Origin of the sequence: Pseudomonas nitroreducens (assembly GCF_010994165.1) — a bacterium.
Lineage (GTDB): Bacteria > Pseudomonadota > Gammaproteobacteria > Pseudomonadales > Pseudomonadaceae > Pseudomonas > Pseudomonas nitroreducens.
Genome location: NZ_WMBX01000003.1, coordinates 680448 through 738118, shown reverse-complemented (window position 1 = coordinate 738118; position 57671 = coordinate 680448). Strand labels below are relative to the sequence as shown.

Here is a 57671-nt window from a genome sequence, read left to right as displayed (position 1 = left end):
TGCCGGACCTGGCGGTGGCGATGATCGATGAGGCCGAGCAGGCCAATCATCATCAGCAGCGGTTTACCGTGGCGTACTGATCTGACGGGCAGAAAGAAAAAGGGCCACCCGATGGGGTGGCCCTTTTTTGTGCAGGCACTCTCGACTTACCGTTCCCGCAACGCCTCCGCCTTGGCCCGCAGAATCGGCTTGAGCAGGTAGCTGAGGATGCTCTTCTTGCCAGTCATGATGTCCACGGTGGCGATCATGCCGGGGATGATCAGCAACGGTTTGTCGTCGCTGCCCAGGTGGCTTTTGCGGGTGCGCAGCTTGATCAGGTAGAAGCTGTTGCCGTCCTCGTCGGTGACGGTGTCGGCGCCAATCTGCTCCAGGTCCGCCGGCAGGCCACCGTAGATGGTGTAGTCGTAGGCGGTGAACTTGACCATGGCGTGCTGGCCGGGGCGCAGGAAGGCGATGTCCTGCGGACGGATGCGCGCTTCCACCAGCAGGGTGTCGTCCAGCGGGACGATCTCGATCAGGTCGCTGCCCGGCTGGATCACACCGCCGATGGTGTTCACCAGCAGCTGCTTGACGATGCCGCGCACCGGCGAAGTGACCAGGGTGCGGCTGACGCGATCCTCCAGCGCCTTACCGGTGGCGGTGGCCTTGCTCAGTTCGGTGCGGGCTTCGTTGAGTTCCTTCAGCGCATCGCTGCGGAAGCGCGAACGGGTTTCGGCAACCTTGCGCTCCACTTCCTTCACCGCTGCCTCGGCCCGCGGGATCGCCAGGGTGGTGGCATCGAGCTGGCCACGGTTTTCCACTTCACCGCGTTTCAGGCGCAGCAGCTCTACCTGGGACATCGCGCCCTGCGCCACCAGCGGCTCGGACATGGAAATCTCCTGGCGCAGCAGGTTCAGGCTGTTGCGGTACTGCGCCTGCTTGGAGACGAACTCGCGCAGTTCCTGCTGCTTCTGCACCAGCTGTTGCTGCAGGCCGTCGGTTTCGTCCTTGAGCTGCTGCTGGCGGCTGTGGAACAGCGCCTCTTCACTGCTGGCCTGGCCGGGCACCTTGGCGCGCACATCGTCGGGGATGTTCAGCGCGCGCTCTTCCACCTCGGCAGACAGCCGCTCCACCCGCAGGAACATCGCCAGGCGGTCGGCCTCGGTCTCGCCGACGTTGGACTGGAAGCGCGTCGGGTCCAGGCGCATCAGTTGCTCGCCGGCCTGCACCACCTGCCCTTCGTGGACGAATATCTGCGAGACGATGCCGCCTTCCAGGTTCTGGATCTTCTGCACCTTGGACGAAGGGATCGCCTTGCCCTCGCCGCGGGTGACCTCGTCGATCTGCGCGAAGTGTGCCCAGAGCAGCAGGAAGGCGACGAAGCCGATGAGGATCCAGATGGTCAGGCGCACCACGCGCGGCGCATCCTCGATCAGCGCCTTGCTGACTTCCGGAAGCGGCTGGCCGGAGAGGTTGTCGCCGCCCTTGAAATAGCCACGGACAGAGTGGCGGATACTGCCCAGAGGATTAAGCGACACTGATCTGCCCCTTCTTCAGTGCATCCATGACCACGTCCTTCGGACCGTCGGCAATGATGCGTCCCTTGTCGACGATCACCAGGCGGTCCACCAGGCTGAGCATGGAGGCGCGGTGGGTGACCAGCAGCAGTGTCTTCTCGCCCATGATCGATTGCAGGCGCTGTTTCAGGCGCTCCTCGCCGGCGTTGTCCATGGCGCTGGTGGGTTCGTCCAGCAGCAGGATCGGCGGGTCGAGCAGCAATGCGCGGGCCAGGGCGACGTTCTGCCGCTGGCCGCCGGAGAGGTTGTGGCCACGCTCGCCGACCTGCAGTTCATAGCCCTGCGGGTGCAGGCGGACGAACTCGTTCACGCCGGTCAGCTCGGCCACTTCCAGCACGCGTTCGTCATCGATATAGCGCGCGCCGCTGACCAGGTTGTCGCGCAGGGTGCCACTGAACAGGCTGATGTCCTGCGGCACGTAGCCGATGTTGTGGCGCAGCTCGCTGATGTCCAGTTGGCGCACGTCGGCGCCGTCCACCAGCAGGTTGCCGTTCTCGGGCTGGTGCAGGCCGACGATCAGCTTGGCCAGGGAGCTCTTGCCCGAGCCGCTGCGGCCGATGATGCCGACCTTCTCGCCGGCGCGGATCTGCAGGTTGATGCCATGCAGCGCCGCGACCTGCTGGTTCGGGTAGGCGAAGTCGAGGCCGCGCATCTCGATGCCGCCGCGCAGTTGCGAGCGGGTCAGCGGACGTTCGTCTGCGTTGCGCTCCTGCGGCAGCTCCATCATCTGGTTGGTGGTGGCCATGGACAGGCGCGCCTGCTGGTAGCGCTGGATCAGCCCGGAGAGCTGGGTCAGCGGGCCGAGCGCGCGGCCATTGAGCATGTAGCAGGCGATCAGACCGCCCATGGACAGGTCGCCGGCGATGATCAGGTAGACACCGCCGATGATCATGACGACCCCGGCCAGCGCCTGGATCAGCACGGTGATGTTCATCGCCAGGGTCGACAGCAGCTTGACCCGCAGTTCCAGGCGGCTGAGGGTGCCGATGGTCTGCTCCCAGAGGTACTGGCGCTCGCTCTCGGCATTGTTGACCTTCACCGCGTCGAGGCTGGCGAGTGTCTCGATCAGGCTCGACTGGCGCTCGGCGGCCAGCGCCATGGTGCGGTTCATGGTCTCCACCAGCGGCTTCTGCAGCAGCCAGCCCAGGCCCGCGGCCAGCGGGAAGGCAACCAGCGGGACGAACACCAGCGGCCCGCCGATGATGCCGATCACCAGCAGGATCAGCAGGGTGAAGGGCATGTCGATCAGGGTGGTCAGCGTGAGCGAGTTGAGGAAATCGCGCAGCGTCTGGAATTCGTGGATGTTCTGGGCGAACGAGCCGACCCGCGCCGGGCGGTACTTCATGCTCATGCCGACGATGCGTTCGAACAGCGTCGCCGAGATGATCAGGTCGGTCTTCTTGCCGGCCAGGTCCAGGCACAGGCCGCGCATGGTCTTGAGCAGCAGGTCGAACAGGTAGGCGCCGCTGATGCCGATGGCCAGCACCCAGAGGGTGGCGGCGGCCTGGTTGGGCACCACGCGGTCGTAGACGTTCATGACGAACAGTGGAGCGGCCAGGGCGATCAGGTTGATCAGCAGGCTCGCAGCGACGGCGTCGACGTAGAGCCAGCGCGAGCGCTTCAGGGTGTCGCGGAACCAGCTCTTGGCGCGCGGGATCAGCTCGCCATGCTGCAGGTCGAACTTGTGCTGCGGCTGGGCAAAGAAGGCCTGGCCGGCGTAGTCCTCGCTCAGCAGCTCGCGGGAAACGCGCACTTCACCGCCGTCGCTTTCCGACAGCAGCAGGCGCGCATCGCCATTGCTTTCCCAGCCCAGCAGCACCGCGCAGCGCCCTTCGCGCAGCAGCAGCATCGCCGGCATGGCAAGGGCCGGAATCTGCCCGAGCTTGCGCTGCAACAGGCGCCCTTGCAGGCCGGCGCGAGCCGCCGCACGGGGCAGCAGCTCGGCGGACAGGCGCTGCTCGGGCAGCGGCAGGCCGCTGGTGAGCATGGCGCGGCTGGCCGGCTTCTGGTGCAGCTGACAGAGCGTCAGCAGGCTGTCCAGCAGCGGATCGTCGAGCAGACCGCGCGGATCGTGGCTTAGGGGTACTGCGCTGACTTCTTGATCCACGCGGATGCTCTCTCGGGCAGGTTAGTTAAGGCCGGGCAGCTGGACTCGCGGCTTGATGTCTTCGGAAGCCACTGCAGCCATCGGTGCTACCACGCCCTGGCTCTTGAGCAGTTCGCCCAGAGTGGCCTTGATGCGGTACTGGGTGAACAGCTCGGTGTACTTCAGGTCGACCAGACGGCGCGAAGCGTTGAACAGTTCGTTCTCGCTGTCCAGCAGATCGAGCAGGGTGCGCTCGCCGATGGTGAACTGCTTCTGGTACGCCTCGCGCACGCGGGTGCTGTAGTCCACGTACTGGCGAGCGATCGGCAGCTGGTCGCGGGCGTTGTTCAGGGCGTTCCAGGACAAACCGAGTTCCTCGTTCAACTGGCGCAGGGCGTTGTTGCGGATATCCAGGGCCTGGTTCGCCTCATAGGACTTGGCTTCCAGCTCGGCCTTGTTGCTGCCACCGGCGAACAGGTTGTAGCGCATGCGCAGCATGGCCTGCCATTCGTTGTTGTGGCCTTCTTCTCCGTCGAGGTTGTTATCGGCACCACGGGAAAGTTCTGCATCGAATCTCGGATAGAAGGTCGATTTCGCTGCGTCGTACTGTTTCTCGGCGGCGGCCACGTCGGATTCTGCGGAGCGCAGGATCGGGCTGTTCTCCACCAGCTGGCGACGGGCGGCCTGCAGATCTTCCGGCAGCTGGCCGGCAAGACCGGTCGGGTCGCTCAGGTCCACCGGATCGCTGCCCACCACGCTGTAGTAGTTGGTGCGGGCGTCGGCCAGGTTGGTCTTCTCGGTCATCAGGTTGTTCTGCGCCTGGGCCAGGCGGGCCTCGGCCTGGTCCTGGTCGGCGAGGCGACCAACGCCGCGGGCACTGCGCAGGCTGATCTGGTCGTAGACGCGCTGGTGGTTCTTCAGGTTTTCCTCGGCCAGACGAACCATTTCCTGACGACGCAGCACATCGGTGTAGACCTGGGCGACATCCAGCGCGGTGCGCTCGGAGGTTCCCAGCAACGCGTAGGCGCGGGAGTTCACGTTGGCCTGCTGGCGGCCGACTTCGCTGGAGGTGGCGAAACCGTCGAACACCATCTGGCGCAGGGCGAGGTTGGATTCGCCACGGTTCAGGGTTTCCCAGTGGTCGCCTTGGCCACGGGTGGTGGTGTTGTCGGAGCCTTCACGGCCATAACCGGCGGTCAGGTCGACGGACGGCAGGTAGCCCCCCTTCGCTGCACGCAGCTGCTTGTCCGCGGCGAGTCGGGAGTTCACCCCGGCCTGGATTTCCGGGTGGTACTCCAGGGCCTTCTGCATGGCCTGGTTGAGCGAGTCGGCGTGGGCGGGCAGGACGAATGAAAGGGCGAAGGGCACTACAGCAGCGAATCGCATACGCATGAGGAAAACATCCTTATCAATGGGATAGCCGCAGCGATTCGATTGCCGCCAATAGCGTCAAAAGACCGGCGAATGCGCTGCAAGGAAGCATCGAAAAGCGTGATGTATTTCACGCTAAATTTTTTTACGCGAGCACCCGATATCAAAGTGACATCGATTTGCCAATTGTTTAGGATGGCAATCGAATGGTCAATACATTGGCATATACGTAATTTCCATCCGCTATAAGCCATGTTTTTGACGCCAAGTTTTTGCTCTTACAGACAAGGGAATGCCCCTGGCGCCGACCTCCATGCGGCCCGGTCGGCAACCAGGCAAGCCTCACCAGGAGAAGTGCATGAGCAGCGTCGTCGCCGTCGTGAAAAGCATCATCGGCCAAGTGATTGCGGTATCCCCCGAGGGCGTCCAGCGCGTCCTGGTCGAAGGTGACCGCATCTACCAGGGCGAACAGCTGCTCACCGGCGCCGCAGGAGCGGTGACGCTCGACGTCGGCAAGGGCAAGCTGGTGGACCTGGGCCGGGACAGCCAGTGGAGCAGCGCCGACCTGCCGCAGGCCGAGACGCACCACGCAGCCGCGCAGCCGGCCAACGCTCCGAGCACCGAGGACCTGCAGAAGGCCATCGCCGCCGGCCTCGACCCGACCCAGGCCCTCGCCCCTACCGCGGCGGGCCCCAGTGCCGCTCCGTCGGCAGGTGGCAATGGCGGCGTCGGTGGCGGTCACAGCTTCGTGATGCTCGATGCCACCGCCGGGCACGTCGACCCGAACATCGGCTACACCACCGCCGGTCTGGACAACGGTGGCTCCGCCGGCGACGAGCGCCAGGGCGACCTGCCGCCCAACCTCGCGCCCGAATTCAGCGAAGGCAGCAACGGTGTGCTGAACCTCACCACCGCCGAGGACACCCTGCTCACGGGCACCTTCGCCGCCCGCGATCCGAATGGCGACACCATCAGCTACAGCGTCGGCCAGGCCCCGGCCAATGGCCTGCTGGTGCTCAATCCCAACGGCACCTGGCAGTACAACCCGAACGGCGACTACAACGGCGCCGACAGTTTCACCGTGATCGTCACCGACGCCCGTGGCGCTACCAGCACCCTGGTGGTGAACGTCGGCATCACCCCGGTGAACGACGCTCCGGTGGCTACTGGCACCTATACCAGCACCGTCACCGACACCGCCGCCAACGACAGCTTCGCCGAGATCAAGGGTCAACTGACCGCCACCGACGTCGACGACACCAACCTGACCTGGAGCGGCAGCGCCAAGGGCGCCTACGGTGAACTGACCGTCAACGCCGACGGCAGCTACACCTATGTGGTCGACGCCAATGCGGTGAACGCCCTGCCCCAGGGGCAGAACCCGAGCGAAAGCTTCACCGTGACCGTGACCGACCCGTCCGGCGCTACCGACACCCGCGTCATCACCATCAACGTGCAGGGCGCCAACGACACGCCGGTCGCCCAGGATGGCCAGGCCAGCGTCACCGAGGACAGCGTGATCGGCGGCCAACTGGTGGCCACCGACCGCGACACCGGCAGCACCCTCACCTTCACCACCAACGGCAACCCGCCGGCGGGCTTCACCCTGAAGCCGGACGGCAGCTGGACCTTCGATGGCAAGGACCCGGCCTACCAGCACCTGGCCGAGGGCGAGACCCAGGTGGTGCAGGTGCCCTACACCGTCACCGACGAGCACGGCGCCACCAGCACCGCCACGCTTACCGTGACCCTGACCGGCACCAACGACGCGCCGGTCGCCCTGCCGGGCGCTGCCACCACCGAAGAGAACACCGTGCTCAACGGCCAGGTTCCGGCCGCCAGCGACGTGGACGGCAGCGTCACCGGCTACCAGCTGACCACTGGCGTCGGCCAGGGCAACGGCAGCCTGAGCTTCAATCCGGACGGCAGCTACAGCTTCAATCCCGGCAAGGACTTCGACAGCCTCGCCCAGGGCGAGACCCGCGACGTGACCTTCACCTACCAGGCGAAGGACAACAACGGTGCGCTGAGTGACCCGCAGACCATCACCATCACCGTCACCGGCACCAACGATGCGCCGGTTGCCCAGCCGGGCACCGCCTCCACCGAGGAGAACACCGTTCTCAATGGCCAGGTTCCGGCCGCCAGCGACGTGGACGGCAGCGTCACCGGCTACCAACTGACCACTGACGTCGGCCAGGGCAACGGCAGCCTGAGTTTCAATCCGGACGGCAGCTACAGCTTCAACCCCGGCAAGGACTTCGACAGCCTCGCCGAGGGCGAGACCCGCGACGTGACCTTCACCTACCAGGCGAAGGACAACAATGGCGCGCTGAGCGACCCGCAGACCATCACCATCACCGTCACCGGCACCAACGACGCGGCGGTGATCACCGGCCAGACCAGCGGCAGCGCCGATGAAACCGACGCCCCGCTGACCCTCGGCGGCAAACTCGATATCACCGACGTCGACAGCCCGGCCACATTCCAGGCCCAGAACAACGTCGCCGGCCTGCACGGCACCTTCAATCTCGGCACCGACGGCACCTGGACCTACACCGCCAACAGCGCCTACAACGAGCTGAATGTCGGCGACAAGCTCACCGACACCTTCACCGTGAAGGCCGCCGACGGCACCAGCAGCACCGTGACCGTGACCATCAACGGCACCAACGATGCACCGGTGGCCAGCGCCACCAGCGGCGCCGTGAAGGAAGACGCGCAGATCAGCGGCCAACTCGCCGCCACCGACGCCGACGATGGCGCCAAGCTCACCTACACCCTGGACAAGACTGCCCCGGCCGGCTTCAGCGTCGATGCCGACGGCAAGTGGTCCTTCGATGCCAGCGTCAGCGAATACCAGCACCTGAAAGCCGGTGCCACCCAGACCATCCAGGTGCCGTTCACCGTCACCGATGAGCACGGCGCCACCAGCTCCAGCAGCCTGACCATCACCATCACCGGCACCAACGATGCGCCGGTGGCCCAGGCTGCCAGCGCAGCGGGCACTGAAGACAAGCTCAGCTTCGGCAAACTGGTCGCCACCGACGTGGACGACGGCGCCAAGCTCAGCTTCAGCCTCAACGACAAGGCACCGGCCGGCTTCACCCTGCTCAAGGACGGCACCTGGGCCTTCAACGGCCTGAACCCGGCCTACCAGAGCCTCGCCGCCGGCGAGACCAAGGTCCTGTCGATCGACTACACCGTCACCGACGAACACGGCGCCACCAGCACCAACACCCTGACCCTGACCGTTACCGGCACCAACGACACGCCGATCGCCCTGCCCTCGCTGACCTTCGTCCGCGAAGACGCGCAGATCAGCGGCGAGCTCAAGGCCATCGACGTCGACAACGGCGCCCAGCTGACCTTCAGCCTCAACCAGGCCGCCCCGGCCGGCCTGACCCTGGGCAGCGACGGCAAGTGGAGCTTCGACGCCAGCGATGCCGCCTACCAGCACCTGAAGGCTGGTGCGGTGCAGGTCATCAACGTTCCCTACACCGTCACCGACGAACACGGCGCGAGCACCCAGAGTTTCCTGGTGATCACCGTCACCGGCACCAACGATGCCCCGCGCGCTGATGCCGCCACCGCTGCGGCAGTGGAAGACCAGGTCAGCAAGGGCCAGCTCACCGCCACCGACGTGGACGATGGCGCCAAGCTGAGCTTCAGCGTCTCCGGCAACCCGCCGGCCGGCTTCACCCTGAAGACCGACGGCAGTTGGACCTTCGACGGCAAGAACCCGGCCTACCAGTCCCTTGCCGAAGGCGAGACCAAGGACATCGTGGTCAAGTACATCGTCACCGACGAGCACGGTGCGACCGATACCCAGACCCTGACCATCACCGTCACCGGGACCAACGACGCGCCCATCGCCTACGCCGACACCGCCACCACTGAAGAGAACACCGTTCTCCAGGGCCAGGTTCCGGCCGCCACCGATGTCGACGGCACCATCGCCAGCTACCAGCTGACCAGCGATATCGCCCAGGGCAAAGGCTCGCTGACCTTCAACGCCGATGGCAGCTACACCTTCACCCCCGGCACCGCATTCGACCACCTGGCCGTCGGACAGAGCGAGAACGTCACCTTCACCTACCAGGCGAAGGACAACAACGGCGCGCTGAGCGACCCGCAGACCATCACCATCACCATTACCGGCAGCAACGACGCGCCGGTGGCCAGCGCCACCAGCGGCGCCGTGAAGGAAGACGCGCAGATCAGCGGCCAACTCGCCGCCACCGATGCCGACGATGGCGCCAAGCTCACCTACACCCTGGACAAGACTGCCCCGGCCGGCTTCAGCGTCGATGCCGACGGCAAGTGGTCCTTCGATGCCAGCGTCAGCGAATACCAGCACCTGAAAGCCGGTGCCACCCAGACCATCCAGGTGCCGTTCACCGTCACCGATGAACACGGCGCCACCAGCTCCAGCAGCCTGACCATCACCATCACCGGCACCAACGATGCGCCGGTGGCCCAGGCTGCCAGCGCAGCGGGCACGGAAGACAAGCTCAGCTTCGGCAAACTGGTCGCCACCGACGTGGACGACGGCGCCAAGCTCAGCTTCAGCCTCAACGACAAGGCGCCGGCCGGCTTCACCCTGCTCAAGGACGGCACCTGGGCCTTCAACGGCCTGAACCCGGCCTACCAGAGCCTCGCCGCCGGCGAGACCAAGGTCCTGTCGATCGACTACACCGTCACCGACGAACACGGCGCCACCAGCACCAACACCCTGACCCTGACCGTTACCGGCACCAACGACACGCCGATCGCCCTGCCCTCGCTGACCTTCGTCCGCGAAGACGCGCAGATCAGCGGCGAGCTCAAGGCCATCGACGTCGACAACGGCGCCCAGCTGACCTTCAGCCTCAACCAGGCCGCCCCGGCCGGCCTGACCCTGGGCAGCGACGGCAAGTGGAGCTTCGACGCCAGCGATGCCGCCTACCAGCACCTGAAGGCTGGTGCGGTGCAGGTCATCAACGTTCCCTACACCGTCACCGACGAACACGGCGCGAGCACCCAGAGTTTCCTGGTGATCACCGTCACCGGCACCAACGATGCTCCGCGCGCTGATGCTGCCACCGCTGCGGCAGTGGAAGACCAGGTCAGCAAGGGCCAGCTCACCGCCACCGACGTGGACGATGGCGCCAAGCTGAGCTTCAGCGTCTCCGGCAACCCGCCGGCCGGCTTCACCCTGAAGACCGACGGCAGCTGGACCTTCGACGGCAAGAACCCGGCCTACCAGTCCCTCGCCGAAGGCGAGACCAAGGACATCGTGGTCAAGTACATCGTCACCGACGAGCACGGTGCGACCGATACCCAGACCCTGACCATCACCGTCACCGGGACCAACGACCCGGCCGTCATCGGCGGCGTGGCCAGCGTGAGCGTCAATGAGACCGATGCACCGATCACCACCGGCGGCCAACTGACTGTCACCGACGTCGACGGCGCGGCCAGCTTCCAGGCCCAGAGCAACGTCGCCGGCCTGCACGGCACCTTCAACCTCGGCACCGACGGCAGCTGGACCTATACCGCCAACAGCGCCTACAACGAGCTGGGCGTCGGCGACAAGCTCACCGACACCTTCACCGTGAAGGCCGCCGACGGCACCAGCAGCACCGTGACCGTCACCATCAACGGCACCAACGATGCCCCGGTCGCCTCGGCCGACGTCGCCAACACCGAAGAGAACACCGTGCTCAACGGTCAGGTTCCGGCCGCCAGCGATGTCGACGGCACCGTCGTCAGCTACCAACTGGCCACCGACGTGGCGCAAGGCAAAGGCACGCTGACCTTCAATGCCAACGGCAGCTACACCTTCAATCCGGGTACCGCCTTCGACCACCTGGCCGCTGGCGCCAGCGAGAACGTCACCTTCACCTACCAGGCGAAGGACAACAACGGCGCCCTGAGCGACCCGCAGACCATCACCATCACCGTGACCGGCACCAACGACAAGCCGGTGGCCTTCGCCGATGCCCAGACCACCGAGGAGAACACCGTTCTCGATGGCCAGGTTCCGGTCGCCACCGATGTCGATGGCACCATCGCGGGTTATCAACTGGCCACCGACGTGGCACAGGGCAAAGGGGCGCTGACCTTCAACAGCGATGGCAGCTACACCTTCAATCCGGGCAGCGACTTCGACCACCTGGCCGCCGGCCAGAGCGAGAACGTCACCTTCACCTACCAGGCGAAGGACAACAACGGCGCCCTGAGCGACCCGCAGACCATCACCATTACCGTCACCGGCACCAATGACGCGGCGGTGATCACCGGCCAGACCAGCGGCAGCGCCAACGAGACCGACGCCCCGGTCACCCTCGGCGGCAAGCTCGATGTCACCGACATCGACGGCCCGGCCAGCTTCCAGGCACAGAGCAACGTCGCCGGCCTGCACGGCACCTTCAACCTCGGCACCGACGGCAGCTGGACCTATACCGCCAACAGCGCCTACAACGAGCTGGGCGTCGGCGACAAGCTCACCGACACCTTCACCGTGAAGGCCGCCGACGGCACCAGCAGCACCGTGACCGTCACCATCAACGGCACCAACGATGCCCCGGTCGCCTCGGCCGATGTCGCCAGCACCGAAGAGAACACCGTGCTCAACGGTCAGGTTCCGGCCGCCAGCGATGTCGATGGCACCGTCGTCAGCTACCAGCTGGCCACCGACGTGGCGCAAGGCAAAGGCACGCTGACCTTCAATGCCAACGGCAGCTACACCTTCAATCCGGGTACCGCCTTCGACCACCTGGCCGCTGGCGCCAGCGAGAACGTCACCTTCACCTACCAGGCGAAGGACAATAACGGCGCCCTGAGCGCCCCGCAGACCATCACCATCACCGTGACCGGCACCAACGACAAGCCGGTGGCCTTCGCCGATGCCCAGACCACCGAGGAGAACACCGTTCTCGATGGCCAGGTTCCGGTCGCCACCGATGTCGATGGCACCATCGCGGGTTATCAACTGGCCACCGACGTGGCACAGGGCAAAGGTTCGCTGACCTTCAACAGCGATGGCAGCTACACCTTCAATCCGGGCAGCGACTTCGACCACCTGGCCGCCGGCCAGAGCGAGAACGTCACCTTCACCTACCAGGCGAAGGACAACAACGGCGCGCTGAGCGACCCGCAGACCATCACCATTACCGTCACCGGCGCCAATGACGCGGCGGTAATCACCGGCCAGACCAGCGGCAGCGCCAACGAGACCGACGCTCCGGTCACCCTCGGCGGCAAGCTCGATGTCACCGACATCGACGGCGCGGCCAGCTTCCAGGCGCAGAGCAACGTCGTCGGCCTGCACGGCACCTTCAACCTCGGCACCGACGGCACCTGGACCTATGTCGCCAACTCGGCCTTCAACGAACTGAAAGTCGGCGACAAGCTCACCGAGACCTTCACCGTGAAGGCCGCCGACGGCACCAGCGCCAGCGTCACCGTCACCATCAACGGCACCAACGACAAGCCGGTGGCCTTCGCCGATACCCAGACCACCGAAGAGAACACCGTTCTCCACGGCCAGGTCCCGGTCGCCACCGATGTCGACGGCACCATCGTTCGCTACGAGGTGGTCAATAATCTCGCCCAGGGCAAGGGCACCCTGGCCTTCAACGAGGACGGCAGCTACACCTTCAACCCGGGCACCGCCTTCGACCACCTGGCCGCCGGCCAGAGCGAGAACGTCACCTTCACCTACCAGGCGAAGGACAACAACGGAGCCGTGAGCGGTCCGCAGACCATCACTATCGTGGTTACCGGCAGCAACGACGCCGCCGTCATCAGCGGTGTCAGCTCGCGCGACGTGAATGAAACCGACGCGCCGATCAGCACCGGCGGCAAGCTGAACATCACCGACGTCGACGGCCCGGCCAGCTTCCAGGCCCAGAGCAACGTCGCCGGCAAGTACGGCACCTTCAATCTCGGTACCGATGGCAACTGGACCTACGTCGCCAGCAGCGCCTACAACGAGCTGAAACAGGGCCAGACCCTGACCGACACCTTCACCGTCAAGGCTGCCGATGGCACCAGCGCCACGGTGACCGTGAACATCATCGGTACCAACGACAAGCCGCTCGCCTTCGGCGATACCGTCACCACCGACGAAAACGCCGTGCTGAACGGCCATGTACCGGCTGCGACCGACATCGACGGCACCATCGCGAGCTACCAGCTGGCGACCAACGTCGCCGCCGGCAAGGGCACGCTGACCTTCAACGCCAACGGCAGCTACACCTTCAACCCGGGCACCGCCTTCGATCACCTGGCCCAGGGCCAGAGCGAGAACGTCACCTTCATCTACCAGGCGAAGGACAACAACGGTGCGCTGAGCGACCCGCAGACCATCACCATCACCGTCACCGGCACCAACGACAAGCCGGTCGCCTACGCCGACACCCAGACCACCGAAGAGAACACTGTTCTGCACGGCCAGGTCCCGGTTGCCACCGACGTCGACGGCACCATCGCGGGTTATCAACTGGCCACCGACGTGGCACAGGGCAAAGGTTCGCTGACCTTCAACACCGATGGCAGCTACACCTTCACCCCCGGTACCGCCTTCGATCACCTGGCCGCCGGCCAGAGCGAGAGCGTCACCTTCACCTACCAGGCGAAGGACAACAATGGCGCGCTGAGCGATCCGCAGACCATCACCATCACCGTCACCGGCACCAACGACAACCCGGTTGCCGTGCCGGACACCGCGCACACCAACGAAGACACCGCGATCCGCATCGACGTTCTGGGCAACGACACCGATGCCGAACACGACGCCCTGATCGTCACCGGCGCCAGCGCCGGCAACGGCACCGTGGTGATCAACCAGGACGGCAGCCTGAGCTACACGCCGAAGGAGAACTTCAGCGGCTCCGACACCATCACCTACACCATCAGCGATGGCAAAGGCGGCACGTCCACCTCCACCGTGGCGGTGAGCATCGAGGCCGTGGCGGACAAGCCGAACCTGAGCCTGGACGGCAGCAGCAGCCACCCGAAAGCCACCGGCCTGACCGTGGACACCTGGACCGGCCTGGCCCTGGGCAATGGCGGCAACGGTGCATCGCCGGCCGACCTGCAGGCGAAGATCGACGCAGCCGGCACGCCGACCACCCACGGCTCCACCGACAGCGTGCGCAACATCGACGTCACCGCCGGCACCGCCACCAAGGTCAGTGGCCTGATCTTCCTGGAAGCCGGCCACACCTACACCTTCACCGGCGTGGGCGATGACAGCGTGCGCCTGGTGATCGGGGGCAGCACCGTCGCCGAGGCCACCTGGGTCGGCAGCAGCGGCAAATTCAGCGGCACCTTCACCCCGACCGAGAGCGGCTACTACCCTATCGCGCTCTACCAGCACAACCAGAGTGGCCCGGGCAACTACACCCTGAGCATCTCCGACAATGGCAGCGCCGCGCAGGTACTGGGCACCGGCAGCGCGCAGGTCTACCACGACACCAGTGAGCTGACCGCGGGCGGCGAGCGCCTGACCGACCTGACCGGCAGCAGCGGCCAGAGCCACTACAAGGTGTTCGGCCTCAACGAAGGCAACGAAGACAGCGCGATCAACCTGTCGAAGATCAAGGCTTCGCTGGTCGATACCGACGGCTCCGAGACCCTGTCGATCAGCATCGGCAAGATCCCGGTCGGCGCCACCCTGAGCGACGGCAAGAACAGCTTCACCGCCGACGCTACCCACAGCAGCGTCGACCTCAAGGGCTGGAACCTCGACACCCTGACCCTGACTCCGCCGGCCGACTTCAACGGCACCATCAAGCTGGAAGTCAGCGCCACGGCGACCGAAAGCAGCAACAACGATGCGGCGACCCGCACCGTCGACCTCAACGTCACCGTGTACCCGGTGAACGATGCGCCGACCAGTGCCAACCAGAACCAGAGCACTGCCGAAGACACCCCGCTGACCGGCAAGATCGTCGCCAGCGACGTCGATGGCGACACCCTCAGCTACGCCGTGAAAGCCGGTGCCACACCGGCCCACGGCAGCGTGACGGTGAATGCCGCCACCGGCGACTACACCTACACGCCGGCCAAGGACTACAACGGCCCGGACAGCTTCACCGTCCGCATCAGCGACGGTAAAGGCGGCTTCGCCGACTCCGTGGTGAACGTCAACGTCACCCCGGTCAACGACGCGCCGACCACTGCCGACCAGTCCAAGACCACCGCCGAAGACACCGCGCTGACCGGCAAGATCGTCGCCACCGATGTCGATGGCGACACCCTGAGCTATACCGTCCAGAGCGGCACAGCCCATGGCACGCTGGTGCTCAACACCGCCACCGGCGACTACACCTATACCCCCAGCAAGGACTACAACGGCCCGGACAGCTTCACCGTCCGCGTCAGCGACGGTAAAGGCGGCTTCGTCGACTCCGTGGTGAACGTCAACGTCACCCCGGTCAACGACGCACCGACCACCGCCGACCAGTCCAAGACCACCGCCGAGGACACCGCCCTTGCCGGCAAGATCGTCGCCAGCGACGTCGATGGCGACACCCTGAGCTATGCCGTAAAAACCGGCGTGGCCCATGGCACACTGACGCTCAACACAGCCACCGGCGACTACACCTACACGCCGGCCAAGGACTACAACGGCCCGGACAGTTTCACCGTCCGCGTCAGCGACGGTAAAGGCGGCTTCGCCGACTCCGTGGTGAATGTCAACGTCACCCCGGTCAACGACGCGCCGACCACTGCCGACCAGTCCAAGACCACCGCCGAAGACACCGCGCTGACCGGCAAGATCGTCGCCACCGATGTCGATGGCGACACTCTCAGCTATGCATTCCAGAGCCAGGCCGCTCATGGCACCGTGGTGCTCAACACCGCCACCGGCGACTACACCTATACCCCGAGCAAGGACTACAACGGCCCGGACAGCTTCACCGTCCGCGTCAGCGACGGTAAAGGCGGCTTCGTCGACTCCGTGGTGAACGTCAACGTCACCCCGGTCAACGACGCACCGACCACCGCCGACCAGTCCAAGACCACCGCCGAGGACACCGCCCTTGCCGGCAAGATCGTCGCCAGCGACGTCGATGGCGACACCCTGAGCTATGCCGTAAAAACCGGCGTGGCCCATGGCACACTGGCGCTCAACACAGCCACCGGCGACTACACCTACACGCCGGCCAAGGACTACAACGGCCCGGACAGCTTCACCGTCCGCGTCAGCGACGGTAAAGGCGGCTTCGCCGACTCCGTGGTGAACGTCAACGTCACCCCGGTCAACGATGCCCCCGAAGCCAAGAACGACACCAAATCCACCGGCGAGAACACCACCCTCAGCAGCCAGGTACCGGTGGCGACCGATATCGACAGCTCGGTCAACCCCAATGGCTACGCGCTGGTACAAGGGGTGGGCAGCGGCAACGGCAGCCTGACCTTCAACGCCAACGGCAGCTACGTGTTCAACCCCGGTACCGACTTCGACTCTCTCGCTCCGGGCGAGAGCCGCCAGGTGACCTTCACCTACACGGCGAAGGACGCCGAGGGTGCGGTCAGCGCACCGGCCACCGTGACCATCACCGTCAATGGCGCCAACGACGCGCCCAACGGCGCCGACAAGACCATCACCCTCGACGAAGACAGCAGCCGCAGCTTCAGCGCGACCGACTTCGGCTTCAGCGACGTCGACCACAACGACGCCCTCAGCGCCGTGCGCATCGACAGCCTGCCCGCCAACGGCAGCCTGAAGCTCAACGGCACCGCCGTGACTGCCGGCCAGGTGATCGACGCCGCCGACCTCGGCAAGCTGGTCTTCACCCCGGCGGCCAACGCCAACGGCAACAACTACGCCAACTTCACCTTCTCGGTGAAGGACAGCAACGGCGCCTTCGACGCTACGCTGAACAAGATCACCCTCAACGTCACCCCGGTGAACGACAATCCGGTGGCCGTGAACGACAACTTCACCCTCAGCGGTCTGCAAGGCAACTACTGGGGCTACCGCGAAGGCGCCGATGGCGCCAACCTCACCAGCCTCAGCCAGGTAGCAGCCTTTATCGCCGGCAAGGCCGCCGCCGCGACCTTTACCGCCACTTCGCTGAACTACAACCTCAGCGGCGGCGACCTGGGCGGCGACGGCAACCTGCAGAAATTCCTGGGCAATGACGCCGGTTCGCTGAACACCGACCCGGCGAACACCTCCGACGCGATCATCCAGCTGACCGGCGCAATCAATCTCAACGCCGGCAACTACCAGCTGCGGGTCAACGCCGACGATGGCTTCAGCATCAAGATCGACGGCGTGGAAGTCTTCCGCTACGACGCGAACCAGAGCCCGACAGGCCGCGAATCGGCGGTGTTCACCATCGCCCAGAGCGGTAACCACAGCATCGAGATCGTCTACTGGGATCAAGGCGGCCAGGCCCAACTGCAGGTCGAGATGCGTCCGCAGGGCGGTACCTACGCAACCGTCGGCGGCACCGCGCTGACCCACGCCGTGGGCGAGTTGGTGACCAATGAAGACACCCCGCTGACCATCGCGCCGAAAACCCTGCTGGGTAACGACAGTGATGTAGACGGCGACAGCCTGTCGATCCTCAGCGTCCAGGGCGCGGTGAACGGCACCGTCAAGCTGGACGGCGGCAACGTCGTGTTCACGCCGAACAAGGACTTCAACGGTACCGGCAGCTTCACCTACACCATCAGCGACGGCCACGGCGGCACCAGCACCGCGACCGTCACCGTGGGCGTCACCGCGGTGAACGACGCGCCAACCCTGGTGGCCGACACCGCCACCACCAAGGAAGACACGTCGGTCAAGATCGACGTACTGGCCAATGACACCGACGTGGACGGCGACAAACTCACCGTCAGCGCCGCCAGCGCCAGCAACGGCAGCGTAGTGATCAACACCGACGGTACTCTCAGCTACACGCCCAAGACCAACTTCAGCGGCAACGACACCATCAGCTACACCGTCAGTGACGGCCATGGCGGCACCGCCACCAGCACCGTCGCGGTCAGTGTCAGCCCGGTGGCCGATGCACCGCAGCTGATCAGCGGCAGCATCTTCCAGCTCAACCCGGGTGCGGTAACCATCAGCACCACCCAGGAAGTCACCCGCGCCGTGCTGGAGCAGGAAACCGGCCTGTCCAACAACGCCCTCAACGCCATCGACCCGCCCAAGGGCGCGCTGAACGATCCGGGCAACGTCACGGTGATCGACGGCGCTCTGACCAGCTCGGACTACAGCCTCACCGCTGGCAGCAAGATCAACTTCACCTGGGCCTTCACCAACGGCGAGAACACCGTCAGCGAAATCCAGGACGGCTTCAACGACATCGTTGCCCTGGTCGTCACCGCCCCCACCGGCGCCAGGCAGGTCATCCAGGTGACCTCCTCGGAACAGCTGGGCGCCAGCGTGAACGGCAACGGCATCCAGAGCTTCACCGCGACCCAGAGCGGCAACTACCACTTCGACTGGCTGGTGCTCAACGGTGGTGACAATGGCAAGGACTCCAGCCTGGCCATCAGCAACACCACCGTGACCTTCGGCGGCAAGACCTACGGCTCGGCCGTGGACATCGCCCTGACCACCGGCCTGACCGACACCGATGGCTCCGAGAGCCTGAGCGTGAAGATCAGCGGTGTGCCGACCGATGCAGCATTCACGGCGGGGACCAAGACCGGCGCCGACACCTGGACCTTCACCGAGGCGCAACTGCACGACCTGCAGCTGCTCACCGCGGTGAACTACACCGGCACGCTGAACCTGAACGTCACCGCCATTGCCACCGAGTCCGACGGCAGCACTGCCAGCACCAGCGGCACCCTCTCCGTCACCGTCGCCACCACCACCAGCACCACGGCCAGCAACAACAACGACCTGCTGCACGGCCTGGACGGCAGCGACACCCTCAGCGGCGGCAACGGCCACGACATCATCTACGGCGGTACCAGCAACGACACCCTCAACGGTGGCAACGGCAATGACTCGCTGTATGGCGGCGCAGGCAACGACACCCTCAACGGTGATGCCGGCAACGACCTGCTGGTGGGCAACGAGGGCAACGACATCCTCAACGGCGGCGCGGGTGACGACATCCTGATCGGCGGCAAGGGCAACGACATCCTCACCGGCGGTGCGGGTGCCGACACCTTCATCTGGCGAGCCGGCGATATCGGCAACGACACCATCACCGACTTCAAGGCTGGTGAAGGCGACCGCATCGATATCAGCGACCTGCTGCCGGAGACCGCGCACAACGACATCCTCAGCTACCTGAAGGTGGACACCACGACCTCGACCCTGCAGGTGAGCACCACCGGGCAGATCAACAATGGCGGTGCCGCGGACGTCACCATCAAGCTGAGCGGCGTCGAGCTCTCCGCTTACGGCTCGACCTCCACCGAGATCGTCAACAAGCTGGTGGCGGGTTCCGACCCGGTGGTCAAGACTGAGCATCACTGATCCGCGGTTGCCGCAAGGCTGCCAAACGGTCAGGCTCTGACACGGCGACAGCGGGGCCACCCTTCGGGGTGGTTCCGCTGTCGCTCCTTCACATCACGATAAATGGGGACGGGTCGATGCTGTACATCCAGCGCAACGCCGAGGGAAAAGTGGCGCGCGTCGAGGACGCCGAATTCGAAGGCGCCACCGGCACGCTGCCGGCGGACCATCCGGACATCCAGGCCTGGGCGGCCGAAAGCAGCCTGCTGCAGCTCAAGCAGAGCGATCTGGACATGATCCGGGTACTGGAAGACCTGATCTCGGTGCTGATCACCAAGGGCGTGATCCGCATCACCGACCTGCCGCCGGCGGCGCGCTCGAAACTGCTCAACCGGACCCAGGCGCGGGAAGCCCTGGGCGGGCTGACGCGGCTGATCAACGACGACGAGGAAACGGGGCTGATCTGAGCCCCGTTTTCCTTTGCGCGACGGTCACGCGGCATCCCCTGTAGGAGCGAGCTTGCTCGCGAACAAGCTCCGCTGCGAGGCCAGGTTCGCGAGCAAGCTCGCTCTTACAGAAAGCAGCTCCGTATTAGCTTTGGCTCTGAAGACTTCCAGAGAAACATCAGCGCACTCCGGACTGCCCCTTTCAGGAGGCCTCGTTGAAGCGAGTTTCAGGGATTGAGCGGCATGGATGTCGCGAGAGCCACGATGGGCCAGGGATGGCCCGTCGTGGCGTGCCCCTGAAACTTCGGTTCAACGAGGGTATTTTTCGCCTAAGCGAAAAACCGGATGGAGGGGCAAGACCTTTGCCTACTTTGGGTGGGGCGGCCATCCGTCGTTTGCCAAAGGAGGTCGCCCGAGGGGGCGAAACAGAAAGTCCACGCGTACGCCGAAGCGGCGCAGAAACAACGAAGCTCGGGCAACAGCATCGCGGACAAAGTCCGCTACGAAAAGCACCCCGCCCCGCCGTCGATCACCAGGGCGCCGGCCCACCGAACAACTGCCCCTGCACGCCCTGAATCCCCATCTCTTTCAGCACCCGGAACTCCCCGGCCGTCTCCACGCGCTCGGCGATCAGCGGCAGGTCGATGCTGTGCGCGGCCCGCTGCATCGCCTCGATGAACAGGCGCTTGTCGTTCTCCTGGTCGATGTGGCGGATGTGGCTGCCGTCCACCTTGAGATAAGCCAGGCCCAGACGAGCCAGGTTGCCGATCATGCTGAAGCGCCCACCGAAGTGCTGCAGGCTCAGGCGATAACCCAGCTCGCCAAGGCGACGGGTCAGCACCTCCAGCACCGCTTGTGCCGGCAACTGGTCTTCCTCCAGCTCCAGGGTCAGGCGCCCGGCGAACTGCGGATGCTGCCTCAGCAGGTCGAATACCCGGGTGGTCGCCCACTCGTCACGCAGCAACGCGGCGGACAGGTTCAGCGCCAGCGGGCGATTGTGCCTGGCCATGTCGGCCAGCACGCTTTCGAGCATCAGCAGGTCCAGCCGCGCGGTCCAGCCGAAGCGGTCCAGCCAGGGCAGGAAGCGCCCGGCGGCGATGCTGCCGCCCTGCCCGTCCGGCAGGCGCGAGAGCACCTTGTAGTGCAGCACGACCTGCGGATCGGCGCAGGACACCACTGCCTGGAAATGCAGCTGGAAGCGCTTGTGCACCAGCGCTTCGTCCAGCAACTGGTGCCAGGTGTGGCGCTCCTCCGCGACCGGTTTCGCCCCGCCCTGGAGGAAGGCCCAGCAGCTGTCGTTCTGTCGTTCGGCCTGCACCAGCGCCTCATCGGCGCGCTGCAACAATGCCTGCGCCGATTCGCCGGAAACGAAAGGCACCAGCCCCAGGCACGCCACCGGGCTCACATCGCTGGCGCCGGTGGAGACCAGCGCGGCCAGCATGCCTTCCAGGCGCATCGCCAGCGCCGGTGCGTCCTCGGGCATCAGCCCTGGCGCCAGCATGACGAACTCGCCGCCGCGGCTGCGCGCCAGGGTCAGGCCGGCACCCAGGCCCTGCCCGGCCAGGCGCAGCTGGTCCGCCACGGCCTTGAGCAACTGGTCGACACGCTGGCCGCCCAGGCGCTGGTTGAGTCCGGCGAGGTCGTTGACCCGCAGCACCAGCAGCACGCCGCTGCTGACCTGATCCTCGGCGCTCAGTCGGTTGTGCAGCTGCATGTCGAAGAAGCGCCGGTTGCCCAGCCCGGTCAGGCTGTCCTGGTAGGCCTCGTCGCGCAGGCGTTCGCTGCGCTGGGCCTGTTCCTGGAACAGCGCCTTGAGCTTCTCCACCATCTGGTTCATCGCCTGCACCACACGGCGCAGTTCAGGGGTGCGCGGCAGCTCCGGCAGGCTGAGGAACTCGCGGCGGGCGATGGCGTGCGACTGCTCCACCATGTAGTCCAGCGGCTTCAGCTGGCGGCGCAGCAGGATGGCGCCGAGCACGGCGCTGGCGATGCCGCACAGTACCAGCCAGAGCAGGCTGCCCAGGGCGCTCTGCCAGAGCTTGGCGATGGCGAACATCGGGTGGCTGAGCACCTCGACCCGTGCGGCCTGGGTCCAGCCGCGGCTGACGATGGCATCGCCGCCGGCCGAGTGCAGGTCGATCAGAGAAATGAACCACTGCGGCACCTTGGCCGCCACCGCGTCGGGCACCCCGGTACGCTCGACCATGACCTTGCCGGAGGCCAGGTCGATCACACGGATGCTCTCGAAGTAGCCACTGTCGAAGATCGAGCTGACCATCAGCTCGACCATCGCCGGGTCGTCGATGTTCGGCGTCAGCGACAGGCCCAGCGCGGTGGCCGCGTCCTGGGCGTGGGAGCGCAGCTGGTTGCCGTACTGCTCGCGCGAGCTTTCCAGGCTGACCATGAAGCTGCCGCTGAAAGCGACCACCAGGAACAGGCAGATGGCGATCAACAACTGTTTGAACAGGGACATCGTGTCTCCAGGCTCCCCCCAGAGGAGCTATTCGTTCGAAGGGAATCCTTCGGCCTTCATCTTTTTCAACAGGTCCTGCCAGCGCGACAGCCGCTTGCTGTCGCCCACCTGCTTGCCGCCACCCGCGCCGCTGCCGGCGAGCCACAGGCCCTCGCCGTTGAAGGCGTACACCGGCTGCAGGTCGCTGCGCTGGCTGGCCGGCAGGATGCTGCCGATCAGGTTGTCCAGCACCAGTGGCACGGCATCGGGCCTCGGGTAGTAAGTCAGCACCATATGCGCCTGGTTCAAACGCAATGCCTTGACGTAGGTAATGCGCAGCTTCTGCGCCGGCACGCCCAGATGTCGCAGGCTGATGTACTTGGCGATGGCGAAGTCCTCGCAATCGCCGGCGCCCTTGAGCAGCGCCTCGACCGGCGTGGCCCAGTAGTCCACCTCGTGCCAGAGGCTGAGGTCGTCGGTAAAGCGCAGCTGGTCGTTGAAGAAGCGATTGACCGCCTGCAGCTGGTCGCGTTCTGCAGCAGTGGACTGCTCCGCGAGCATTTTCTGCCAGGCATCGATACGCACCTGGCCATCGCCCAGCGGACCGTATAGGCGCGCGGACTGCTCGCTGATCAGCTTGAAATCCCACTCGACCTGCTGTGCGCCCGCCAGGACGAACGATGCGACCAGCACCAGGGCCAACGACCCTGGCCAGCAACGGCGCAACATCCTCGAACAACGGCTGAACACGATCGCGACTACTCGACTGCGAGCGCCGACAACCAGCTGCAGGCGCAGGGGTCGCATGGTGCAGACTGGGCGCGAAAAAAACAATGGCACAATGCAATCACTGCATTGTGCCATCACCGGATGACGCGGCCTGGAGGGATGTCAGCCGCGCCGGAGAGGGGAGCGCGTTCAGCTCTTTTCGGGCGGGGTCACGATGTCGAACCAGAAGTCGAAGTCATCAAGCAGGCCGAATAACTTCGCCAGCAACAGCGGGTTGCCCGAGCTCTTGAGCTTGCCCTCGAACACCAGGCGCACCGGCGAGACCTCCTTGAGCATCAGGCGGTTGAGGTCGGCGCGGTCGATGGTCACGGTCTGCCCGGCGTTTTCGCTCTGCACGCCCTTGATGTTGTTCAGGTGCGAGTTCTTCAGCTCCAGCAGGTACTGCTCGTTCTTGTCCGGCAGCACCAGGTTGATGCTGAAGTCCTCGCCTTCGGCCTTCTGCGCATTCATCCGCACGCCGAGGTAGTCGAACAGCAGGCCGGTATCCATGGCCGCCAGCGCATCGGGATTGCTGACGCGCAGCGATGGCAGGTTCCGCGGTACGCCGTTGCGCAGCTCCTGCGCGGCAACCAGGTAGCTGTTGCGCCAGCCGGCGTTCTCCGCCTGGTAGCCGAGCTGCTCCAGGGCGTCCGCCTGCAGGTTGCGCGCGGCCTGGTTGGTCGGGTCCGCGAAGACCAGCTTGTTCACCACCTCCACCACCCAGCGGTATTCACCCTTGTCGAACGAGGCCTTGGCCATCTGCAAAAGGTGATCGGCACCGCCCATGAACTCGACGTACTTCTTCGCCGAATCCTCCGGCGCCAGCGGGTTCAGCGTCGCCGGATTGCTGTCGTAGTAGCCCAGGTACTTGTTCACCACCGCACGCACGTTGTGGCTGACGCTGCCGTGGTAGCCACGGTTGAACCACTCGTTGGCCAGCTCCGGCGGCACCTTCAGGCGCTCGTGGATCTGGTTGATGGTCACCCCGTTATTGGCCAGGTGCAGGGTCTGGTCGTTCAGGTAGCCGTACATGTCACGCTGCTTCTCCAGCGTGCGGACGATGTCCTCGTGGCCCCAGCGCGGCCAGTTGTGCACGGCGAACATCACCTCGGCCTTGTCGCCGAAACGGTGCAGCGCCTCGTTGATGTACTTGCTCCACCCCAGCGGGTCGCGCGTCTCGGCACCGCGCAGGGTATAGAGGTTGTGCAGGGTGGCGGTGACGTTCTCGGCCATCAGCAACGCCTTCTGCTGCGGCAGCCAGACGTTCATTTCCGCCGGCGATTCGGTGCCCGGGGTGTTCTGGAAGGTGAAGGGCACGCCGTCGATTTCCAGGTCCTGCAGCTCGCCATCGATCAGTTTCGTCGGCGCGATGATGCTCAGCGGGCCGTGTGCCACGCCCTTGCCGATGGCCATGTCGACCTGCCCCTGCGGGCCCTTGGGCAGAACGGTGCCGTACTGGTAGGTGGCACGGCGGATCATGGCGTTGCCGGCCATGACGTTTTCCTTGATCGCCGCCTCCATGAAGCCCTTGGGCGCGATGATCTGCACCTCGCCCTTGTCCACCTGCTCCTGGCTGACCAGGCCCTTCACCCCGCCGAAGTGGTCGACATGGGCATGGCTGTAGATGATCGCGCGGATCGGCTTCTGCCCCAGCTCCTGGCTCACCAGGGCGTAGGCAGCCTTGGAGGTCGCCGGAGTGGTCAGGGTGTCGATGACGATCCAGCCGGTATTACCCTCGATGAAGGTGGTGTTGGCCAGGTCGTAGCCGCGTACCTGGTAGATGCCGTCGGTGACCTTGAACAGCCCGTAGGACAGGTTCAGCTGCGCCTGGCGCATCAGGCTGGGGTTGACGCTGCCCAGGTCTTTCGCGGCCTTGATGAAGTCGTAGTCGCCCAGTTGCCAGGCGACGCTGCCGTCATCGTTCTTGATCACCAGGTTGTCGGGGCGCTTGATCAGGCCCTTCTCCACCCGGTCGAAGTCGGCGCGATCGCTGAACGGCAGCGTCTGGCGCACCTGTTCCTGGGCGGCTTCGGTGAAGGAGGTCGGCGGTTTGGGCTGCTCGGCGGCGATCAGCAGGCCGGGGCAGAGACCGGCCAGCAGGAGGGCAGCGGAAAGACGGGACATTCGGAAGGCTCCGGTATTTGTTGTTGTGCTCGCACTATGCCGGCCGTCGCGCTAATAATTCCAATGCATTCCAATTTCAAAATCGATGCAGGAAGCGCATGAGCGATCTCCGTCAGCTACGCCACTTCGTCGCCCTCGCCGAGCACGGCCACTTCGCCCGTGCCGCCGATGCGGTGAATCTTAGCCAACCCGCCCTGTCGCGCAGTATCCAGGCGCTGGAGGGCCAGCTGAACTGCCAGCTGGTGGACCGCAACCCGCGCGGCGTCACCCTCACCGCCCACGGCCGGCTGGTACTGGAGCATGCCCGCCGCCTGCTGGCCGGCGATCGCGCGCTGAAGAACGCGGTGCTGCAACTGGCGGACCTGGAAACCGGCGAGCTGCGCCTGGGTGCCGGCCCCTTCCCCGGCGCGCGACTGCTGCCCCAGGTACTGGCGCGCTACAGCAGCGCCCACCCGAAGGTGTCGATCCTGCTGTCCATCGAAAACTGGGGCGAATTGCAGCAGCGCCTGCTGGATGACGAGCTGGAGCTGTTCGTCGCCGACTACCGCGAACTGGAGGGCGACAGTCGCCTCGAGATTCTGCCGCTGCGCGAGCACCGCGGCGTGCTGTTCTGCCGGCCAGGGCATCCGCTGATGGCCGGCCAACCCTCGCTCGACAGCGTGCTCAGCTATCCGCTGGCGGGGCCTCGCCTGCCCCGCGACGCCCACGAGGGACTCTCGCGCATCCTGGGCCGCGCACAACCGTTGAGCGTGCAATGCGATGACGTGCTGATGCTCAAGGAGTTGGTGAAGGGCAGCGACGTGCTCTGCCTCGCGACCTGGGACGTGGTCGCCGCCGATGTCCAGGCTGGCAGGCTCGCCGTGCTGCCCTGGCCCAATGGCGAAGTGGCCGGGCGCGGCTCAGCCTACGCGCTGGTGCGGCACGCCGGCCGTAGCCTGTCGCCGGCGGCCAGCCAGTTCGTCGAGCTGTTGCTGGAGGAAGACGCGGCATTCAATGCCGCGTCATGAGTGCTTCCGCAGGAGGGCGTGGAGCGCAGCGATAGCCATCGGCCCCACGCTCCGATCGAACCGGCAACTCACCGGTGCCAGCCCTGGTAGGGGCCACCGTAGTACGCCGGCGGTGGCGGCGCAGGGCGATAATAGTGCGGGCGATCGCGCCAGCCTCCACGGTCGTGGTCATGCTCGTAGACCACGCAGCCGGTCAACGGAAGGATCATCAGTACAGCAGCGAAGAAACGACGCATGGCGCCTCCATCAAGCGAGCCGGCCGCCCCGCCGGGATGCGGGGCGTACATTCTTCCGGTCTCGCAAGATCAGACATTCCGCTCAGAACACGGTGCCGCGTCGAAAGGTAAAGCTTGGGTAAATCAGCCGTTTACAGTTTCCAGACGGCGAACCTTGCGGCTTTGCAGATGCAGCACGCTAAACAGCAGCACCTGCACCTTCTCGGTGACCGAACGCCGACGCGCCAGCAACAGCACCTCGCCCACATGCACCACCAGCAGGATCGCGGAGAGCCACAGCAGCGGGCGATGCAACTCGCCGAACGGATAGATCAGGTTGAGCACGGCGGCGAGCCAGAACATGGTCAGCGCGCCCTTGGCAAAGCTCAGCAACTCGGACATGGCGATGGATTCCTCAAGGTGAAGGTCGCAGCAGTCTGCCGCCGGCCACGCCCGCCACGCTCCTGCCTTTCGACTGGCCCGCGCACCAGGAAGCGGCGCCACGCTTCATTTGAGGGCAGGCGAACGCCCTCGCGTGCACCGAAAAACATCCACCACTCCACCGTAGCCCTTCTGCCCCGGCACTTTCGCCGACTTGGCACGCCGCTCGCTTTATTTCGCCTGTGCAGGAACGATCCGAAGCACTCGGACAGCGGCACCACAATCTGAAATGGATGACTAGGGTTCCGGCTCGCCAAGCGAGTGACTGGTCCGAGAGTCATCGACCTCCAGCGAGGTTACACGGCGGGACAAAAGCCCGGGAGACGAGAGCGACACGTGCCGCCCGACTCCTGCCTGCCCGACAATCGACTGGAGATGCTCCATGCGCAAGCCCCTTCTGACCGCCCTGCTCGCTGCCGGCCTCGCCGCCTTCAGCCTCTCAGCCTCCGCCGCCGCGAAGAACAGCTTCAACCTCTGCTGGACCATCTACGCCGGCTGGATGCCCTGGGAATACGCGGCCAGCCACGGCATCGTCGACAAGTGGGCGAAGAAGTACGGCATCGAGATCAAGGTCACCCAGCTCAACGACTACATCGAGTCGATCAACCAGTACACCGCGGGCCAGTTCGACGGCTGCACCATGACCAACATGGACGCCCTGACCATTCCCGCCGCCGGCGGCGTCGACTCCACCGCGCTGATCGTCAGCGACTTCTCCAACGGCAACGACGGCATCGTCCTCAAGGGCGAAGGCAAGACCCTGGCCGACCTCAAGGGGCAGAACGTCAACCTCGTGGAGCTCTCGGTCTCCCACTACCTGCTCGCCCGCGCGCTGGAAAGCGCCCGCCTGAGCGAGAAGGACGTGAAGACGGTGAACACCTCCGACGCCGACATCGCCGCCGCCTTCAACACCGACGAGGTGCAGGCCGTGACCACCTGGAACCCGATGCTCGCCGAGGCCCGCACCAAGCCGGGCACTACCGAGGTGTTCAACTCCAGCCAGATCCCCGGCGAGATCATGGACATGATGGTGGTCAACAGCGCCGTCCTGAAGGACAACCCGGCGCTGGGCAAGGCCCTGACCGGCGCCTGGTTCGAGACCGTCGCGCTGATGCAGGGCGACAGCGCCGACACCCGCGCCGCGCTGGAACACATGGCCAAGGCCTCGGGCACCGACCTCGCCGGCTACCAGAGCCAGCTCGCCACCACCAAGCTGTTTGCCACGCCGCAGGAGGCGCTGGCCTTTGCCACCAGCCCGAAACTGCCGGCGACCATGGACAAGGTCGCGGCCTTCTCCTTCGCCCACGGCCTGCTCGGCGAAGGCGCGAAAAGCGCCGACGCGGTGGGCATGAGCTTCGCCGGCGGGATTTCCACCGGCGACGCGAAGAATCTCAAGCTGCGCTTCGACCCGACCTACGTGCAGATGGCGGCTGAGGGAAAGCTCTGACACCGGAGCCTGCAAGAGCCCCTCACCCTAACCCTCTCCCAGAGGGAGAGGGAACTGGTTGGTGCAGGTTGAAACCCTGGCATCCGCCGGCACGGACAACCCCCTCTCCCTCCGGGAGAGGGCTGGGGTGAGGGAAAAGCATCGGCACGAACTCACGCAAAGCAGTAAACGGCCCCAAAGGCCCGCAATAAACAGGTACGACGCATGCGCCTGATCAACCGAACCCCCGACCGCAGCGGCCGTCTGTTCCTGGTGCTGCTGCCCTTCGCCCTGCTGCTGTTCGCCTACTTCGCGGGCTCCACCTCGCGGCTGGCGGAGAACCCCAACGACAAGCTGCTGCCCAGCGCCGCGCAGATGGCCGACGCGGTGAACCGCCTGGCTTTCAGCGAAGACAAGCGCACCGGCGACGTGCTGTTCTGGCAGGACACCGGCGCCAGCCTGCAACGCCTCGGCATGGGACTGGGCATCGCCGCCCTGCTCGGCCTGGTGCTGGGCATTGCCGCCGGCAGCGTGCCGCTGTTCGGTGCGCCGCTATCGCCGCTGCTCACCGTGCTGTCGATGATCCCGCCGCTGGCGATCCTGCCGGTGCTGTTCATCGTCTTCGGCCTCGGCGAGCTGTCCAAGGTGGTGCTGATCGTCATCGGCGTCGCCCCCTGCATCGCCCGTGACATCGAACAGCGCGCGAGGGAAATCCCCCGCGAACTGCTGATCAAGGCGCAGACCCTGGGCGCCAGCACCTGGACGCTGATCCTGCGCGTGGTGCTGCCGCAACTGATGCCGCGCCTGCTGATTTCCCTGCGCCTGATGCTCGGCTCGGCCTGGCTGTTCCTCATCGCCGCCGAAGCCATCGCCTCCACCGACGGCCTGGGCTACCGCATCTTCCTCGTGCGCCGCTACCTGGCCATGGACGTGATCCTGCCCTACGTGGTGTGGATCACTGCGCTGGCCTGGCTGATGGACTACGGCCTGCGCCTGCTCACCCGGCGCGCCTTCCCCTGGTACGAAGGAGGCAAGGCATGAGCGATAGACAGACAAGCAGCGTAGCGAGCGCTACGAGTGCCAGTTGCCCGGAGCGCAGCAACCGGAGTGGACACATAGTCCATGAGGATTGCGATCACCGCGCAACACAGCAATCGCAACGCGCAGTAGCTGCCACTCCTTTCATCAACGTGAAGAACGTCTGGCAGGAGTATGCCGGCAACGTGGTGCTGGAGCGCCTCAACCTGGCGGTAAAGGAAGGCGAGTTCTGCACCCTGGTCGGCGCCTCCGGCTGCGGCAAGTCCACCTTCCTGCGCCTGCTGCTCGGCCAGGAGCGCCCCAGCCGTGGCGAACTGCTGCTCGAAGGCCAGCCCCTACCGGGCGAGCCCGATCCGAGCCGTGGCGTGGTGTTCCAGCGCTACTCGGTGTTCCCGCATCTGTCCGTGCTCGACAACGTCGCCCTTGGCCTGGAGTTGCCGCGCTCGCCGTTGCTCGGCCGGCTGCTGGGCAACGCCAAGCGCGAGGCCCGCGAGCAGGCCGCCGCCCTGCTCGAACGGGTCGGCCTCGGCCATGCGCTGCAGCAATATCCGACCGCCCTCTCCGGCGGCATGCAGCAACGTCTGGCGATTGCCCAGGCGCTGATCATGAAGCCCCGCGTGCTGCTGCTCGACGAACCCTTCGGCGCACTCGACCCCGGCATCCGCAAGGACATGCACACCCTGCTGCTGGAGCTGTGGCAGGAAACCCGGCTCACCGTGTTCATGGTCACCCACGACCTCGCCGAGGGCTTCAGCCTGGGCACCCGCCTGCTGGTCTTCGACAAGGTCCGCCACGACCCGCAGGCGCCCACCGCCTACGGCGCCCGCATCACCTACGATATCCCGCTCAACGCCGACCGCAAGGCCGCCCGCGCCGCCCTGCCCGAACCGCTCGCCGCGCGCCTGGAAACGGCCGCCGCCCCGCTGATCACGCCGGCCTACTAAGGAGCCCGCCATGAACGAATTGCGCACCACCCTCTACGAAGAAACCGTCCCCGGCGGCGGCCATACCTCCTTCGTCCTCAAGCGCGGCCAGGTGCTGCGCCTGACCGACATCGAAGGCGGCGGCAACGTCAGCCTGCTGCTGTTCAACGCCGCCGAGAAAAGCGAGCGGCTGAACCTGCCCGACAGCCTCAAATGCCAGCACACCGCCAAGCTCACCGCCGGCCACTGCCTGTACTCGGACATGGGCCGCGTGCTGGCCGCCATCACCGCCGACAGCTGCGGCTGGCACGACAGCTTCGGCGGCGTGCTGAACGCCGCCGAAGTGCTGGAGAAATACGGCCAGGGGCGCTACCAGGAACTGCGCAACGGCTTCCACCGCAACGGCGTGGACAACCTGCTGGTGGAGATGGGCAAGTGGGACATGCGCCTGCAGGACCTGCTGATGTGCCTGAACCTGTTCAGCCGCGTGGACGTCGATGCCGACGGCTGCTTGCGCTTCGCCCAGGGCAACTCCAAGGCCGGCGACTACGTCGAGCTCTACGCACCGATGGACACGCTGGTGGTGCTAACCGCCCTGCAACACCCCCTGGACCCGAACCCGCAGTACGCACCCAAGCCCATCGGCCTGACCTGGCAGCAGGTCGCCGCCGATGGCATCAGCGTGCTCTGCCGCACGTCCCGCCCGGAGAATGGCCGCGGCTTCCACAACACCGAACGCCAGTACCTGTAAGGAGCGCGAGCATGCCCATCGTCCCCAGCGCCAAACACCCCGAAGCCTGCGTCTCGCGCACCCTGATCCCGGCCGGCGAACCCAGCCTCACCGAACTCAAGGCCGGGCAGACCCTGCGCATCCTCGACCTGGAAGGCAACCAGGCGGTGGACACCCTGTTCTTCAGCGCCGCCAATCCGCGCGAGCGCTACGACGTACAGCGCACCCTGCGCAAACAGGGGCAGGTCTACCTCAGCGCCGGCAGCGTGCTCTGGTCCAACCTCGGCAACCCGATGCTGACCATCACCGCCGACACCTGCGGCCGCCACGACACCCTCGGCGGTGCCTGCGCCCAGGAGAGCAACACCGTGCGCTACGCCCTGGACAAGCGCTACATGCACAGCTGTCGCGACAACTTCCTGCGCGCCAGCCTGCACGACGGCCGCCTGAGCAAGGCCGACATCAGCCACAACATCAACTTCTTCATGAACGTGCCGGTCACCACCGAAGGCGGCCTGACCTTCGAGGACGGCATCTCCGCTGCCGGCAAGTACGTCGAGCTGCTCGCACACATGGATGTCATCGTCCTGATCTCCAACTGCCCACAGCTCAACAACCCCTGCAACGGCTGGAACCCGACGCCGGCGGAGCTGCTGGTATGGAACTGACCGCGCGCCTGCGCCAGTGGCTGTTCGCGCTCTGCCAGAGCCGCAGCGCCCAGTGCAGCGCGACGCTGCGCCAGCCCGCGAACCGGGACGAATCCGCCCCGTAGAACCACTCCAGCACCACGGACGACCGTGGCGCACACCGAATCATGGCGGGACGGCCCGCCACCCCATGGGGATGCCCTCATGTTCGACAAGCTCCTGATCGCCAACCGCGGCGCCATTGCCTGCCGCATCCTGCGCACGCTCAATGAACTGAACGTGGGCGGCGTCGCCGTGTACTCCGAAGCCGACGCCGCCAGCCTGCACATCCAGCAGGCCGCCCAGGCCATCAGCCTCGGCGAAGGCCCGGCCTCCAGCACCTATCTGGTCGTGGAGAAAATCCTCGCCGCCGCCCGCGCCAGCGGCGCCCAGGCGATCCACCCCGGCTACGGCTTCCTCTCGGAAAACGCTGCCTTCGCCGAAGCCTGCGAAGCCGCCGGCATCGCCTTCGTCGGCCCGACGCCGGAGCAACTGCGCGTATTCGGCCTCAAGCACACCGCCCGAGCACTGGCCCGCGAACAGGACGTGCCAATGCTCGAAGGCACCGACCTGCTGCCCGACCTCGAAGCCGCGTTGCTCGCCGGTGAAGAAGTCGGCTACCCGGTGATGCTGAAAAGCACCGCCGGCGGTGGCGGCATCGGCATGCGCGTGTGCCGCTCGGCGGACGAACTGCGCGATGCCTTCGATGCGGTGAAGCGCCTGGGGCAGAACAACTTCAGCGACTCGGGCGTGTTCATCGAGAAGTACATCCAGCGCGCCCGCCACCTGGAAGTGCAGGTGTTCGGCGACGGCCAGGGCGAAGTGATCGCCCTCGGCGTGCGCGACTGCTCGGTGCAGCGGCGCAACCAGAAAGTGCTGGAGGAAACCCCGGCGCCCAACCTGCCTGCCGGCATGGCCGAAGCCCTGTGCGCAGCGGCGATCCAGTTGGCGAAAGCCGTCAGCTACCGCAGCGCCGGCACCGTGGAGTTCGTCTACGACAGCGAGGCGCAACGCTTCTACTTCCTCGAAGTGAACACCCGCCTGCAAGTCGAGCATGGCGTCACCGAACAGGTCTGGGGCGTCGACCTCGTGCGCTGGATGATCGAACTCGCCGCCGGCGACTTGCCGCCGCTGGCCGAACTGGCGACCACGCTGAAACCCTCCGGCCACGCCATCCAGGCAAGGTTGTACGCGGAAGACCCCGGCCGCGATTTCCAGCCCTGCCCCGGCCTGCTCACCGCCGTGCAGTTCCCGCCGGCGGACGGCAAGGCGCTGCGCATCGACACCTGGGTCGAGGCCGGCTGCGAGATTCCGCCTTACTTCGACCCGATGATCGCCAAACTCATCGCCTGGGCGCCGACCCGCGAGCAGGCCAGCGCCGGCCTCGACCGCGCGCTGGCCGAGAGCGTGCTCTATGGCGTGGAATGCAATCGCGACTACCTGCGGCAGATCATCAAGGACGCGCCCTTTGCCAGCGGTTCGCCCTGGACACGCTGCCTGGAAGGTCTGCAATACCGCGCGCAGACCTTCGAAGTGATCAGCGCCGGCACCCAGACCAGCGTGCAGGACTACCCCGGTCGCCTCGGCTACTGGGCCGTGGGCGTGCCACCGTCCGGGCCGATGGACGACCGCGCACTGCGCCTGGGCAATCAATTGCTGGGCAACCCCGAAGGCGCCGCTGCGCTGGAAATCACCATGAGCGGCCCGACCCTGCGCTTCAACACCGATGCCGTCGTGGCCATCACCGGCGCGACATTGCCGATCAGCCTGGATGGCGTCGAGCAGCCGATGGACACGTCGCTGTTCGTCGCCGCCGGCTCCACGCTCAGCCTCGGCACGGTCGGCGGCGCCGGCGCACGCAGCTACCTGTGCCTGCGCGGCGGCCTGCAAGTGCCGGATTATCTGGGCAGCAAGAGCACCTTCACCCTCGGCCAGTTCGGCGGCCACGGCGGCCGCGCGCTGCGCGCCGGCGACGTGCTGCACCTGGCAGAGCTGGCCGACAACAGCCACGGCACCAGCCTGCCGCCGGAACTGCGCACCGACCTCCCGGCCGTGCGCAGCATCCGCGTGATCTACGGTCCCCACGGCGCGCCGGAATACTTCACCCCGGCCTACATCCAGACCTTCTTCGCCACCGACTGGGAAGTGCACTTCAACTCCAGCCGCACCGGCGTACGCCTGATCGGCCCGAAGCCGGAATGGGTGCGCGAGAGCGGCGGCGAGGCCGGCCTGCACCCGTCGAACATCCACGACAACCCCTACGCCATCGGCGCGGTGGACTTCACCGGCGACATGCCGGTGATCCTCGGCCCGGACGGCCCGAGCCTGGGCGGCTTCGTCTGCCCGGTGACGGTGATCGAGGCAGACCTGTGGCAGCTTGGGCAGCTCAAGGCGGGGGACAGGGTGCGTTTTGTGCCGGTGGATATCGCCAGCGCGCGCTCGCTGGCTGCACTTCGTAGGAGTGAGTTACCTGGCGCCTGCGCCGCCGGCCTTCCCTCACCCCAACCCTCTCCCAGAGGGAGAGGGGGCTATTCGGAGCAGCCGGAAAGTACGGCACCTATCGACCGCTCGGACAGCCCCCTCTCCCGCTTGCGGGAGAGGGCGGGGGGTGAGGGCAGTCCAAGCATCGCGCTCACCTCCCCCATCGTCCTCGACCTCGGCCAGGACGATACCCGCCTGGTCGCCCGCCTCTCCGGCGACACCCACCTGCTGCTGGAAATCGGCCAGCCCGAACTGGACCTCGTGCTGCGCTTCCGCGGTCACGCACTGATGCAGGCGCTGGAAGCGAAGAATCTCGACGGAGTGATCGATCTCACCCCCGGCATCCGCTCACTGCAGGTGCACTACCAGCCGGAAACCCTGCCGCTGCAAAGCCTGCTGGAAACCGTCGCCGGACTCTGGGACGCCGTCTGCGCCGCGCAGGACCTCAAGGTACCGTCGCGCATCGTGCACCTGCCGCTGTCCTGGGACGACCCGGCCTGCCAGCTGGCCATCGAGAAATACATGACCACGGTGCGCAAGGACGCGCCCTGGTGCCCGAGCAACCTGGAGTTCATCCGCCGCATCAACGAGCTGCCGGACCTGGAGGCGGTGTACCGCACCGTGTTCGAGGCCAGCTACCTGGTGATGGGCCTGGGCGACGTCTACCTCGGCGCACCGGTGGCCACGCCGCTGGACCCGCGCCACCGCCTGGTGACCACCAAGTACAACCCGGCACGCACCTGGACCGCGGAAAACTCCGTGGGCATCGGCGGCGCCTATCTGTGCGTCTACGGCATGGAAGGCCCCGGCGGCTACCAGTTCGTCGGCCGCACCCTGCAGATGTGGAACCGCTACCGCGAGGTCGCGGCGTTCGACGGCAAGCCCTGGCTGCTGCGCTTCTTCGACCAGATCCGCTTCTACCCGGTGTCGGCGGACGAACTGCTGCGCATCCGCCGCGACTTCCCGTTGGGCCGCTACCCGCTGCGCATCGAAGAAAGCGAACTGCGCCTGGCCGACTACCAGGCCTTCCTCGCCGAGGAAGCCGACAGCATCGATGCCTTCCGCCGCCACCAGCGCGCTGCCTTCGATGCCGAGCGCGAACGCTGGATCGCCTCCGGTCAGGCCCACTTCGAGAGCGACGAAGCCGCCATCGACACCGGCGACGAAGCCCCGCTCGGCGCCGGCCAGCATGCCGTCGAAAGCCACATCGCCGGCAACCTCTGGCAGGTTCAGGTGGAAGCCGGCGCCAGCGTGAAGGCCGGCGACATCCTGGTGATCCTCGAATCCATGAAGATGGAAATCCCCCTCACCGCTCCGCGCGACGGCGTAGTGCGCGAGGTCCGTGTGCAGCCCGGTTCGCCGGTGCGCGCCGGGCAGCGGGTGGTGGTGATGGAGGAGGCTTGAGCTGACGTTATCGATCTGGCCAGGAGCCCCTCCCCCTAACCCTCTCCCAGAGGGAGAGGGAACTGTTCGGAGTGGGCCTCAGCGCTGGATCCAACCTGAACCACAGTTCGCGCCACCAGGCCGACCATGGTTCGAACCCAACACCGAGCCGGACTGCTCTTCCCCCCCCCTCTCCGGGAGAGGACCGGGGTGAGGGCAGCCCAGCCAGAGAACTGATCGGCCCAAGGAAACACGACCATGCCCACCACCTTCGACCTCCGCCTTGCCACCCTGCGCGCCGCCTACCGTGAAGGCCGCGCCACGCCGCGCCAACTGATCGCCGAACTGCGCGACAAGGCCGCCGCGCTGACCCCGGACTACCACCTGTTCATCCACCTGCTGACGCTGGAGGAACTGGAGCCCTACCTGGCCGCGCTGGATGAGAAATCGCCGGACAGCCTGCCGCTCTACGGCATCCCCTTCGCCATCAAGGACAACATCGACCTCGCCGGTATCCCCACCACCGCCGCCTGCCCGGCGTTCGCCTACACGCCGGAAACATCCGCGACGCTGGTGCAGCAACTGATCGAGCTGGGCGCCATCCCGCTGGGCAAGACCAACCTCGACCAGTTCGCCACCGGCCTCAATGGCACCCGCTCGCCCTATGGCGAATGCCGCAACAGCGTGCTGCCCGAGTACCCGTCGGGCGGCTCCAGCGCCGGCTCCTCGCTGGCCGTGGCGCTGGGCGTGGCGAGCTTCGCCCTGGGCACCGACACCGCTGGCTCCGGTCGCGTGCCGGCGGCGCTCAACGGCCTGCTGGGGCTGAAACCGAGCAAGGGGCTGCTGTCCAACCACGGCCTGGTGCCGGCCTGCCGCACCCTGGACTGCATCACCTACTTCACCGCCAGTGCCGCCGAAGCCAGCGAGCTGCTCGCTCTCACGGCAAAGCTCGATCCACGGGACGGCTACAGCCGCACCAATCCGGCGTGGAACGACGCCAGCGCCTTCGGTGCACCCAAGCCTTTCCGCTTCGGTGTTCCCCGCGCCGATCAACTGGAATTCTTCGGCTGCCACGAAGGCCCGGTGCTGTTCACCGACGCCCTGGACCAGCTCAAGGCCATGGGCGGCGAGGCGCAGGAAATCGACTTCGCGCCCTTCCTCGAAGCCGCGCGCCTGCTCTACGAAGGCCCCTGGATCGCCGAGCGCTACAGCGTGGCAGGCGAGCTGATCGAGCGTGACCCGCAAGCGGTGCTGCCAGTGATCCGCGACGTACTGGCGAAGGCTCCCGACGCAACCGCCGTGCAGACGTTCCGCGCGCAATACCGCCTGCAGGAACTCAAGGCACAGTGCGATGCGATCCTCGCCGACCTCGACTGCGTGCTCACCCCCACCATCGGCCGCCCGGTGACGCTGGACGAGCTGCACGCCGAACCGGTCAAGCGCAATTCCGACCTGGGCTACTACACCAACTTCATGAACCTGCTGGACTACGCCGCCGTCGCCGTGCCCAGTGCAATCATGGGCAACGGCCTGCCCTGGGGTGTGACCCTGTTCGGCCGCGCCTTCACCGACCAGTACCTGCTCAGCGTGGCCGACGCCCTGCAACGCCAGCACAACCTGCCGCTCGCCGGCGGCAACGCCATCGCCCCGACCGCTTCGGCCACCGCCGCGCGCAACGACCGCGCGCGCCTGGTGGTCTGCGGCGCGCACCTCGACGGCCTGGCGCTGAACGGGCAACTGCGCCAGCGCGGCGCCCACCTGCTGCGCGCCACCTGGAGTGCCCCGACCTACAAGCTCTACGCCCTGGCTGGCGGCCCGCCGCTGCGACCCGGCATGCTGCGCGTGGCCGAAGGCGGCGTGGCCATCGAGGTGGAAGTCTGGGAACTGCCCAGTGCCGAACTGGGCTCCTTCCTTACCGGCATCCCGGCACCGCTGGGGCTGGGCAAGGTGCAACTGGAGGATGGCAGTTGGGAGACCGGTTTCATCTGCGACGCCTGGGGCCTGGACGGCGCCGAGGACATCAGCCGCTTCGGCGGCTGGCGGGCGTGGCTGGCCAGCCGCGCCTGACTCGCCCTTACGCTCAGGGCTGCATCATCGGCATTCTGCCGAAGCTCCCTGCGAGAGCGGACCACGCCCGCAATGGCTTAGAGCGCGATGCGCTCTAAGCCTCTCCCACGCAGCGATGGAACCCCTTCGCGCCACCAGCTAGAGTCGAGGTATCACCCGCCGCAAGGACCGGCCATGCCCGACCTCAGCCACCAGCAGGCGCAGCAGCGCGTCAACGATATCCAGGCCTTCGACCGCGAACTGCGTCGCCTGCGCGAGGAAGGCGCCCTCATTCTCGACAACACCCAGCACGAACGCCTGCACGAACACCAGCAACGCCTGCTCACCGACTACCGCGCACGTTTCGACATCGACCGCGACAGCCAGGACCATCGCCTGTCGCTGGGCATGCGCATCGCCTCCTTCCTCGGCGCGCTGGCCCTGGCCGCCAGCCTGTTCTTCCTCTTCTACCAGTTCTGGGGTCTGTTCGGAGAAAGCGTGCAGGTCATCATCCTCATCGCGGCCTCGCTGATCAGCCTGCTGCTGACCCTCGTACTGCAACGCCGCGACGCCTCCGGCTACTTCGCCAAGCTCGGCGCCATGCTGGCCTTCGCCTGCTTCGTGCTGAACGTCGTGATGCTCGGGCAGATATTCAATATCACCCCGTCCGACAAGGCCCTGCTGCCCTGGGCCGCCTATGCGCTGCTGCTGGCCTACACCTGCAACACACGCCTGCTGCTGGCCGCCGCGCTGATCTGCGTGATGGGTTACGTCGCCGCGCGGGTCGGCACCTGGAGCGGTGCCTACTGGCTGGACGTCGGCGAACGCCCGGAAAACTTCTTCCCCGCCGCGTGGCTGATCTTCCTCGTGCCGTCGTTCATTTCCCAGCATCGTTTCGACGGTTTCGCCACGATCTACCGGGTATTCGGTCTGCTCGGGCTGTTCCTGCCCATGCTGGTACTGGCCAATTGGGGCGGCAGCAGTTACCTGCCACTGCGTTATGCGACGGTGGAAAGCCTCTACCAGGTGCTCGGCTTCGTCGCCTCTGCACTGGTGATCTGGCTCGGCGCGCGACGCGAGTGGCCGGAAGTGGTCAATACCGGGCTGACCTTCTTCGTGATCTTCCTCTACACCAAGTTCTTCGACTGGTGGTGGGAGGTCATGCCCAAGTACCTGTTCTTCCTCGTGCTGGGTCTGTGCGCGGTGCTGATCCTGCTGGTCCTGCGCCGCCTGCGCCGCGCCCATGGCCTGCTGGGAGCCCGCCCATGAACTGGACACGTACTCACGCACTGGCCAGCGGCGTCGGCCTCATCCTGCTGGTGAACGCCGTCGCCCTGGGTGGCGTTGCCTGGAACCGCTCCGGCGAGCCGGACAGCGTGCTGTCGCTCAGCCAGCGCGAGCTGCTGCGCAACAACGACTGGTACAAGGAGAACAGCGGCCTGAGCCTGCGCCTGCACTGGCGCACGCCCAGCCGCGACGATGAGGCACGGCAACACAACCGGGGCTGGCAGCCCGCCCTCGACGGCCAGAAGATGGCCGAACTCGGCTTCGCCATGCCCGAGCAGGTCGACGACGACAGCGCCCGGCGCTTCGGCCGCCAGCAATCGCGCGCAGCCCTGCTGGTGCTGGAGCTCAACGGCCCGCTTCACGAGCGCGAAGTGCAGCTGACCCGCAAGCGTCTCGACGAAGCCCGCCAGGCCGCCGATGCCGCACCGCAGAATGCCCGCCTGGCGGACGAGCGCGACTTCATCCGCCGCGAACTGGATAGCGTGGAAAAGACCGACACCCGCCTGCTGCTCAAGGACGTCGGCCTGGACCTGCAGGCGTTGCGGGCCCGTTACCCCGATCGCCGGCGCTACCTGATCGTCCACGGCCAGGTACGCCCCGTTTCCAACTACTACCAGCACATCTGGACCCTCGGCGGCACCGCCAGCTCCATCGGCACCGACAGCCTCAACGTGCCGTACCAGTGGCGCGAGCGGCTGGACCAGATCACCGCGCAGCCTCACCGGGCAGCGGACGGCCGCGCCCAGCCCTTCGTCGCCGAAGTCGCCTTCGGCCAGCGCCTGGAACCCTGGATCCAGCGCATCGACATGCCCTGACCGGCACCCGCCGCGCCGATCCGAATCCGCTTGCGCGATGCGGGTCGGCGCTGCAACCTGTGCCCCCGCCTCACCGCCATTTCCTGCCCTGACCGGCCATGAACGACGTCACTCCCGATCCCAGCCGCTGCCCGCTCTGCGGCCAGTCCAACCGCTGCAACCAGGCCGACCCGGCGCTGGAAGGCCAGCCGTGCTGGTGCTTCAGCACGCGCATCGACCGCAACGCACTGGAGCGCATCCCGCCCGAGCTGGTCGACCGTGCCTGCCTTTGCCCGCGCTGCGCGGCCGGGCTGAAGGACGATGAGACCGCCTGATGCGTCTGGACCGTTTCATCGCCAACCTGCCCCACCTGAACCGCCAGCAAGCCCGCCAATTGCTCGCCGAAGGCCGCCTGCGCGTCGACGGCCTGGTGGTGCGCGATGGTCGCCATGAAGTGCGCGAATTCTCCCGCGTGGAGCTGGACGATGACCTGCTGCAGGCCGGCAAGCCAGCGCGCTACTTCATGCTGCACAAGCCCGCCGGCTGCGTCAGCGCCACCCGCGATGCCGAGCACCGCACCGTGCTCGACCTGCTCGACGAACCGGACAAACATGAACTGCATATCGGCGGCCGCCTGGACTACAACACCACCGGCCTGCTGCTCATCACCAACGACGGGCAATGGTCGCGGCGCATGACGCTGCCGGGGCGCAAGCTGCCCAAGGTCTATTACGTCGAGACCGAGGACCCGATCGAGGAACGCTACATCGAGACCTTCGAGCGGGGCCTGTACTTCGCCTTCGAAGACCTCACCACCCTGCCCGCCCAGTTGGAAATCCTCGACACTCGCACTGCGCGCCTGACCCTGCACGAAGGCCGCTACCACCAGGTCAAGCGCATGTTCGGCCATTTCCAGAACAAGGTGACGCGCCTGCACCGCGAGCGCATGGGCAGCCTGGCGCTGGACCCGGCCTTGCAACCCGGGGAATACCGCGCGCTGACTGTGCAGGAAGTCGCCGAATTGGATCGGTAGCGGACTCCGTCAGCTCCTACAGATCATGTCCCTCTAAACATTCAGAAGAGTCCCACGCAAACCATTCAGCCCGGCAGTTTGCAGCCTTCGCCGCCGCTTGGCTAAGCTCCCTGCCATGCCCGCGCCGTAAGGAAAGGTGATGAAGAAACTGTCGGTTGCCCTGCTGATCGCCCTGAGCGCCAGCGTCGCCTTCGCCAATCCGAGCAAGCCCTCGCCGCTTTCGGACCTGCAGGCAGCGCTGAAGACGCTCAAGCCCGGCCAATTCCTCTGGTACCCGGAGATATCGCCGGCCGGTCCGGTCACCCTGGTGGTCAGCCTCACCGAGCAGCGCGCCTACGTGTACCGCAATGGCATCGCCATTGGCGTAGCCACCGTCAGCACCGGCAAGAAGGGCAAGGAGACCCCTACCGGCGTGTTCTCCATCCTGCAGAAGAAGGTCGAGTACCACTCCGACCTCTACAACAGTGCACCGATGCCCTACATGCAGCGCCTGACCTGGGACGGTATCGCCCTGCACGCCGGCAACCTGCCGGGCTACCCGGCCTCCCACGGCTGCATCCGCCTGCCGATGGCGTTCGCCAAGAAGCTGTACGAAGTCACCGGCTTCACCTCCACCACCGTGATCATCTCCGACGCCAAGAGCTCGCCCGTGGAGGTTTACCACCCCGGCCTGCTCGCGCCCATCGTCAGTGATGGCCGCGCCGCCGGCCCGCACGACGACAGTGGCATGGTGGTGCCGTTCTGGAGCGATCCCGGCGCGGAGAAGGGGCCGGTCTCCGTGCTGGTCAGCCGCGCCGACCGCCGCCTCTACGTCTACCGCGGGGGCCTGCAGATCGGCACCGCACCGGTAGCCTTCGAGCACCCGGAAGAACGGACCGGCGTCGCCGCCTTCTCCCTCATGGAAAAGCCCTCGCAAACCGAAATCGACAGCGAGAACCCCAACCTGCGCTGGACCAGCGTGCAGGTCAGCGACCCGCAGCGAGGCCTGTCGCCTGCCGAGCAACTGGGCAAGTTCAGCCTCGACCGCGAATTCCTGCGCAACCTGCTGGCCAGCATGGACGTGGGCAGCACCCTGGTAATCACTGACCTGCCTTCCACCCGCGACATGCGCAGCAACCCGGACTTCACCGTGATCACCACCAACGACCGCAAGGCCGAGCAGAAACCGATCAAGAACCAGAGCGTGGAGTAGCAGCATGAACCGGAGCGACGTCGAAGCGCTCCGGATTTCTCCTACAACCTCTTCATCGTTTCCCTGCCCCCATTGCCAACCGCCCACGCCAAACTGCCAGCCCTCACCTGCGGACAGACGGCCTCAAGTCGGCCGTGCAAGCAGCCGAAGAATCTCGAAACACAAAGAGTCAAGGCGCCTGTCCGAGGTGGGTTCCTTTCGTCTTACGTCCCGCATACCGGCGCTCCGCGGCGATTTCTTGCCCTGGAAAGTTCGTAATTACCGACGGGCGGAACCATACTTGATTAAAAAACAAACACATCACTGGTCAAAAATCACGCACAATGCGGCGTTTCCCAGAAAAAACCATATCGATTCAACGGGAATGTTGTATTCATGCTGACTTTCTTGAAGTTACGGGGGTTCTTCCGGATTTCGCTCGCCAGTGCCGCGCTCTTCGCGATCGGTAGCTGGCAGACCGCGTCCGCTGCTGCCCTGCCCACGGCCGAGGACCTGCACCGCCTCGCGCCGGCGACCAATACCGAGACCCTGCGCCTGGCGCTCAGTGCGCTGCAGTGCGCCAGTACCCAGTTGGGCGGCCAGAACCGCCTGCTGACGGTGATCGATTACTCCAAGCCATCCCGCGACAAGCGCCTCTGGGTCTTCGACCTGAAGCAGCGCAAACTGCTCTTCGAGGAGTGGGTCGCCCATGGCAAGAAGAGTGGCGACGACATGGCCACCTCCTTCTCCAATCGCCCGGAGAGCTTCCAGTCCTCCATCGGCCTGTACCAGACCGGTCAGACCTACAGCGGCAAACACGGTCGATCCTTGCGCCTGCTGGGCCTGGAGCCGGGCTTCAACGACAACAGCGAAGAACGCGCCATCGTCATGCATGCCGCCGCCTACGCCGACCCGAAGGTCGTCCCCGGCCTCGGCCGCCTGGGCCGCAGCCTCGGCTGCCCGGCGGTGCGCCCGCAGGTGGCGCAGCAGCTCATCGATACGGTGAAGAACGGCAGCTACGTGTTCGCCTACTACCCGCAGCAGCAATACCTGAAAACCTCGCAGTTCCTCGCCGGGCAGAGCTGCACCGTGGCGAAGAACCCGCAGATCAATCGCTACGCCACCAACCTCGCCCGGCGTTGATCGCTGCCTGCCCCTGAAACGAAAACCGCCGGCTGATGCCGGCGGTTTGCATTTGGATTGCCACCTTCCAGTCTCTGGGCTAGCATCGCACCAGGTTAGTTCACCAAGTTGGCTAACCTGACGATCATCGAGGCTAAGCCATGACTACCGATATTGATATCGTGAACATTCACGATGCCAAGACCAACCTTTCTCGCTTGGTCGACCTTGCCAGCAAGGGGCACCCCTTCATCATCGCTAAAGCTGGCAAACCATTGGTGAAAGTCGAGGCCATCGGCGACAAACCGAAAAAAGTCATCGGCGCGCTCAAGGGCATCTACCCCGCCGTAGATGACATCGACGCCTCTTTTGCTGACGACATCGCCAACCTATTCAGCGGCGACTCCTGTTGATGCGCCTGTTGCTGGATACCCACATCCTGCTCTGGGTACTGACCGATGACCCGCGGCTGCCCGCCGAGGTCAGATCGCTCATCCTTTCTGAAACAGCCGATCTGTTCTTCAGCGCCGCCAGCATCTGGGAAATATCGATCAAGAGCACGCTGAAACGCGCGGACTTTCCCTACGATCCCAGCATCGTGCGCAAAGCACTGCTGGATAATGGTTACGCCGAGCTACCGATCACCGGAGAGCATTCGATCTTCGTCGGTTCGCTGCCCATGCTGCATGCCGATCCTTTCGATCGCATGCTGGTCGCTCAGGCCAACGTGGAGGGCATGCTGCTGATCACCCACGACAGCAAGCTCATCGCCTATCCGGGGCCGATCCGCAAGATCTGACTTCCAACCCACTAAGCCTTCACCCCCTCCAGGATTTCCAGGATCGCGCGCACGTCCACGGCATCCATCTGCTCGGGCTGGAGGAAGCGCTCGCCGTACTCCCGGTAGACCCCCTGGCTGATGAACAGGCGGAACAGGTCGGCGTCGATGTGCTGGTCGCGGGCCATGAAGGCGAGGATCTTCAGTGACTCGGACAATGTCTTCGGCGCCTTGTAGGGACGGTCGGCGGCAGTCAGCGCCTCGAAGATATCGGCAATCGCCATCACCCGCTCCGGAATGCTCATCTGCTCCCGGGACAGTTTGCGCGGATAGCCGGTGCCATCCATCTTCTCGTGGTGGTTGGCGGCAATGGTCGGCACACGGCGCAAATGACGCGGCAGCGGCAGGGTGGTGAGCATCATCAGGGTCTGGACGATGTGTTCGTTGATCTTGAAACGCTCCTCCTCGGTCAGCGTGCCACGGCGAATACCCAGGTTGTACAGCTCACCGTAGTTGCTCGCGTAAGGCGGCAGGCGCATGTCGAAGCCCCAGATATTTCGCGGGTCGTCCTTCACCACCGGCGGCTTGCGCTCGCCCCAGGGCACGCGGTGTTCGGGCTTGTCGGCGAGGAGGAACTCCTCCGCCGGCAGCGGCCGTTCGGGCCGCCCCTGCAGCCGCTCGGCCTCGTCGTGGGAGATGCCCAGGCGGTCATCGAAGTAGCGCAACCAACGACGCTCGCCGATCTGCCTGAGCCGCTCGATATCCTCGTCCTTCATGAACTCGCCGCCGACGTTGGCCTGGGCGACGAAGGCGTAGTCCTCGCGCAAGGCCTCATGCAGCGCGTCGCGGCGCGCTGCCAGCAGACCAATGTCGTTGCCTGCGGCTATGCCACGCCAGTAGTCCAGCTCGATGTCGCGCCAGACCACTTCGAAACGCGTGCGCACCTCGTGCAGGCGGTTGTACAGCGTTTCCAGCTTGGTCGCCTTGTCCACCACATATTCGGGACTGGTGACCTTGCCGCAGTCGTGCAGCCAGGCGGCGATCTGGAATTCATAGCGTTCCGCATCGCTCATGGTGAAGCCGGCATACTCGCCATCGTGCGAGTCGATGACCTTCTGCAGCAGCAGGTCGGCCAACTGCGGTACGCGCTCGCAGTGGCCGCCGGTATAGGGGCTCTTGGCGTCGATGGCGTCGGCGAGGAGCTTGATGATCGCATCCAGCAGGCGCTGTTGGGCCTCGATCAATTGGCGGGTCTCGATGGCCACGGCGGCAGCGCCGGAAAGCTCCTCGACGAAGCGTTTGAATGGTTTGCGTGGCTGCAGGCTGTGGGCGCCCTCCTCCGCCAGCTGCAGGACCAGGATACCCAGCAGCTCGTCCGAACGATTGCGCAGCGAAACCTCGAGGAACTGCCCGCGATTGGCCAATGCCAGGTCCACCCGCTGGGCCAGCTCCGCCTCGGTAAAGCCCTCGATCAGCATGGACTGCGGATACTGCTCGCCATTGACCGTGCAGGCCAGCCGCAGGCGACACTCTTCGTCCTCCAGCAGGTAGACAGCGCCTCCCATCACGCCGGTGGCCTCCACCAGGCGCGAGAGCACGCCCTCGAGCATGCTTTCCAGACGTGTCTCGCGGCTCAAGGTCAGGGTGATGGCCTGGAAGTTGTGGATGGTGCGCGACATGCTGCCCATGACGCTGCTCAAGTCGCGGACCTCGGCGATCTTTGACTCCACCCCCACCGGCCGGGCGAAATCGAACGCCGCCAAAGCGCCGACCTGATCAGCCAATGCCGTCAGCGGCCGGGCGATACGCCGGCCGATGTACCAGCCGATCAGCAGCAGAACCAGCAGCAAGGTGCCGCTCCACAACGCCTGGTTGAACAGCAACTGGCGGGCGCCGGCCAGCAACTCCACGGCGGGAATCGCGATGAGCACCCGCACTTCGTTGCTGGTGAAGTTCGACAGCGGCACCCAGATGCCATACCAGTCCTCGCCGTTCACCTTGTACGACTGCGGTGTACCGGAGGGCACGGAATTGGCGTTCAGTTCGCTCAGGCTGGGCACCTTCAGCTCGTCCAGCGTGGCCAGGCGCAGTTGGTCGCCTTCACGGACCATCAGCTTGGAGAGGTCCGGATAGGCGATCACCGTGCCCTTGCCGTCCACGACCGCCAACTCGGTGTGGGCAGTCTGGCGCAGGTCGCCCATCTCGCCGCCCAGATCGTTCACCGAAGCGTCCATGCCGATCACTGCCGCGCCGTCGACGCTGCGGTGGGCCAGGGTCAGGCCGATCTCGCGAGTGGTGAAGAAGACGTAGGGCTGGGTGAGTACGGTCTTGCTCGTCGCACGCGCCTCCGTGTACCAGGGGCGTTGTCGAGGGTCGTACTGGTAATCCGGCCGCTCCTGTACACGCAGCAGCCGCAGCTCGCTGTCGTAGAAACGCCACTCGCCGAGCAGCCCGCCCTGGCCGTTGAGCGTCTGGCTCTGTACCAGGTACTTGGCCGCGTCGGGTGCCTGGAGTGCACGGCGCACCTCGGGTACGCGCAAGGCGCGGATCAGCAGGAACTCGCCATTCGGGTAACCGATGTACACCGCGCTCAGGGTGCGGTTGGCACGCAGGTTCTCCACCAGCATCGGCAGGCGATCGAGGCGCGCCGGCAGGTTGTCCGTCTGTGAGATGGGGTCGTGGGTGAGCAGCCGCAGTGCGCTTTCCGCCGGGTCGATCAGGCGCCGGATACGCTCGTTGATGGTCGCGCCCAGCTGGCTGGCCGACTCCCCGGCCGCCGTCACCAGCGCGCCTTCTACCCCTCGGTAGCCCTGGATCAGCAGAGCCCCCGCCAGCACCAGCATGCTGGCGATGATGGCGCCAGCCACCAGCAGCTGCAGCGGAATACCCCGTTCGAATGCCTTCATCCTTTACCAGCCTCTGTCCGTGGAGCTGTAGCGATAGCCACTGTCGAGCAGTTCTTCCGCCACGGGTGGCGGCGCATTGTTACGCATGATCCGGGCCAGAGTTCCGTCCAGCCACAGTGTTTCCATCAAGCGCATCCATTCGGCGCTTTGCGCCGGCGTGAAGCGCTTGCGCGAAAGCATCAGGTTATGGGGAGTCGCCGGCCCTGGGATCACATCTACCACATGGAATCGCTCCCGTTGGCGACGGTCCTTCACCGCGCCTTCGAGGTTCATCTCATGGCCTATCACGCCTTCCACATTGCCGTTGAGCAACGCGGTGAAGCGGCTGGCGTCGTCCTTGTATTCCACTACCCGACCTTCCGAGCGGAGGATACGCAGCATACCGTCGATGTAAGGCCCATGGCGGTAGCCGGCAATTACTCCCAGGCGCGCACCGGGCATGTCATGGAAGGCGTCCAGGCTGTTCATGTCCCCCAGATCGTCGCGCACGATCAACTTGTTGCGCATATAGAGATACGGCAGCAGGTAGGTGTAGGCGCGCCGCTGCGGCGTGGCAACGCCACTGGTGCCCATCTGCAGGTCGCCACTCTCCAGCAATCGCCAGATTTCATCGCGCGGGCGAATCGAGGTCTCGAACTGGCAGCCGGTGCGCCGGGACAGCTCGGCGATCAGGTCGGGATCGATGCCGACATCGTCATGGAAGAACACCACGTTGCGGGTATAAGCGATGGCGATCGGCTGCTCACAGCCGTAGCGATCCTCGGCCACGGCTTCCGCACACAGCCATGCGGCCGGGGCCAGGACCAGCAGTTTGCGCAACCGTGGATGAAGTGCCATTGAACCGCTCCGCACGCGGTATCGGCCTCAGGGGGGAGCACGGCGAGATCGCTCGTCTTCGGCGAGGGAGTTACAGCCACCACATGAGTGTAATCCGGCTTCACCAAAGCGCTGGAGAATCGCGCAGAGAAATGTCATTTAGTCGGATTTCGGCAGAACGATGTGACTCAGCCGCCCACTGGCAGTTGCAGGCGCCGGACCACCCTGCTTAACTCTGGCCCAAGCGTGACCAATGAGTCACGCAGCGCAACCAACAATGATTCCCGCGGCAGCTGTTCCCCGAGCCGCACCTTCCCCCGCCTGATCAGAAGCCAATCTTCCGCGCCCCCACGGGCTTCGGAACGCTGTCTTTTGGTGTCGTAAGTATTTGAAAATCAAGAGATTGTTAACTTTCGTCGAGTGACATGAAGCTGTCACGTCAAGACGCTTTCCTCTGCCTGGGTACTTTCTTCGCATCCGATGGTGGATGCGCACCATGACCTGCGTCTGGAGGAATACGACATGAGGCCGGAAACCGCCGTCGTCGAGATTCAGCAACACCGGGTACACACGGAGTTTCACGCCAACAGGGAAGCGCGGCAGACCATCATCCTGGTCAACGGCTCGCTGGCAACCACCGCCTCCTTCGCGCAAACGGTGAAATACCTGCAACCCCACTTCAACGTCGTCTGCTACGACCAGCCGTACGCGGGCCGTTCGCGGGCCCACAACGACTGCCGCGAGCTCATCACCAAGGAGTACGAGGCGCAGCTGCTGCTCGGCCTGATCGAGCACTACCACGCGGACGTCGTCATGTCCTTCTCCTGGGGCGGCGTCGCCACCCTGCTGGCCCTGGCCGAACGCCCCGCGCGAATCCAGAAGGCGGTGATCAATTCCTTCTCGCCGCTGCTCAACGCCTCGATGCTCGACTACCTGCACCGCGGCCTGGACTACCTCTCCGCGTGCGATCGCACCAACCTCGGCAACCTGGTCAACGACACCATCGGTCGCTACCTGCCGCAACTGTTCAAGCGCTACAACTTCCGCCACGTCGCCGGTCTCGACGAGCACGAATACCAGCAGATGCACTTCCACGTCTGCCAGGTACTCAAGCTCAGTGCCGAGAGCTACATGGAGAAGTTTGCCGCCATCGACATCCCGCTGCTGTTCATGAACGGCGAGCTGGACATCTACACCACCCCGGCCGAGGCCAAGCTGTTCCAGCAACTGATCCGCGACTGCGAGTTCCGCACCATCCGCAACGCCGGCCACTTCATCGACGTGGAACACAAGAAGGCCTGGCAGGAAACCCAGGACGCTCTCCTGACCTTCCTCCAGCCGCAGCGCCACCCGGTCCTGGCCAACCCCTACCTGCCCAGCAGCCAGGGCGTGCCAATCGCCGCCATGGTGGGCTGATGCAGCCAGCGCACACAGCCGGGGGCCGGCCCCAGACCTTCCGCCTCCGGTTTTTCATTGCGCCACCGTGTTCACGAATGCCATCCACTCGGCACGCCCGACCGCCCAAGGCTTCACTAAGCCTCGCCCTTCTGGTAAAAAGGCACCCCCAAGCGGGCGTCGTATAATGGCATTACCTGAGCTTCCCAAGCTCATGACGAGGGTTCGATTCCCTTCGCCCGCTCCAGAATCCCCAGCAAAAGCCCCCGGCAGCGTGAGTTGCCGGGGGCTTTTGTGCTTTTGGCGCCGCCAAACCGGCTCTTGTAGAATCCTCGGCATCCCTACAGCCCGGATCCTGCCGTATGCCCGCCTCCGCCCCGCACCGGCAATCGCTGTCCTGGCTCCTGCTCACCCTACTCCTTCTATTGGTCCATCCCGCCTGGGCTGCCCAGGTGGTCGATGCCGCGAGCGTCACCACCCGGCCCCTGACGCTGACCGCCTATGTCTCCGTCCTCGAAGACCCGAGCCGCAGTCTGACGCTGGAGGACGTGCAATCCTCTGCGCAGCAAGCCCTTTTCAAGGCCGATCAGCCACCCGGCAGTGCGCTGGCGATGGGTTTTACCCGCTCGGCCTTCTGGCTGAAGTTGCAGTTGAGCAATCCCGGCGATGCCCCGTTGCAGCGCCTGCTGGTGGTGGAGAACCCGCGTATCTCCCATGTGCAGATGAACATCCCGCAGACAGATGGCAGCGTCAGGACGATCAACACCGGCAGCGACGTCCCGCAGAGCAACAAGGTCTACCCGAACCGCAACTTCGTCTTTCCGCTGAACCTGCCCGCGCACTCCGAACAGGTGCTGTACCTGCGGGTCGAGTCGAGCATCGGCCTGCTGGTGCCGCTGCAGTTGTGGCCGGTGAAGACGTTCTCCATCTACGAACGCGACGACTACACGGGCAAGGCCTGGTACTTCGGCATCGCGGTGGCAATGATCCTGTTCAACCTGATGCTGCTGTTCGCCCTGCGCGACCCGATCTACCTGCTGTACGTGGTCTTCGTGAGCTGCACGGCCGGGGCGCTGGCGATTAAGAACGGCCTCGCCCCGGACTGGTCGATCTTCGGCGAGCCGCTCAACTCCAACGTGGTCTACTACTCCGGCGTGTCGATGGCCCTGGCCGCGCTGCTGCTGTTCGCCCGCCGGATGATGCAGTTCGAGCGGATACTGCCGCGCCTGGACCGGGTACTGCGCGGGATGATCCTGGCCTATCTGCTCAGCCCCGTCGCCTATGCGCTGGCGCTGCCGTATTTCTCCCGCGCCGGCATCCTGCTGAACTTCGCCACGGCGGTGATCCTGCTCATCGGTGCCGGCGTTGCCGCCTTCAAGCGCCAGCGCAGCGCGTTCTTCTTCCTCGCGGCCTTCGCGCTGCTGATGCTGGGCGGGGCGATGACCTCGCTGCGCGCCATGGGCATCGTGCCGACCAACCTGTTTACCGTGGACGGCCTGCAACTGGGCTCGGCGATGGAGATGATCGTGCTGGCCTTCGCCCTCGCCGACCGCTTCAACGTCATGCGCCGGGAGAAGGCCAGGGTGCAGGAGGAATTGATCCGTACCCAGCAACAGCTTGTGGATAACCTGCGCAGCTCCGAGCACGAGCTGGAACTGCGCGTCGCCGAGCGCACCGATGAACTGCGCGAGCTGAACAACCAGCTGGAGGCCATGAGCCTGACCGATGCCCTCACCGGCATTGCCAACCGGCGCCGCTTCGACCAGCTACTGGAGCATGAATGGGACCACGCACGTCGCTCCGGTGAGGCTCTGGCCCTGGCGATCATCGATGTGGACTGGTTCAAGCGCTACAACGACCACTACGGCCACCCTGCCGGCGACGCCTGCCTGCGCGACATTGCCCGGACGCTGGCGGCCACGGTCAACCGCTCCACCGACCTGGTGGCACGCTATGGCGGCGAGGAGTTCGTTTTCCTCGCGCCGATGACCGACCTCGCCGGCGTGCGCGGCATGGCGAACAAGTTGCTGCAAGCGGTGGAAGCACTCGCCCTGCCCCACGAGCTGTCGCCGTTGGGGCGGGTGAGCGTGAGCATCGGCGTCGTAGCTGCGGTACCGAGTTCGGAATACTCCGCCGAGATGCTGGTGCAGCAGGCGGATGCGGCGTTGTATGAGGCGAAGAAGCAGGGGCGCAATCAGGTAGAGGGCTGACAGGCAGTCGATCGCTCCGCCGTCCTACACGCGGCTCAGCACCTTCATGGTGGTCGGCGAATATTTCAGGTGCGGGCTCGCTGGCACACCTGTATCCTACTGGATACAGGTGCAGCATGACCTATCAGCTAACGCAAACTGCCCAGTTTGATCACTGGCTTTCTGAGCTCCGCGCCCCCCGCGGGAGAGTCGCAATCCTGCGTCGGCTGGACCGTATCCGGTCCGGTCATTTCGGCGACATCCGCTCGGTGGGCATCGGTGTCTCGGAAATCCGACTGGATGTCGGCCCTGGCTATCGCGTCTACTTCACGCGCCGTGGCGACGTGCTGATCCTGTTGCTGTGTGGCGGCGACAAAACATCCCAGCAGCGCGATATCAAGCTGGCGCAGCAACTGGCGGGAGCAATTGAATGGCCATTGAACTGAGCGACTTCGACACTAGCCACCACCTCGACAATGAGGAGGTCATTGCCGAATACCTGTCCCAGGTCCTGTCTGACGGCGATACCGATGAGCTGCTACTCGCCATCGGCAACATTGCCAAGGCGCGCGGCATGACCAAGATCGCCAATGACTCGGGACTGGGCCGGGAGAGCCTGTACAAGGTCTTTGCGCCCGGAGCCAAGCCGCGCTTCGAGACGGTCATGAAGGTCATGCGCGCGCTGGGTGTCGAGTTGCAGGCAATTCCCGCCAGCAGCGGGAAATGAGGGACAGTCCCGCCCCCGCCCCGTCACTTGCTCATGCCCCCGCCTTCACTCTATCCCTCTCCTTCAGCAACGCCTGAATCACCTGCTCCTGTTCCTCGTACCCACCCTCCCCGATCGACAGATGGCGCACGCGTCCCTGGGCATCGATGAAATAGTGCGCCGGCCAGTACTGGTTGGCGAAGGCGTTCCAGATCCGGTACTGGTTATCCAGCGCCACGGGGTAGTGGATATCGTGCTGTTTCACCGCTTCGCGAACGTTGGCGGGTACGCGTTCGAAGGGGTACTCCGGGGTATGCACGCCGATCACCACCAGGCCCTGGTCGGCGTACTTCTTCGCCCAGGCGTTCACATACGGCAGGCTGTGCTGGCAGTTGATGCAGTCGTAGGTCCAGAAGTCGATCAGCACCACCTTGCCGCGCAGGTCGCGCAGGCTCAGTTCGGGGCTGTTGATCCACTCCACCGCGCCTTGCAGTTCGGGAGCCGGGCCGAGGTCGGGCAGGCGTTCGGCGCCGTGGGCCAGGTCGCCGGGCATCAGTTGGCTGATCAGCGCGGGCACGCCGTCGATGACCTTGCGTTCCAGGCTGTTCACCAGCCTGGACGAACCGCCGGAAGCCAGTTGTGCGCTGGTGCCGCTGGCGATGCCGACCACGGCCAGCAGGGCGAGTACACCAGTGGCGCGGCGCAGACCCTCGATGACGCCCATGCGCGGCCGCAGCTGCTGCATCAGCCGGCGCCCGGCGAAAAGCACGATACCGAGCACCGTGGCACTGCCCAGACCGTAGGCAAACAGCAGCAAACTGGTCTGCGCGCTCGGGCCTTGCAGCATGGCGCCGGAGAGAATCAGCCCCAGCACCGGGCCGGCGCAGGGCGCCCACAGCAGGCCGGCGGCAAAGCCCATCACCCACGCGGAGAACGTCGGCGGCATGCGCCGGGCTTCACCGTGCAGACGATCGCCGATCCAGGCCCAGGGGCGCGCCAGCCAATCGCTGAAGCGCGGCCAGAGCAGCGCCAGTGCAGAGACCGAGAGCAGCACCAGCGCAAACCACCGGCCCCATTCGCTGGCGGCAATCACCCAGTTGCTGGAGACGGTCGCCAGGCTCGCCAGCACCGCGAAGCCGCTGGCCAGGCCGAGCAGCGTGACCCACGGCGACCACGCCGGGCCGCCGGCACGCTGCAACAACAATGGAAGCACGGGAAGGATGCAGGGGCTGAGCAGGGTCAGCGCCCCGCCGAGAAAGGCGATGAGCAGCATGGAAACCTCGATGGGCCGCCGGCCCGTGGGCTTTTTCTGGAGTGAACAGCGGGAAAAAACGCCGCGGCCATCCGTGGCTGCGGCTCGGGGGAATCAGCCGCCTTCGTTGCAGTCGGTGGCGAACTTGCGATAGGCCAGGCTGTGCGGCTGGCCGTGGGAATCCAGGTAATCCATGCGGGCGTTGACGATGCCGCAGTCAAAGGGCGACGCCGCCTCTTCCTGGATAGCAACGACCTTCTTCACGTCCAGTTTCTGGCCGTAGTGATACTGCTCAACGGGCTGCGTGTCGGCAGCCTGGGCGCCGAAGCTGGCGAAAGCGGCGAGGGAAGCGAAGAGGCAAGCGTTGGCGAGCTGGATGGCTTTCATGGGGGTTCTCCTGTCCTGTGTCGGGTTTGGCCGGCGAGGGCTGTGTGCCTCGCCGTTGGTGCCCATTTCACGTTCAGGAGGTATCGGGCTTGTGTCGCGCAGGCCCTTGGTTTGCTGCGCCGGGTATCGGAGGCCGGCCTGGATACAGTGGAATACAAAGCACGGCAGGCAAGCGTGGCGCTGCGCTATAAACTCGCCTCAACCCACTGTGAATGAGGCACCGGCATGGACCATGTCGATCACGTACTGATCGTCGACGACGACCGCGAGATCCGCGAGTTGGTCGGCAACTACCTGAAGAAGAACGGCCTGCGCGTGAGCCTGGCGGCGGATGGCCGGCAGATGCGCGCCTTCCTCGACGCCAACTCGGTCGACCTGATCGTGCTCGACATCATGATGCCCGGCGACGACGGCCTGAAGCTGTGCCGCGAGCTGCGCGTGGGCAAGCACAAGTCCACACCGGTGCTGATGCTCACCGCGCGCAACGACGAGACCGACCGCATCATCGGCCTGGAGATGGGCGCCGACGACTACCTCACCAAGCCCTTCTCCGCTCGTGAACTGCTGGCACGAATCAACGCCGTGCTGCGCCGCACGCGCATGCTGCCGCCGAACCTGCAGGTCAGCGAGGCGAGCCGGCTGATCGGCTTCGGCCGCTGGAAGCTGGACACCACCGCGCGCCACCTGCTCGATGAAGACGGCACCCTGGTCGCCCTGAGCGGCGCCGAGTACCGCCTGCTGCGCGTGTTCGTCGATCATCCGCAGCGTGTGCTCAGCCGCGAGCAATTGCTGAACCTCACGCAAGGCCGCGAGGCGGACATCTTCGATCGCTCCATCGACCTGCTGGTCAGCCGCCTGCGCCAGCGCCTGCTGGATGACGCCCGCGAACCCGCCTACATCAAGACGGTGCGCAGCGAAGGCTACGTCTTCGCCCTGGCCGTCGAACTGCTCGAGCCCAACGCATGAAATCCGTCCTGCACTGGCCACGCACGCTGGCCGCGCGCCTGGCGCTGATCTTCCTCGCCGGGCTGGTGTTCGCCTACAGCCTGTCGTTCTGCTCGCAGTTCTACGAGCGCTACCAGAGCGCGCGCAGCATGATGCTGGGCAACCTGGAAACCGACGTCAGCACCGCCGTCGCCCTGCTCGATCGCCTGCCGCTGGACGAGCGCGAGCGCTGGCTGCCCATGGTGCAGCGGCCCAACTACCGCTACCGCCTGGATGGCGGCCAGCCCGGCGAGCCGATGAACATGGCGCAGGCGCCCATGGCGGCGACCTCCATCGCCGACGCCATTGGCCCACGCTACGGGCTGCGCTTCGAGAACATCCCCGGCTCGATCCCGCACTTCCAGGTACACCTGAAACTGGCCGACGGCATGCCGCTGACCATCGACGTGACGCCCAAGGGCGTGCCCGTGGCGCAATGGCTGCCCTGGGTACTGATCGTCCAGCTGGCATTGCTGCTGTTCTGCACCTGGCTTGCCGTGCGCCTGGCGATTCGCCCGCTGACGCGGCTGGCCCAGGCCGTGGACCACCTCGATCCGGACGCCCCCGCGCCCGAACTGGACGAGCGCGGTCCCAGCGAAGTCGCCTACGCCGCCCGCGCCTTCAACGCGCTGCAAGGTCGTATCAGCGCGTACCTCAAGGAGCGCATGCAACTGCTGGCGGCCATTTCCCATGACCTGCAGACGCCCATCACGCGGATGAAGCTGCGCGTCGAGCAGATGGACGACTCGCCCGAGCGCGAGCGCCTGTGGAGCGACCTCGAAGAGATGCAGCACCTGGTCCGCGAAGGCGTGGCCTACGCACGCAGCATGGACGGCGCCAGCGAGGCGGCGGTCAAGGTCGACTTCGATTCATTCCTCGACAGCCTCGTCCTCGACTACCAGGACAGCGGCCAGGCCGTGGAGCTTCAAGGCAGCAGCAACGTCGTGCTGGAAACCCGCCCCCACGCGCTGCGCCGGGTGCTCACCAACCTGGTGGACAACGCACTGAAGTTCGGCGGCGCCGCCCAGGTGCAAGTCGAACGCGATGCCCAGGGTGTCGTGTGTATCCGTGTGCTCGACGACGGCCCCGGCATCCCCGAGGAGGAACTCGCCGAGGTGTTGAACCCCTTCTACCGGGTGGAAAGCTCGCGCAACCGCGGCACCGGCGGCACCGGCCTGGGGCTGGCGATTGCCCAGCAACTGAGCCAGGCCCTGGGCGGCACGCTGAGCCTGTCCAACCGCGCCACGGGCGGGCTGTGCGCGCAGCTGGAGTTGCGCCCCGCCAGCTGAGGCTGCGCTTGAGCGAGGTGTACACAGAGATACAAGACGGCCTTCCCCGGACACATCCGGTATAAGGCCCGTCGCCAAGATGGCTCCACGAACAGCGGCGGCAACCCGCCCGCCGCGTTCCCCAAAGGAGCCTGCCATGATCCGTCCCGCCGAAAACGCCAGCCTGCATGGCTGGCGCCTGTTCTCCCTGCTGTCCGCCCTGGTGCTGCTCGCCACCGCATTGGCCCTGTGGAGCCAACCGCAATGGGTCGAAGCCCTGCGCAGCGCGATCCGTGTCACCGCCCGCACGTCCTTCGCGCTCTTCCTCGCCACCTTTCTCGCCTCGTCCCTGATGGCAGTGGTACCGAGCGGGTTCACCCGGGGCCTGCTGCGTGAGCGACGCTTCCTCGGGCTGGCCTTCGCCTTCTCCCACGCCGTGCACGCGGTGCTGATCATCCTCTATGTGAAATTCTTCCCCGAGACCTTCTGGCACGGCCGCAGCGCCGCCGCGAACATCCCCGGCTCCGTCGGCTATGTCTTCATCATCCTGCTGACCCTCACGTCTTTCCCCTACGCAGTGAGACTGCTCGGCGCCCGTGCCTGGAAACTGCTGCACAGCACCGGCACCTGGGTGATCGCCGGGGTCTTCCTGCTCTCCTTCTACAAGCGCCTGCCGATGGGCTCCTGGTACCCGCTGGGCTTCGGCCTGATCTTCAGCGCCATCGCCTTCAAGCTCGTCGCCAAGCTGGCCGTGCACCTGCGCCGTAGCGCGCGCCCCGCGCTGCCGAACGCCTGAGCTTCGACTTCATCGACGACCGGGCTATTGCCGCCCGCCCAAGCCTTGCCCACGACCTTGCCCAAGAGGTGCACCATGACCCTGCTGACCCTGAACCCGATCAAGACCGTCCTCGACCAACTCGACCGCCTCGCCGCCTGGGGCTGGGACATTCCCCTGCGGCTGTTCCTGGCCTGGGAGTTCTTCGAATCAGGCCTGGAGAAATGGCATGGCGACAACTGGTTCGAACAGATCCACGCCAGCTTCCCCTTCCCCTTCAACCACTTCTCCGCCGGCTTCGACTGGCAGGTATCGATGTGGGCCGAACTGATCGCGCCGATCCTGCTCCTGCTCGGCGTGGCCACGCGCTTCGCTTCCGCGTCGCTGATCGTCGTCACCATCGTCGCCATCGCCGCGGTGCACTGGCCGGCGCAGTGGTCGACCTTGTCCGAGCTCGCCCAGGGCTATTCGATCACCGACCACGGCTTCGGCAACTACAAGCTGCCGCTGATCTACCTGGTCGCACTGCTGCCGCTGCTGTTGAAAGGTGCGGGAGCGCTGAGTGTGGATGGAATGATCCGCCGGCTGTATCGCTCGCACAGCTGACCCTGGCTTCGGACAAGGGAAAGGCAGGTTTGCCTTTCCCTTGTCGCTTCCGCAGCAGACGCCCCCATTACTTGCGCGCAAACAGCGACGCCAGAGGCAACTTGGTGATGGCAAAACCCAGCAATAACAGCAGCGAATAGAGCGCCAGGCTGGTGGAAATCGCTTGCCCCTCGTACCAAGCCCCGATGATCACCGCAAAAACAGGGAAAATGATGAACACAAAGGACAGGACCACGGGGCTCAGTCGTTTCAACAAGAAGAAGTAGACGAGGAAACCACCCACCGAGGCGCACAGCCCGAGGTATGTCAGCGCCCACCAGGACCTGGCGGATATCTGCGAAAACGACGGCTGCTCCACCAGCAATCCGAGGACGAACAGCGCCAACCCGGCAATGCCGATGGGCAGAGTGTTGTAGGTAACGACGCTGATCGCCGAGCCTCTCTGCTTGGTCACCACATAACACAGGGCATGCATCAGCGCGGCGGCAAGGATGGCCAGCACACCAATGAAACCCTGGTGTTCGAAACCCAGGCCCTGCTCACGAAGAATCATGTACAGGCTGGCAAAGCCGATGGCGATGCCGATCACCTGGAGTGT

Annotated in this window: 40 protein-coding genes, 1 tRNA gene and 1 riboswitch (2 of these 42 cut by a window edge); of the genes, 28 read left to right on the top strand and 13 right to left on the bottom strand. The window is 65.5% G+C overall.

Annotated features, from left to right (window positions below):
- Nucleotides 1–80 carry the 3' end of an NAD(P)-dependent oxidoreductase gene (locus tag GJV37_RS16675; protein ID WP_193452752.1) on the top strand. It extends 562 nt beyond the left edge of the window, so the window shows 80 of its 642 coding nt (coding positions 563–642); its start codon lies off the left edge, out of view; its stop codon occupies nt 78–80.
- 66 nt (nt 81–146) lie between these two features.
- Here GJV37_RS16675 and GJV37_RS16670 read toward each other — a convergent pair whose 3' ends face one another.
- Genes GJV37_RS16670 through GJV37_RS16660 form a run of 3 tightly spaced genes read right to left on the bottom strand, consistent with a single transcriptional unit; the run spans nt 147 to nt 5034 of the window.
- On the bottom strand, nt 147–1517 hold the full coding sequence (locus GJV37_RS16670; protein WP_024765517.1) for an HlyD family type I secretion periplasmic adaptor subunit: 1371 nt from the start codon (nt 1515–1517) through the stop codon (nt 147–149).
- Complete coding sequence (locus GJV37_RS16665; RefSeq protein ID WP_037016425.1) at nt 1507–3663, bottom strand: type I secretion system permease/ATPase; 2157 nt, start codon at nt 3661–3663, stop codon at nt 1507–1509. Before GJV37_RS16665 ends, GJV37_RS16670 begins: the two co-directional genes overlap by 11 nt.
- 21 nt (nt 3664–3684) lie before the next feature.
- Entirely contained in the window at nt 3685–5034 is a 1350-nt protein-coding gene (locus tag GJV37_RS16660) for a TolC family outer membrane protein (protein ID WP_037016421.1), read from the bottom strand.
- A 337-nt stretch (nt 5035–5371) separates the two neighbouring features.
- Between GJV37_RS16660 and GJV37_RS16655 the strand changes: the two genes are divergently transcribed.
- Together GJV37_RS16655 and GJV37_RS16650 are read left to right on the top strand one after the other, a co-directional pair.
- Complete coding sequence (locus GJV37_RS16655) at nt 5372–19459, top strand: retention module-containing protein (protein ID WP_193452751.1); 14088 nt, start codon at nt 5372–5374, stop codon at nt 19457–19459.
- 116 nt (nt 19460–19575) lie between these two features.
- Nucleotides 19576–19905: a hypothetical protein gene (locus GJV37_RS16650; RefSeq protein ID WP_024767779.1), complete on the top strand. Its 330-nt coding sequence runs from the start codon at nt 19576–19578 to the stop codon at nt 19903–19905.
- Nucleotides 19906–20413: 508 nt separating this feature from the next.
- On the opposite strand, the gene lapD is transcribed toward GJV37_RS16650, so the two are convergent.
- The 3 genes from lapD to GJV37_RS16635 form a co-directional block, all read right to left on the bottom strand.
- Nucleotides 20414–22357: a cyclic di-GMP receptor LapD gene (gene lapD, locus GJV37_RS16645; protein WP_193452750.1), complete on the bottom strand. Its 1944-nt coding sequence runs from the start codon at nt 22355–22357 to the stop codon at nt 20414–20416.
- 27 nt (nt 22358–22384) lie between these two features.
- Nucleotides 22385–23065 (bottom strand): cysteine protease LapG, encoded by a 681-nt coding sequence (lapG, locus tag GJV37_RS16640; protein ID WP_169888065.1) that lies wholly within the window; start codon nt 23063–23065, stop codon nt 22385–22387.
- A gap of 189 nt (nt 23066–23254) precedes the next feature.
- Nucleotides 23255–25228, bottom strand: coding sequence for an alkyl/aryl-sulfatase (locus tag GJV37_RS16635; RefSeq protein ID WP_193452749.1), 1974 nt, complete (start codon nt 25226–25228; stop codon nt 23255–23257).
- 98 nt (nt 25229–25326) lie between these two features.
- Between GJV37_RS16635 and GJV37_RS16630 the strand changes: the two genes are divergently transcribed.
- Complete coding sequence (locus GJV37_RS16630; RefSeq protein WP_024767734.1) at nt 25327–26235, top strand: LysR family transcriptional regulator; 909 nt, start codon at nt 25327–25329, stop codon at nt 26233–26235.
- Between the two features lie 68 nt (nt 26236–26303).
- Here the strand turns inward: GJV37_RS16630 and GJV37_RS16625 are convergent, their stop codons facing one another.
- The gene (locus GJV37_RS16625; protein ID WP_156356647.1) at nt 26304–26471 is read right to left on the bottom strand and encodes a hypothetical protein; all 168 of its coding nucleotides are present in this window, start codon (nt 26469–26471) and stop codon (nt 26304–26306) included.
- A gap of 123 nt (nt 26472–26594) precedes the next feature.
- Entirely contained in the window at nt 26595–26852 is a 258-nt protein-coding gene (locus GJV37_RS16620) for a DUF1145 domain-containing protein (protein ID WP_193452748.1), read from the bottom strand.
- A 265-nt stretch (nt 26853–27117) separates the two neighbouring features.
- Nucleotides 27118–27216, top strand: a riboswitch (guanidine-I (ykkC/yxkD leader).
- 57 nt (nt 27217–27273) lie between these two features.
- Between GJV37_RS16620 and GJV37_RS16615 the strand changes: the two genes are divergently transcribed.
- The 15 genes from GJV37_RS16615 to GJV37_RS16545 all read left to right on the top strand — a co-directional run bounded on the left by GJV37_RS16615 (nt 27274) and on the right by GJV37_RS16545 (nt 43810).
- Entirely contained in the window at nt 27274–28338 is a 1065-nt protein-coding gene (locus tag GJV37_RS16615) for a putative urea ABC transporter substrate-binding protein (RefSeq protein ID WP_193452747.1), read from the top strand.
- A gap of 204 nt (nt 28339–28542) precedes the next feature.
- On the top strand, nt 28543–29358 hold the full coding sequence (locus GJV37_RS16610) for an ABC transporter permease (protein WP_193452746.1): 816 nt from the start codon (nt 28543–28545) through the stop codon (nt 29356–29358).
- Entirely contained in the window at nt 29355–30299 is a 945-nt protein-coding gene (locus GJV37_RS16605; RefSeq protein WP_246228358.1) for an ABC transporter ATP-binding protein, read from the top strand. The genes GJV37_RS16610 and GJV37_RS16605 overlap by 4 nt, the downstream gene beginning before the upstream one ends.
- Before the next feature lie 10 nt (nt 30300–30309).
- Nucleotides 30310–31029 (top strand): urea amidolyase associated protein UAAP1, encoded by a 720-nt coding sequence (locus GJV37_RS16600; protein WP_193452745.1) that lies wholly within the window; start codon nt 30310–30312, stop codon nt 31027–31029.
- An 11-nt stretch (nt 31030–31040) separates the two neighbouring features.
- Nucleotides 31041–31676, top strand: coding sequence for an urea amidolyase associated protein UAAP2 (locus tag GJV37_RS16595; RefSeq protein WP_193452744.1), 636 nt, complete (start codon nt 31041–31043; stop codon nt 31674–31676).
- Nucleotides 31677–31859: 183 nt separating this feature from the next.
- Nucleotides 31860–35579, top strand: coding sequence for a 5-oxoprolinase/urea amidolyase family protein (locus tag GJV37_RS16590; RefSeq protein WP_170859142.1), 3720 nt, complete (start codon nt 31860–31862; stop codon nt 35577–35579).
- 237 nt (nt 35580–35816) lie between these two features.
- A complete protein-coding gene (atzF, locus tag GJV37_RS16585) occupies nt 35817–37625 on the top strand; it encodes an allophanate hydrolase (protein WP_170859143.1) in 1809 nt (602 codons plus the stop codon).
- Nucleotides 37626–37799: 174 nt separating this feature from the next.
- Entirely contained in the window at nt 37800–38873 is a 1074-nt protein-coding gene (locus GJV37_RS16580; RefSeq protein ID WP_170859144.1) for a DUF2157 domain-containing protein, read from the top strand.
- A complete protein-coding gene (locus GJV37_RS16575) occupies nt 38870–39706 on the top strand; it encodes a DUF4824 family protein (RefSeq protein WP_170859145.1) in 837 nt (278 codons plus the stop codon). Before GJV37_RS16580 ends, GJV37_RS16575 begins: the two co-directional genes overlap by 4 nt.
- 98 nt (nt 39707–39804) lie before the next feature.
- The gene (locus GJV37_RS16570; protein WP_024767725.1) at nt 39805–40020 is read left to right on the top strand and encodes a cysteine-rich CWC family protein; all 216 of its coding nucleotides are present in this window, start codon (nt 39805–39807) and stop codon (nt 40018–40020) included.
- Nucleotides 40020–40718 carry a pseudouridine synthase gene (locus tag GJV37_RS16565; RefSeq protein WP_170859146.1) on the top strand — a complete coding sequence of 233 codons (699 nt, stop codon included), beginning with the start codon at nt 40020–40022 and terminating at the stop codon, nt 40716–40718. Before GJV37_RS16570 ends, GJV37_RS16565 begins: the two co-directional genes overlap by 1 nt.
- A gap of 139 nt (nt 40719–40857) precedes the next feature.
- On the top strand, nt 40858–41910 hold the full coding sequence (locus tag GJV37_RS16560; protein ID WP_024767723.1) for a L,D-transpeptidase: 1053 nt from the start codon (nt 40858–40860) through the stop codon (nt 41908–41910).
- Nucleotides 41911–42285: 375 nt separating this feature from the next.
- Complete coding sequence (locus tag GJV37_RS16555) at nt 42286–43032, top strand: murein L,D-transpeptidase catalytic domain family protein (RefSeq protein WP_024767722.1); 747 nt, start codon at nt 42286–42288, stop codon at nt 43030–43032.
- Nucleotides 43033–43172: 140 nt separating this feature from the next.
- Nucleotides 43173–43424, top strand: a complete 252-nt coding sequence (locus tag GJV37_RS16550) for a type II toxin-antitoxin system Phd/YefM family antitoxin (protein ID WP_037008282.1) — start codon at nt 43173–43175, stop codon at nt 43422–43424.
- Nucleotides 43424–43810: a type II toxin-antitoxin system VapC family toxin gene (locus GJV37_RS16545; RefSeq protein ID WP_024767720.1), complete on the top strand. Its 387-nt coding sequence runs from the start codon at nt 43424–43426 to the stop codon at nt 43808–43810. Before GJV37_RS16550 ends, GJV37_RS16545 begins: the two co-directional genes overlap by 1 nt.
- Nucleotides 43811–43821: 11 nt before the next feature.
- Here the strand turns inward: GJV37_RS16545 and GJV37_RS16540 are convergent, their stop codons facing one another.
- Together GJV37_RS16540 and GJV37_RS16535 are read right to left on the bottom strand one after the other, a co-directional pair.
- Complete coding sequence (locus GJV37_RS16540) at nt 43822–46695, bottom strand: HD domain-containing phosphohydrolase (RefSeq protein ID WP_024767719.1); 2874 nt, start codon at nt 46693–46695, stop codon at nt 43822–43824.
- 3 nt (nt 46696–46698) lie between these two features.
- Nucleotides 46699–47532 (bottom strand): substrate-binding periplasmic protein, encoded by an 834-nt coding sequence (locus tag GJV37_RS16535; RefSeq protein ID WP_037011251.1) that lies wholly within the window; start codon nt 47530–47532, stop codon nt 46699–46701.
- A gap of 501 nt (nt 47533–48033) precedes the next feature.
- Between GJV37_RS16535 and GJV37_RS16530 the strand changes: the two genes are divergently transcribed.
- From GJV37_RS16530 to GJV37_RS16510, 5 genes are all read left to right on the top strand, one after another.
- Nucleotides 48034–48927: an alpha/beta fold hydrolase gene (locus GJV37_RS16530; RefSeq protein WP_024767717.1), complete on the top strand. Its 894-nt coding sequence runs from the start codon at nt 48034–48036 to the stop codon at nt 48925–48927.
- 152 nt (nt 48928–49079) lie between these two features.
- A tRNA-Gly gene (locus GJV37_RS16525) sits at nt 49080–49153 on the top strand.
- 115 nt (nt 49154–49268) lie between these two features.
- Nucleotides 49269–51116 carry a sensor domain-containing diguanylate cyclase gene (locus tag GJV37_RS16520; protein ID WP_193452743.1) on the top strand — a complete coding sequence of 616 codons (1848 nt, stop codon included), beginning with the start codon at nt 49269–49271 and terminating at the stop codon, nt 51114–51116.
- A 116-nt stretch (nt 51117–51232) separates the two neighbouring features.
- Nucleotides 51233–51541 (top strand): type II toxin-antitoxin system RelE/ParE family toxin, encoded by a 309-nt coding sequence (locus GJV37_RS16515; protein WP_193452742.1) that lies wholly within the window; start codon nt 51233–51235, stop codon nt 51539–51541.
- Complete coding sequence (locus GJV37_RS16510; protein ID WP_037011255.1) at nt 51526–51822, top strand: addiction module antidote protein; 297 nt, start codon at nt 51526–51528, stop codon at nt 51820–51822. The genes GJV37_RS16515 and GJV37_RS16510 overlap by 16 nt, the downstream gene beginning before the upstream one ends.
- 31 nt (nt 51823–51853) lie before the next feature.
- Here the strand turns inward: GJV37_RS16510 and GJV37_RS16505 are convergent, their stop codons facing one another.
- Nucleotides 51854–53074, bottom strand: a complete 1221-nt coding sequence (locus tag GJV37_RS16505) for a cytochrome c biogenesis protein DipZ (RefSeq protein ID WP_193452741.1) — start codon at nt 53072–53074, stop codon at nt 51854–51856.
- Between the two features lie 93 nt (nt 53075–53167).
- On the bottom strand, nt 53168–53440 hold the full coding sequence (locus tag GJV37_RS16500) for a DUF2790 domain-containing protein (protein ID WP_024767565.1): 273 nt from the start codon (nt 53438–53440) through the stop codon (nt 53168–53170).
- Between the two features lie 225 nt (nt 53441–53665).
- Between GJV37_RS16500 and GJV37_RS16495 the strand changes: the two genes are divergently transcribed.
- From GJV37_RS16495 to GJV37_RS16480, 4 genes are all read left to right on the top strand, one after another.
- Nucleotides 53666–54406 carry a response regulator gene (locus GJV37_RS16495; protein ID WP_024767564.1) on the top strand — a complete coding sequence of 247 codons (741 nt, stop codon included), beginning with the start codon at nt 53666–53668 and terminating at the stop codon, nt 54404–54406.
- Nucleotides 54403–55713 carry an ATP-binding protein gene (locus GJV37_RS16490; protein WP_193452740.1) on the top strand — a complete coding sequence of 437 codons (1311 nt, stop codon included), beginning with the start codon at nt 54403–54405 and terminating at the stop codon, nt 55711–55713. Before GJV37_RS16495 ends, GJV37_RS16490 begins: the two co-directional genes overlap by 4 nt.
- 136 nt (nt 55714–55849) lie before the next feature.
- Nucleotides 55850–56488 (top strand): membrane protein, encoded by a 639-nt coding sequence (locus tag GJV37_RS16485; protein WP_038803252.1) that lies wholly within the window; start codon nt 55850–55852, stop codon nt 56486–56488.
- 75 nt (nt 56489–56563) lie between these two features.
- A complete protein-coding gene (locus tag GJV37_RS16480) occupies nt 56564–57073 on the top strand; it encodes an HvfX family Cu-binding RiPP maturation protein (protein ID WP_024767562.1) in 510 nt (169 codons plus the stop codon).
- 67 nt (nt 57074–57140) lie between these two features.
- On the opposite strand, the gene GJV37_RS16475 is transcribed toward GJV37_RS16480, so the two are convergent.
- Nucleotides 57141–57671, bottom strand: partial view of a DMT family transporter gene (locus GJV37_RS16475; protein WP_169888083.1) — the 3' portion only. The gene runs 411 nt beyond the window's last position; only the last 531 of its 942 coding nucleotides appear in the window; its start codon lies beyond the right edge, outside the window; the stop codon is at nt 57141–57143.

What these genes read in the sequence shown, in the direction of transcription:
- GJV37_RS16560 (WP_024767723.1), top strand. Translation starts at nt 40,858, where the DNA reads ATGAAGAAACTGTCGGTTGCCCTGCTGATCGCCCTGAGCGCCAGCGTC.
- GJV37_RS16615 (WP_193452747.1), top strand. Translation starts at nt 27,274, where the DNA reads ATGCGCAAGCCCCTTCTGACCGCCCTGCTCGCTGCCGGCCTCGCCGCC.
- GJV37_RS16590 (WP_170859142.1), top strand. Translation starts at nt 31,860, where the DNA reads ATGTTCGACAAGCTCCTGATCGCCAACCGCGGCGCCATTGCCTGCCGC.
- lapD (WP_193452750.1), bottom strand. Translation starts at nt 22,357, where the DNA reads ATGTCCCTGTTCAAACAGTTGTTGATCGCCATCTGCCTGTTCCTGGTG.
- GJV37_RS16485 (WP_038803252.1), top strand. Translation starts at nt 55,850, where the DNA reads ATGATCCGTCCCGCCGAAAACGCCAGCCTGCATGGCTGGCGCCTGTTC.
- GJV37_RS16575 (WP_170859145.1), top strand. Translation starts at nt 38,870, where the DNA reads ATGAACTGGACACGTACTCACGCACTGGCCAGCGGCGTCGGCCTCATC.
- GJV37_RS16660 (WP_037016421.1), bottom strand. Translation starts at nt 5,034, where the DNA reads ATGCGTATGCGATTCGCTGCTGTAGTGCCCTTCGCCCTTTCATTCGTC.
- GJV37_RS16540 (WP_024767719.1), bottom strand. Translation starts at nt 46,695, where the DNA reads ATGAAGGCATTCGAACGGGGTATTCCGCTGCAGCTGCTGGTGGCTGGC.
- GJV37_RS16595 (WP_193452744.1), top strand. Translation starts at nt 31,041, where the DNA reads ATGCCCATCGTCCCCAGCGCCAAACACCCCGAAGCCTGCGTCTCGCGC.
- GJV37_RS16490 (WP_193452740.1), top strand. Translation starts at nt 54,403, where the DNA reads ATGAAATCCGTCCTGCACTGGCCACGCACGCTGGCCGCGCGCCTGGCG.
- GJV37_RS16505 (WP_193452741.1), bottom strand. Translation starts at nt 53,074, where the DNA reads ATGCTGCTCATCGCCTTTCTCGGCGGGGCGCTGACCCTGCTCAGCCCC.
- GJV37_RS16605 (WP_246228358.1), top strand. Translation starts at nt 29,355, where the DNA reads ATGAGCGATAGACAGACAAGCAGCGTAGCGAGCGCTACGAGTGCCAGT.
- GJV37_RS16495 (WP_024767564.1), top strand. Translation starts at nt 53,666, where the DNA reads ATGGACCATGTCGATCACGTACTGATCGTCGACGACGACCGCGAGATC.
- GJV37_RS16480 (WP_024767562.1), top strand. Translation starts at nt 56,564, where the DNA reads ATGACCCTGCTGACCCTGAACCCGATCAAGACCGTCCTCGACCAACTC.
- atzF (WP_170859143.1), top strand. Translation starts at nt 35,817, where the DNA reads ATGCCCACCACCTTCGACCTCCGCCTTGCCACCCTGCGCGCCGCCTAC.
- GJV37_RS16565 (WP_170859146.1), top strand. Translation starts at nt 40,020, where the DNA reads ATGCGTCTGGACCGTTTCATCGCCAACCTGCCCCACCTGAACCGCCAG.
- GJV37_RS16600 (WP_193452745.1), top strand. Translation starts at nt 30,310, where the DNA reads ATGAACGAATTGCGCACCACCCTCTACGAAGAAACCGTCCCCGGCGGC.
- GJV37_RS16630 (WP_024767734.1), top strand. Translation starts at nt 25,327, where the DNA reads ATGAGCGATCTCCGTCAGCTACGCCACTTCGTCGCCCTCGCCGAGCAC.
- GJV37_RS16610 (WP_193452746.1), top strand. Translation starts at nt 28,543, where the DNA reads ATGCGCCTGATCAACCGAACCCCCGACCGCAGCGGCCGTCTGTTCCTG.
- GJV37_RS16545 (WP_024767720.1), top strand. Translation starts at nt 43,424, where the DNA reads ATGCGCCTGTTGCTGGATACCCACATCCTGCTCTGGGTACTGACCGAT.
- lapG (WP_169888065.1), bottom strand. Translation starts at nt 23,065, where the DNA reads ATGTTGCGCCGTTGCTGGCCAGGGTCGTTGGCCCTGGTGCTGGTCGCA.
- GJV37_RS16580 (WP_170859144.1), top strand. Translation starts at nt 37,800, where the DNA reads ATGCCCGACCTCAGCCACCAGCAGGCGCAGCAGCGCGTCAACGATATC.
- GJV37_RS16655 (WP_193452751.1), top strand. Translation starts at nt 5,372, where the DNA reads ATGAGCAGCGTCGTCGCCGTCGTGAAAAGCATCATCGGCCAAGTGATT.
- GJV37_RS16635 (WP_193452749.1), bottom strand. Translation starts at nt 25,228, where the DNA reads ATGTCCCGTCTTTCCGCTGCCCTCCTGCTGGCCGGTCTCTGCCCCGGC.
- GJV37_RS16620 (WP_193452748.1), bottom strand. Translation starts at nt 26,852, where the DNA reads ATGTCCGAGTTGCTGAGCTTTGCCAAGGGCGCGCTGACCATGTTCTGG.
- GJV37_RS16500 (WP_024767565.1), bottom strand. Translation starts at nt 53,440, where the DNA reads ATGAAAGCCATCCAGCTCGCCAACGCTTGCCTCTTCGCTTCCCTCGCC.
- GJV37_RS16570 (WP_024767725.1), top strand. Translation starts at nt 39,805, where the DNA reads ATGAACGACGTCACTCCCGATCCCAGCCGCTGCCCGCTCTGCGGCCAG.
- GJV37_RS16510 (WP_037011255.1), top strand. Translation starts at nt 51,526, where the DNA reads ATGGCCATTGAACTGAGCGACTTCGACACTAGCCACCACCTCGACAAT.
- GJV37_RS16650 (WP_024767779.1), top strand. Translation starts at nt 19,576, where the DNA reads ATGCTGTACATCCAGCGCAACGCCGAGGGAAAAGTGGCGCGCGTCGAG.
- GJV37_RS16555 (WP_024767722.1), top strand. Translation starts at nt 42,286, where the DNA reads ATGCTGACTTTCTTGAAGTTACGGGGGTTCTTCCGGATTTCGCTCGCC.
- GJV37_RS16535 (WP_037011251.1), bottom strand. Translation starts at nt 47,532, where the DNA reads ATGGCACTTCATCCACGGTTGCGCAAACTGCTGGTCCTGGCCCCGGCC.
- GJV37_RS16515 (WP_193452742.1), top strand. Translation starts at nt 51,233, where the DNA reads ATGACCTATCAGCTAACGCAAACTGCCCAGTTTGATCACTGGCTTTCT.
- GJV37_RS16530 (WP_024767717.1), top strand. Translation starts at nt 48,034, where the DNA reads ATGAGGCCGGAAACCGCCGTCGTCGAGATTCAGCAACACCGGGTACAC.
- GJV37_RS16550 (WP_037008282.1), top strand. Translation starts at nt 43,173, where the DNA reads ATGACTACCGATATTGATATCGTGAACATTCACGATGCCAAGACCAAC.
- GJV37_RS16625 (WP_156356647.1), bottom strand. Translation starts at nt 26,471, where the DNA reads ATGCGTCGTTTCTTCGCTGCTGTACTGATGATCCTTCCGTTGACCGGC.
- GJV37_RS16520 (WP_193452743.1), top strand. Translation starts at nt 49,269, where the DNA reads ATGCCCGCCTCCGCCCCGCACCGGCAATCGCTGTCCTGGCTCCTGCTC.